Below are 40,689 nucleotides of genomic sequence, written 5' to 3'. Positions count from 1 at the left end.
TCACTCACACTTCGTTATTCGGTTGTCCGATCAGCGATCGATCAGCTGCGTCGCTCACGCCGCGGGCCGTCGAAGCCGTCGTACGAGCGACGATCCGTGCGGCTGCGGAACCCGCCACCGGTCGACGCGGGGCGCCGCTCCGACGCGGCCGCGGGCCGACGGTCGTCGCGACGGTCGTCGCGGCGGTCGTCGCGACGGAACCCGCCCGCCGCACCGCGGTTGTCGCCGAAGTCGCGGCGCGGTGCGCTGCGGTCGAAGCTGCGCTCGCCGGTACCGCGGTGGCTGTCGCCGCGGTCACCGAAGTCGCGGCGCGGGGCGCTGCTGCCGCCGCCGTACTCGCGGCGGGGTGCACTGTCACCGAAGTCGCGGCGCGGGGCCCGATCGGTGAACGTCCGGTTGTCCCGGTCGCCGCGATAACCGCCGCCACGGTTGTCACCGTCACGCTGCGGGCGGTCGCCCCGGTAGCCGCCGGACCGGTTGTCTGTTTGGTCGCGGCGCGGGCCACGACCCTCGAAGCTGCGACCACCCGACGGACGGTCGCCGAAGCTGCGCTCACCGCGGTCACTGCGATTGCCGCGGTAGCCGCCGCCGTCGCGGCCGGCGTAACCGCCCTCACGGCGGGGTCCGCGGTCGCCGAACTTGCGGTCGCCGCCACGCTCGCCGCGGGAGTAGGTGTCGCGCACCGGTTCTCCGCTGGGCGCCTTGGCGCCGGTGATGCTGGCCAGCTTCTCCGAGCCGGGGGTGACGGGCACGGCGGTGGCGTCGACGCCGGCCATCCCGGTCAGGCGGCGGAACGTGCGCTTCTGGTTGGGGAGCACGATCGCGACGACGGTGCCCTTCTCGCCGGCACGGGCGGTCCGGCCTGCGCGGTGCAGGTAGTCCTTGTGATCGGCGGGCGGATCGACGTGCACGACCAGGTCGATGCCGTCGACGTGGATGCCGCGGGCGGCGACGTCCGTCGCGACGAGCACCGGGGTGCGGCCGTTCTTGAACCGTTCGAGGACACGGGTGCGCTGATTCTGCGCCTTGCCGCCGTGCAGCGCCTCGGCGGCGATGCCCACCGCACGGAGGCGGTCGGTGATGCCCTCGCAGCCGAGCTTGGTGCGGGCGAACATGATCGTGCGGCCGTCGCGGGCACCGATCTCCGCGAGGACGTTGTCCTTCTGGCCGCGGTCGACGAGCAGCACGTAGTGCTCCATCGTGTCGACGCTGGCGCGACCGTCCTCGGTGGAGTGCTGCACGTGGTCGGGCAGGAACTGGCGGACCAGCGACTGCACCTCACGGTCCAGGGTGGCCGAGAACAGGAGACGCTGGCCGTCGGCCCGGGTCTCACCGAGGATCGCCCGGACCTCGGGCAGGAAGCCCATGTCGGCCATCTGATCGGCCTCGTCGAGCGCGGTGATCTCGATCGAGTCGAGGATGCAGGTGCCCTGACGCAGGTGGTCGTTCAGCCGGCCGGGGGTGGCGACGAGGATGTCGACGCCCCGCCGCAGCTGGTCGACCTGCTTGGAGAACGGGGTGCCGCCGACGGCGGGGCGGACGGTCAGGCCCATGGCCCCGGCGTACGAGTTGAGGGAGTCGACCACCTGGAATGCGAGTTCCCGGGTGGGCACGAGCACCAGTGCGCGGGGACGCTTGGGTGCGGGCCGGTCCTCGTGGCGGGACAGGCGGGTGAGCATCGGCAGGCCGAATGCGAGGGTCTTGCCCGATCCGGTCTGTGCGCGGCCGAGGACGTTGGTGCCGGCCAGCGCATCGGGCACGGCCAGCGCCTGGATCGGCGATGGGACGGTGATGGAGTTGCGGGCGAGGGCCTGGACCAGGGGGGCGGGCAGGCCGATCTCGGCGAACGTCACGGTGGCGTTCTGATCAGGGGTTTCGGTCTCGGTCTGCTCTAGTGGGGCAGACGTCGTCTGGACAGCGTTGGTCACGCAAATACCTCTCCGGGCATAGGGCGCGTCGCGGAGCGGGGGCTGTCATGCAGCACGCACAAAGGGACGAGCCAGGGCACATGTCACCTGGTCAATCCATTCGCGGAAGTGCGGGGAATTGGGCTGTGTGCCGTTTCAGTGTTGATGGGCCGCAGTGGCGACCGTCGACCAGTGTACGCGACGGGGCACCCGGTTATCGAATGCGGCGGGTTGTGAGCTGGGTGACTATACGGCGCTGAACAACCGGCTCAGTTCGGTGAGCCAGGGGACGGCGACGGCGATGGTCGGCACCACGAGGATGGCCACCGACGCGGCGTAGGCGGCGAGTGCCACCGGGGTGCCCGCCTCCGAGGAGGACAGGCGCTGCACCCGCAGCAGGGTGCTGGGACCACCCGCGGCCATGGCACCCTTCGGGGCGATCGACCCCGAGCAGGCGACGAGTGCGCGGGCCAGTGCGGTCGGCCCGGTGGCGCGGACGGCGGAGTCGTCGGCCAGCATCTCGACCAGCAACTGCACCGACCCCAGCGCGGACTTGCTGCGCACGACGGTGGGGAAGGCGGCGTTGACGGCGGTGAACGCCTCGAGGACGAGGTCGTGCCGGGCCCGCAGATGGGACCGCTCGTGGGTGAGGATCGCGGTGATCTCGGCGTCGTCGAGGTTGGTGAACGTGCCCTGGCTCAGCACGACTCGCTGCCGCAGACCGGGCAGGCAGTAGGCGATGGGCTCGGTGACGTCGAGGACCCGCAGGTCCGGGGTGCGGGCGAGGGGCGAGGACGAGTCGCAGCGGTCGAGGAGGTCGACGAGCATCCGGTGCCGGGCGCGTCTGCGCCGGGTGCGGACCCCGACCTGCACGATCGAGAAGATCAGTTTGGCGCCGACGAGGAGGGTGAGCGCGAAGACCACCACGTACAGCAGCCACAGGGGCAGGCCCAGGGCGTCGATCTCGGCGACCGGTGCCGTGGTGGGGCGCCCGTCCGGTCCGGGGACCAGCAGTTGGCTGGCGATCGCGAGACCTGAACTGAACGCGGACAGAACTGCGGCGAGGGCGATTGCCTGCCACAGCACGAGGGCTGCTCGGGGGGCGCGATGCGGCCATCGGGCACGACTCAGCAGCGCAGGGACAGGCCCTGCGAGAAGAAGTGCGAGTACTCCGAATACCAGCGCGGTGGTGGCGTCCATGTCCTACTCATCATGCATGACGAACGTCAGCCGGCGCGAACGGTTCCCGACTGATTGTCTCCGGTGGACCGCTCCTTGGCCTCGAGCGCGGCGAGGGCCTCGCGGAGCGCGTCGGCCTCGTCGGCGCCGACCTGCCCCACGAAGTGGACGAGTGCGGCGGCGCGACTTCCGGACTTGTCGGCCTGCTGCAGGGCGTCCACCATGAGGCTCGCGACGAGTTCCTCGCGCTGGTGCACCGGCAGGTACCGGTGGGCACGGTCGTCGCGCTGCTGAATGACGAGGTGCTTCTTCGCCAGTCGCTGGAGCACTGTCATGACAGTCGTGTACGCGAGTTCACGGCGTGCCGCCAGTGCCTCGTGTACCTGCCGTACCGTCTGCGGTTCCGAAGTGGACCACAGGTGATCCATCACTGCGCGTTCGAGTTCGCCGAGTCCAGCCATAAATTGATTCTACGGATACGACGACGCAGATACGTACTACTGGTAGTAGTAAAACTGCGTCACGGCGTGTGGTATTGGCCATACTCCGAACGGGTGGATTACGGTCGGGTTGGCAGCGGCCGACCCGCCGGGCATGCGTTCGTTCTCGACATCGCGGAGAGTGGGGACCTGGCGGATGAAGACCGACGACAGCGCGGCGACCGGACACGATGCGGCCGCCAGGGTCAAGGGTCAGACCGGGCGGGCAGCGGAACGGGTCTGGGGCGGGGTGCGGGGTGCACCGGTCAGCATCGCGCTGCTGGTCGTGATCTGGATCCTCGCGATCGCCACGTCCAGTGTGATCAGCGGTCCCTCCCATGACCTGTCCCAGCACGTTGCGATCGGGATCCGGGCGTTCCAGAACGGCTGGGTGTGGACCCTGTTCACCGCCGGGCTGTGGGGCGACGACGTCCTGGCGTACCTGTCGACGACCGTCCTCGTCCTCGTGGCGGCCGCTCCGCTGGAACGTCGCATGGGGTCGGCGCGGTTCGTGCTGGCCGCGGTCGCCACCCAGGTGCTCGGCGGGCTGCTCGCACTGTCGGTGGCCGCCGTCGCGAAGGTCGTCGACGCGAACTGGGGTTTCCGGCTGCACGTGGGCATGGCCGTCGGTCCGAGCACGTGGATCGTCGGTGCCGCGATGGTGGCCAGTTCGAACATGGGCACGCTGTGGCGTCGGCGGATCCGCGTCGGCGTCCTCGTGTTCACCATCACCCTGGCACTGTTCAGTGGTTCGCTGCAGGACGTGGTCCGGCTCGCCGCGGCCGTCGTCGGCCTGGTGATCGGCCGCTGGATCGTCGGCCGCTCCGCCCGCGGCGAACGGATCGCGGGCACCCAGCGTGAGGGCCGGGTACTCGTCGCGATCATCGTGGCGGCCAGCGCGATCGGCCCCATGATCGCGGCACTGTCCGCGGAGGCGGTCGGTCCCCTCGCCGTGCTCCGCGACCTGTTCCGCGGCATCCCCTACACGGCCGGCGAAGTGCGCGACCTGTGCGAGGTGTCGGCGTCGGACCCCGAATGCCGGCGCGGGCTGCTCGAACTGCGCCTGTCCGGGGTCGGACCGACCCTGCTGAGTCTGATGCCGTCCCTGTTCCTCCTCACCCTCTGCGACGGCCTCCGACGGGGCCGTCGCTTCGCGTGGGTCGCGTCCGTGATCGCCCAGGTGATCCTGCTGGTGCTGTCGCTGCTGAACTTCGCGATCCGGTTCGTCGACTCCCTCGACGAGGACTCCCTGTTCTACGGTCTCGCCGACCCGAACCTGTACCGGACGCTGGTGCCGTTCCTGACACCGCTGGCGATCCTGATCGTGCTGCTCGCCACCCGCCGGTTCTTCGACGTCGCCGCCCCGGCCGGAACCTACCGCCGGCTGGCGATCGTCCTGGTGTCGCTGCTGGCCGGTCTCGCCGTTCTCTACGTGTTGGGCGGATTGTGGGCGCGGCACGGTTTCGATCCCCGGCCGGGGTTCACGACGCTGCTCGCCGACTTCCCGGAGCGGCTGATCCCGCCCGTGTACCTGCAATGGCTCGACCCCCGGCTGCTGCCGGAGAGCATTCCCGCGACCCTGCTGTACGAGTGGACCGGGGTGGTGTTCTGGGTGGCGGCGTGCGCGCTGGTCGCCGCGACGTTCCTCAGTCCCGCCATCGGATCGGACTCGGCGGCCGCCGAACGCGCACGCGCCCTGTTGAAGTCGGGGAGCGGAAGCCCGCTGTCCTGGATGACGACGTGGCGCGGCAACCACTACTGGTTCTCCGCCGACGGCACGAGCTACGTCGCGTACCGGGTCCTCGCCGGGGTCGCCCTCACCACCGGTGACCCGGTCGGCCCGCCCGACCGGCTGCGGGACAACGTCGAACACTTCGCCGAATTCGCCGCCGCCAACGGGTGGATCCCGTGCTTCTACTCGGTGACCGGCGAGGTCCGCGCCGTCACGGACGCCCTCGGCTGGAGCGGTATCCAGGTCGCGGAGGAGACGGTGCTGGATCTGGGGCAGATCGCGTTCACCGGCAAGCGGTTCCAGGACGTCCGGACCGCCCTGAACAAGGCCAAGAAGTCGGGGATCACCGCGGAATGGGTCAGCTTCCCCAGCGCCCCGCGGTCGATCACCGACCAGATCACGGCGATCTCCGAGGAGTGGGTGGCCGACAAGGGGATGCCCGAAATGGGGTTCACGCTCGGCGGACTCGACGAGGTCGACGACCCGGAGGTGCGCTGCCTGATCGCCGTCGACGAGGATCGCACCGTCCACGGCGTCACGTCCTGGTTGCCCGTGTACCAGGATGGGCGGGTGGTCGGCTGGACCCTCGACTTCATGCGCCGGCGCTCGGAAGGGTTCCGGCCGGCGATGGAGTTCCTCATCGCGTCCGCGGCGCTGAAACTGGAGGAGGAGGGTGCGCAGTTCCTGAGCCTGTCCGGCGCCCCGCTCGCCAAGGTCGAGCAACCGGACAGCGACGCCGACGATCGGGAACGGTCGGAGTCGTCGAGCCTGTCGGCGGTGATGGACAGCGTGCTGGATCTGCTCGGCCGGACCCTGGAACCGGTGTACGGGTTCCGTTCGCTGCTGGCGTTCAAGTCGAAGTTCCAGCCCCGGTACGTGGCCATGCACATGACGTTCGCCGATCCGGCCGCCCTGCCGAGCATCGGCAACGCCGTCGGCAGGGCGTATTTGCCGACGGTGTCGCTGGGGCAGAGCTACCGGCTGGTGCGGACGATGATCGGCGGCCGGCGCTGACGGCCGCTACTTCGGCTCCGGTCCGCCCACCGCCCCGTACACGTGGCGGGTGCCGATCGGCACCACCAGCGGGCGATCGGACACCGGGTCGGCGATGACCGCGGCCTCGAGACCGAACACCTCGAGCAGGAGTTCGGCGGAGATGATGTCCTTCGGCGCGCCGGCCGCGACGATGGTGCCGTCCCGCATCACGATCAGCTGATCGCTGTAGCGGATCGCGAGGTTCAGGTCGTGGAGCACCATCACCACGGTGCGGCCCAACTCCTCGTGCATCCGGTCCACCAGGTCGAGCACCTCGATCGAGTGCGCCAGGTCCAGGTAGGTGGTGGGTTCGTCGAGCAGGAGGATGTCGGTTCCCTGCGCGAGGGCCATCGAGATCCAGGCCCGCTGACGCTGACCGCCCGACAGTTGGTCGACGGGGCGGTCCGCGAGGTCGGACACCCCGGTCAGCGCGAGCGCCTCCGCGACCTCGCCCTCGTCGTCGGACGACCACTGCCGCAGCCACGACTGGTGGGGGTGCCTGCCGCGGGCCACCAGGTCGGCCACCGTCAGCCCCTCGGGGGCCAGCGGCGCCTGGGGGAGCATGCCCAGCGTGCGGGCGACGTCCTTGGTGCGCATCGATCCGATGGCCTTGCCGTCGAGCAGAACCGAACCGTTGCGCGGCTTCAGCAGCCTCCCCAGCGCACGCAGCAAGGTGGACTTGCCGCAACCGTTCGGCCCGATCACGGTGGTGATCACCCCGGTCCTCACCTCGAGGTCGAGGTTGTCGACGATGACCCGGTCGCCGTACCCGAGGCTCAGGTTTTCGGCGATCAGTCGAGGATCAGTCTGCACGGTCATGCCGAGACCTTCCGATTGTTGCGAACCAGCAGATACAGCAGGAATGGGCCACCGAGCGCCGAGGTGACGATACCCACCGGCAGCTCGACCGGCAGGATCGTGCGGGCGACGACATCGCTGCCCACCACGAGCACGGCGCCGGTCAGCGCCGACGCGATGAGCGGCGGGCCCGCGGACCGCACCAGCCGCAGCGCCACCTGCGGCGCGGCGAGCGCGACGAAGCCGACCGGACCCGCGGCCGCGGTCGCGATGCCGGCGAGGGCGACGGCCATGAGCAGGAGCCGGGCCTGCGACCACTGCAGGCGCACACCCAGCGACACCGCGTTGTCGTCGCCGAGGCGGAGGGCGCCCATCGTGAACGACGAGATCACGGCGTAGCCACCGACGAGGACGACGGCGATCGTGACGGGCCACACCTGACTCCAGGCGGCGCCGTTCAGGGAGCCGTTGAGCCACACCTGGGCCCGCGACGCGTCGTTGATGTCCGCGGAGATCAGCAGCCAGCCGGTGACCGCGATCAGCATGGCGTTGATGCCGATGCCGATCAGGATCAGCCGGTAGCCCTCCACTCCGCCGCGCCACGCGAGCACGTAGATGACCAGCGCGGTGAGAAGCCCGCCGAACAGGGCGGCCAGCGGTATGCCCAGGGTGGCAAGGAGGCCGACGAAGCTGCCGCCGCCGCCGAGGACGATCAGCGCGACCGCGGCGGCGCTGGCACCGGACGTGATGCCGAGGATGTCCGGGCTGGCGAGGGCGTTGCGGGCGATCGACTGGGTGATGGCGCCGGCCAGGCCGAGGGCCATGCCGATGAACACACCGGTCAGCGACCGCGGCAGGCGCAGATCCATGACGATGAAGTTCTGGGCCTTCGTGCCGCCGCCGAACAGCACCCTGGTGACCTCGGGGATCGACAGCGGGTAGTCGCCGCGGCCGATGTTGAGGCACAGCACCAGGAACAGCGCCACCAGCAGGGCCACGTTGACGGCGATACCGAGGGGCCGCAGGACCAGGGAGATCGGTCCGAGCCGGAACGCGGGGCGCGCCGGGACGCGGGACGCCGGGGCGGCCCCGAGGTCGGGGCGCACTTCGTCGCGAGTGCTCACAGGCTTGCCAACTTTCTGCGCCGAACCAACGCGATGAAGAACGGTGCGCCGAACACGGCGAGCACGATTCCCACCTGCAACTCACCCGGCCGGACCACGACGCGTCCGATGACGTCGGCGGTCACGAGCATGACGCCGCCGAGGAGGCCGGCGTAGGGGACCAGCCACCGGTAGTCGGGGCCGGTGATCGCCCGCGCGACGTGGGGGACCACGAGACCGATGAATGCAATCGGGCCGCACGCCGCGGTGGCCGCACCGGTGAGGAGGGTGATGGCGACGATGCCGAGTGCGCGGCTGGCCGCGATGTTGGTGCCCAGCGACCGTGCCACGTCCTCGCCGAGGCTGAGCACGTTCAGCCCGGGTGTGCTGACGAGGGCGAGGATCAAACCGATGATGAGGAACGGCAGCACCTGCCAGAGCACGTCGAAGCCGCGGCCGGCCACCGACCCGACCACCCAGAATCGGTAGGAGTCGAGGCTGGACTGGTCGACGATGATGATCGCGTTGGTCATCGCCTGCAGGAAGAACGCGACGGCGGCGCCGGCCAGGGCCAGGCTCAGCGGGCTCGCCGCCCCGTTGCCGATCGACGACAGCCCGAACACGACCACGCTGGCGGCGAACGACCCGGCGAACGCGAACCACAGGTATTCGCTGGGCGCGCTGAACCCGAACAGGTACATCGACAGCACGACGAGGAACGCGGCGCCCGCGTTGAGGCCGAGGAGTCCCGCGTCGGCGAGCGGGTTGCGGGTGTGTCCCTGGATGAGGGCGCCCGCGACGCCGAGCGCCATCCCGACGACGAGTCCCAGCGCGGTCCGCGGGCCGCGGAGTGTGCGGACGATGATGTCGGTCTGCGAACCGTCCGCATCGAACAGTGCGTGGAAGATCTCCGCGAACGACAGTGGCCGCGCCCCGACCGCGACGCTGGCGAGCAGGACCAGCCCGATCAGGATCACGAGGACACCCAGCCCGACGAGCCGACGACGCCGGATCGCCGCGACGGACACGTCCTTCTCGCGGACGGTGAAGCCTTCGTCGGACGCGGTGCTTTCCCGGACGACCTCGGTTCCGGAGCGCCGGAACACCCGCTGCAGAGACCGTTTCGGACCGATCGCGTCGTGGGTGTGGGTGTCGCGGGTGACGAGGCCGACCCAGCCCTTGCCCGAACTCTGCCCGGTGTTGCCTTCGCGGAATCCGCGGTTCCACAGCGCGAGCCCGAGGGCGATCGCGACGGCGGCGCCGCCGAAGACGACCCGGTCCGCCTGCCCGCCGCCGTTGTCGTCGCGGAGGGAGTCGACGATGTACCACCCGAGGACGAGGGGGATGGCCACTGTCCCGATGTCGAGCAGTCCCGCGAGTGCCCGGAGGTACAGCGGGGCGGGACCGCGCGGGACGTCGCGCTTCCCGTAGGGCTCGTCGGTCGGCAGGTGCGGGATGTCGCTGCCGAACTGTCTCGTCGTCGTCACTGGCGGGGGAAGCTCCTGACGTGTGTGCCTGTGCACCGGATCTGCACCGAATTCAACTACTTAGGTTACGGAACCCTATCCCTGATGCCACATCCGGCGGCACGTCCCGGGCGTTGCGGTCGGCGGGGGTGCCTCACATCACATGATGTCAACCCTTGATATTTGGTTAGGCTCACCTATGTTTGGTGGTGTTCCATCCCGACCGATTGGAGTGCACGGTGACTTCGACCCTGTCCGCCCCCGCGACCGCACTGGACGTGTCCTGTTCACGACTTCGCGCGCTGAACGCCGAATATCCGCGCATGTACGCGGTCGCGACGATGGCAGACGAGGGTAAACGCCGGTGGTGGTCGCTGGCGGCCGACCTCGACGGCGACCGGGTGTCCCGGATGTGGGCCCGGTCGCTCGAGGAGGTTCCCGACCCGGACGTCGCCGCGATGCAGGTGGCCACCGCGCTCATTCACGCAGTGGTCGGGCGTGTCACCGCGCTCGTCGTCCTGGAGGGGCGCGCGTGGGACCCGGGGCTCGAGAACCTGTGGATCCACATGGACAGCGACGAGGGAATCGACTGGGCGGGTGTCGCCGACGACACCCTGCGCGTGCTGCCGGACGACCCGTATGCCGGCGCACCGCGGACGGTCACCGTGCCCTGCGAGCGGGCGCTGCTGCTGTGGACGGTGCACCGCAGTCTCACGTCGCTGCATGCGGTGTTCGACGCGATCGCCCGGTTGACGCCGATCGACGCGTCCCGATTCTGGGGGCTCGTGGGGGAGGCCGTGCTCGGGGCCGCGACGTACGTGCCAATTCTCGCCGGTGGCGGCGAGGCTGCCGCGCAGCGCCGCGGGCAGGGGATCCTGGACGCGTTCGTGGCGGCCGGGGTGCCGGTCCGCTCGAAGAGCCGGATCACGCGCCCGCACTGTGGCCGACTCGGGCAGGCGAGGAAGCGCTTGCTTAATTAGGGAAGCCTTGCCTATACTCGTTCCAGACGTCGAGCAGAAACACCGACGCCGAGAACCGAACTACCGGACCGCGCCGGAGTCCTGAGGGCTGCAGAGACTCCCAGGTCCATCCCACGGCGGGCCTCATGCTGACACAGTGTGAGGCCCGCCGATCCGTTTGCCCCACCTGCTTTTCCCACCGCCCGCCCCGTCGTGTAGGCAAGAGATCGGGTGCGCCGCGAGAGCGCACAGCGATCCGATGGAGAGTGTGATGGTGGATTCCGGGGAACAGCAGGCATCGAACGGTGACGGGCGGATCGACACCGCCGCACTGGCCGATCAATTGGGCAAGGGCTTCGACGCCCTCATCGGACTCGAATACACCGAACTCTCACCCGACCGCGTGCGCGCGCAGTGGACCGTCACCCCCGACCTGCAGCAGCCGGCCGGAATCCAGCACGGCGGCGTCTACTGCTCCGTCATCGAATCGGTGGCCAGCGCTGCGGGCACGGTGTGGCTCGGCGGCCGCGGACACGTCGTCGGCGTCAACAACAACACCGACTTCCTCCGCGCGACGCGGGAGGGCACGCTGACCGCCGAAGCCAGTCCCGTTCACCGCGGACGCACTCAGCAGCTGTGGGAGGTTCGGATCACCGACGAACAGGATCGACTCGTCTCCAAGGGGCAGGTCCGGCTCGCGAACATCACCGACACCGGACGTCTCGGCAACTGAGACACCCCGCACACGGCGGAGGGGACGGACCCGACAGGTCCGTCCCCTCCGCTCTGTTCACGTCAGGTGTGAAGCGGTGTCACCCCGCGGCTTTGCGCTGCGCGCCGCCGGACGACTTCTCGGCGGCCTCCTTCTCCCGCTCGTGCCGCTCCAGCTGCTCCATCGCATTGCGGGCGAACACCCACTGCTCGGTGGATGCCATCTGCGCGCGCCCGCGGCCGAGGAACGTCACCGTCCACGACAGCAGAGTGGACAGCCGGCTGCGGAACCCGACCAGGTACATCAGGTGGATCGCCAGCCAGGCCACCCAGCCGATGAAACCGCTGATCTCGAGCTTCCCGACCTTCGCCACCGCACTGAATCGCGAGATGGTGGCCATGCTGCCCTTGTCGAAGTACTTGAACGGCGGCCGGTCCTCCGGCTTCTGACCGCTCAGGCCGGCCTTGATCTGCTTGGCCGCGTACTTGCCGCCCTGCATCGCGACCTGCGCCAGACCCGGCAACTTGTCGAGCGCCATCATGTCGCCGATCACGAACACCTCGGGGTGGCCGGGCACCGACAGGTCCGGGTTGACCAGGACGCGACCGGCCCGGTCGATCTCGGCGTCCGACTGCTCCGCGATCTGCTTGCCCAGCGGGCTCGCCTGCACACCGGCCGACCACACCTTGCACTGCGACTCGATCCGGCGCTGCGTGCCGTCCTTGTCCTTGACGACGAGGCCGTCCACGTCGACGTCGACGACCATCGCCCCCAGCTGGATCTCGATGCCGAGCTTCTCCAGCTGCTGGCGGGCCTTACGGCTCAGCTTGCCGCCGTAGACGGGCAGCACGTCGTCCGCGCCGTCCAGCAGGATCACCCGGGCCTCACGGGGATCGATGTTGCGGAACGCCCCCGACAGGGTCCGCCGCGACAGTTCCGCGATCTGGCCGGCGAGCTCGACACCGGTCGGACCGGCGCCGACGACGACGAACGTCAGGAGCCGGGCGCGTTCGGCGGGATCGCTCGACAATTCGGCCTGCTCGAACGCGCCCAGGATGCGGCCGCGCAGTTCGAGGGCGTCGTCGATCGTCTTCATGCCCGGCGCGAACTCGGAGAAATGATCGTTGCCGAAGTAGGACTGGCCTGCGCCCGCCGCGACGATCAGGCTGTCGTACGGGGTGACCGTGGTCCGGTCCAGGAACCGAGAGGTGATCGTCTTCGCCTCGAGATCGATCTTGTCGACATCGCCGAGCAGAACCTTGGTGTTCTTCTGCTTCCGCAGCACCAACCGGGTGGCGGGAGCGATGTCGCCGACGGAGAGAATGCCGGTCGCCACCTGATACAGCAACGGCTGGAACAGATGGTGAGTGGTGCGCGCGATCATGGTGATGTCGACATCGGCATTCTTCAGCGCCTGTGTGCCGAACAACCCACCGAAGCCGGATCCAATGACCACGACGCGATGGCGGCGTGACTCTACCGACTTGATACTCATTCCGTGCTCCTCGAAAAATAGACGACTCCTGTCACGGTAGTCGCCTTGTCCCCGAGCGTCTCAGTAAGCGTTGCTTCGCCCCGCCGGCACAGCGGAATCGATCCAGAAACCGGCGGCCCGTCCATACGTGAAGGCGGGCCGCCCCTCCGTGAGGAACTGCCCGCCTTCCGGTGCGTACGCGGCTATTCCGCCCTGCCGATCCGCTTCCGCCCCGTGGGAGTCCCCGGGGATTCCGGCGGAATGAAATCCGATTTGATCGAGAACACGAACAGTGCCGACACCCCGACCACGACGACAAGAATGGTGAGGACTACGACCACGTAGCCGAAACCGACACCAATTGCTGTCAAGTCCATCAGACCTACCTCCTCAGTCGCTGCTCACGCTACTGCGGAGGGTAGCCGCTGTCACCGCGTCGGCGGGGAAGAACGATTCGATGGCCAGCTCCGCGACCGTCACGTCGAGGGGAGTGCCGAACATCGTGGTCGTGCTGAGGAACGCCAGCACCGTGTCGTGGTGCCGGATACGCAGCGGCACGACGAGCGACCCCGGCAGTTCGGCGCTGCCGACGGTGCCACCGGGGTAGCCCTCCAATTCCCGCAGCAGGTCACGCAGTCCGTCGTCGCCGGTGACCGCGATCTGATGCCGCAGCCGGTGCAGGAGATGCCCCCGCCACTGCGCCAGGTCCACGATGCGCGGTGCCATGCCGTCCGGGTGCAGGCTCAACCGCAGGACGTTCGCGGGCGGCTCGAGCAATTCAGCGGCGCACCCCTCGGTCAGCACCGCGACCGCGTCGTTGGCGTCCACCATGTTCCAGTGCCGGTCGACGACCACCGCCGGGTACGGGGAATGCGCGGTGAGGATCTTCCCGATGGCATCGGCGATCGACGCCATCGGCACATCCGACAGTCGATGCTCCGGGAAGGCGGGCGCGAAACCGCCCGCGAGGAGCAACGCGTTGCGTTCGCGCAGGGGAATGTCGAGATGCTCGCTGAGGCGCAGCAGCATCGCCCGGGTGGGATTCGACCGCCCCGTCTCCAGGAAGCTGACGTGCCGCGCCGAGATGTCCGCCCGGTTCGCCAGTTCCAGCTGACTGAGCCGGCGGCGTTCCCGCCACGCCCGCAGATGGGTACCGACATGCGACGCTCGCCGGTCGTCGAGGGTGGTCATTCGGCCAGCGTAGGTCGGGCGGATCGTCGTGATCATTACCTCGGACGTCATGATCAGCGGTCAGGTGAGGTGATCGAACTCCCCGGTCACCCACGCGCAGTGACGGGTGGCCGAGTATTCGAGTGCCTCCCGGCCGGCGTTGTCGATCACGTTGTCGAAGTTGCCGATGATGCGGTCGAATTCGAGGTGCGACAACTGGTCCGCGATGCGCCGCACCACCGCCGCGGACAGCGGCAGCCGGTTGGGGTACGACCGGAGGAACGACACCGTGCGGCGGTCCGGGTTGGGGAACACGCCGTCCCCGGTGAGGAGGACCCCGCGGCCGTCGGCGCCGTCCCGCCAGTGCGCGACGGCGCTGCCCGGGAAGTGCCCACCGATCTGGTGCAGGGTCAGACCCGGCGTCACTTCGTGGGTGCCGGACCAGAACACGATCGGGCCGTCGGACCGTGCCAGCCATCCGCGGTCCGCGTCGGCCACCAGGATGGGCACGTCGCCGAGCGCCTTGGACCACTGCGTCTGGACGCCGAACATGTGCGGGTGGCTGCCCGCGACGGCGAGGACCGGGCCGTGCGCGGCGACGGCGGCGACGGCGGCGTCGTCGACGAACCCGATCGGATCCCACAGCAGTGACCCGGCGGGGGTGCGGATCACGAGGGACTGCTGGCCGATCGCGGTCTTCGGGTCGACGTATAGGCCGTGCAGCCCCGGCTCGACCTCGTGCTCGACCGCGCGGTACCCCGCACCGGCCAGCTTCTCCACGGTGGTCCACTCCTGACCGCCCAGCGGAATGTACTGGCGTTCGTCCGCGCAGATCGCGCACTCGTCGGGGAGCGGGGTGTTCGGGTCCTGTTCGACGCCGCACGTGGCGCAGAGATGAAATAACACCCCTCGATCATGCATCCTCACGGCACCCCGAGGAGCCGCAATCCGGCAGCGGTGGCGGCCGCGGACAGGACGACGACGACGAAAGGTGCCTTCCGCCAGGCGAGTAGGCCCGCGACGACGACGCCGGTGGGACGCGCCACCCCGGCGAGGTCGTGAGCTTCGGTGAGCGCCGTCGTGCCGACCAGTGCGGTGAGCAGAACCAGGGCGGCCGTCGCCATGGTCCGCTCCACCCAGGGCCGGGTGGCGATCCGTGGCCGCAGCGCCGGGCCCGTGAATCGGAATGCGAAGGTGCCTGCCGCGAGAACCCCGACCGACCCGATCAGCACGAGGTTCCCGGTCACCGCAGCATCTTCCGCCGCACACCCGCGAGCAACCCGACCAGCGCCGCCAGCACCGGAAGCCCGGCGGGCAGGAAGGGAGTGGTGGCCAGGGCGATCACCCCGCCGGCCAGTACCGGCACCCGCACAGTCCGATCGCGCAACGCCGGCAGCACCAGCGCCAGCAGCACCGCCGGGAACATGGCGTCCAGTCCCAGCACGGCGGGGTCGCCGATCGCCGTGCCCGCCACCGCGCCGAGCACGGCCCCGAGCGGCCAGCACACCGCGATCCCCACACCGCACGCCCAGTACGCGGCGCGCCTGCGGCCGGGGTCCGTCTCACCGAGGGCGAACACCACCGACTCGTCGTTCATCAGATGAGCGCCGAGGACGCGGCGCAGCCCGCGCCCCAGCACGTCCCCGACCGCCAGACCGAACGGCACATGCCGCGCGTTCACCAGCAGCCCGGCGATCGTCGCCGCGACCGGGCTGCCGCCTGCCGCGACGATGCCGACGAACAGGAACTCCGCAGAACCGGCGAGGACCAGCACCGACAGCGCGACGGGCAACCAGGCGTCCAGGCCCGAACCCACCGCGATGGCGCCATACGACATGCCGACCAGTCCATCGGCCAGGCACACCAGCGCGATGTTCCGGAGGACCCGCACATCGAGTGTTCGCTTCATCGAACGCATGACTTCTATACTGAACACACGGTGCGGTGTTCGTCAAGACGAACGCAGCGCCCAAAATAATGAACACAATGTCGGAAGTCGGGAAGGGGAACCATGGCAGGGCAGTCCCCGCTGGGCTACATCGGACCCTCGCTGCGTCGTGAACGGGAACGGTCGGGCATGTCCCTGACCGAGGTCGCCCGCCGCGCCGGGGTCGCGAAATCCACTCTGTCCCAACTCGAATCGGGGGGCGGCAACCCGAGCGTCGAAACCCTGTGGGCCCTCTGCGTCGCCCTGGACGTGCAGATGTCGCAACTCCTCGACCCGCCGCGGCCCCGCGTCCAGGTCATCCGGGCCGACGAGGGGCCGGAACTGACGTCCGACCGGTCCGACTACCGCGCGACTCTCGTCGCGTCCTGCCCGCCGTCCGCGCGCCGGGATCTGTACCGCCTCGCCGTCGAACCCGGCCCGGCCCGGGAATCCGAACCGCACATGCCCGGTGTGGTCGAACACGTCATCCTCAGCGCCGGGCGCGCACTGGTCGGCGTGGCGGGCGATCCGGTCGAACTCGGACCCGGCGACTACATCGCCTACCCCGGCGACGTCGCACATGTGTTCGAAGCGCTGGAGGCGGGCACCCGCGCCGTCCTGGTGTCCGAGCACAACTGAGGTCATTCGGCGAAATTCCTCCGTGCAGAGTGTCGAATCGGAAGGGTGACGTTCGTATAGGAGGTGAGGGCCGGCCACATCCGAAGGCGCCGGCCGGCCGATCCGAGGAGGAACCCGAGATGACCCAGTACCTGTTGAGCGTGTACCAACCCGACGGCCCCGCCCCCGAACCCGACGTCCTCGCGAAGATCGGCGACGATCTCGACGCCCTGAACCAGGAGATGGTGTCCGCGGGCGCGTGGGTGTTCAGCGGGGGACTGTGCGCCCCCACCACCGCGACCGTGCTGCGGGCCAGGGGCGGTGACGTGCTCGTCACCGACGGCCCGTACACCGAGGGCAAGGAGCATCTCGGCGGATTCACCATCGTCGAGGCGCCCGACCTGGACGCCGCCCTCGAATGGGGTCGCAAGCTCACCCGGGCGACGACCCTCCCGATCGAGGTCCGGCCGTTCGCTCACCACGACGGAGCCGGCGACTGACGTGATCGGGTCCGCCGACATCGAACACGTGTTCCGTGAAGAACACGGTCGCGCGGTGTCCGTCCTGGTCGGGGTGTTCGGCGACATCGACATCGCCGAGGACGCCGTCCAGGATGCGTTCACCGAGGCGGTGCGGCGCTGGCCGTCGTCCGGGCTGCCGCCGAGCCCGGCCGGATGGATCATCACCACCGCCCGGCGCCGCGCGATCGATCGGCTCCGGCGCGAGGCCTCCCGGCACGACCGCCACGCGCAGGCCGCCCTGCTGCTCGCCCGCGACGAACCGGTGGAGGAGGGCGTCGTGCACGACGACCGGCTACGCCTGATCTTCACGTGCTGCCACCCGGCGCTGGCCCCCGCCGCCCAGGTCGCGCTGACCCTCCGCCTCCTCGGCGGGCTCGGCACCGCGGAGATCGCGCGCGCATTCCTGGTCGCCGAGCCGACCATCGCGCAGCGCCTGGTCAGGGCCAAGGGGAAGATCCGGGACGCCCGGATCCCGTACCGGGTGCCGAACGAGGCCGATCTGCCGGACCGCCTCCGCGCCGTCCTGGCCGTCGTCTATCTGATCTTCAACGAGGGATACACGGCCAGTTCGGGGGACCGGCTGACGCGAGCGGACCTGTGCGCCGAGGCCATCCGCCTCGGCCGGGTCCTGGCCGCGCTGATGCCCGACGAACCGGAGGTCACCGGGCTGCTCGCGTTGATGGTGCTGATCGAGTCGAGGCGAGACGCCCGCACCGACGGCGACGGCCGGCTCGTGCTCCTGCCCGATCAGGACCGCAGTCGGTGGGATCGTGACCTCGTCGCCGAGGGGCAGTCGCTGGTGCGGAAATGCCTGCGACGGAACACGCCCGGGCAGTATCAGATTCAGGCCGCGATCAACGCCGTCCACAGCGACGCGGCGACGGCCGCCGACACCGACTGGTGGCAGATCCTGCAGCTGTACGACCAGTTGATGCCGCTGGCGCCGAGTCCGGTGGTGGCGTTGAACCGGGCGGTCGCCGTGGCCGAGGTCAGGGGACCGGAGCAGGGGCTGGCCCTCGTCGACCAACTCGACCTCGGCAACTACCACCTGTACCACGCTGTGCGGGCCGATCTGCTCCGCCGCCTCGGACGTCCCGACGAGGCGGCACGCGCCTACGATGCGGCGCGCGACCGCACCGAGAACGTGGCCGAGCGGGAATTCCTTCGGGAACAGCGCGATTCGCTCCGGTGATACGGGCTGCCGGTCAGAGACCCACCCCCGGTGGCAGGCACACCGACCCGAAACACGTCTCCGTGCGCACAGTGACGGGGAGAGGGTCCGCCGTCGCCGGCTTCGCGTACGCGGTCTCCGGGAGCGGCGCCGAACCCCACACCTCGTCACCGGGGCCCGCGTTCTCACTGCAGATCCAGTGGATCAGGTAGTCGCCGTCGGGCACCGCGTCGAACACGAAGTCCCGCGGTCCCGGCCCGATCACCACATTCGATTCGTGGAACACCGCCACGGATTCGGGGTTCACGATGTCGTCCGCCGCATGCAGTCCGCCGAGTCCGCACACGATGTCCGCACCGGTGTCGTTCGTGATCGTCGTCGCGACGGTGCTCCCGGCCACGGCGGCGGTGAGGGTCACATCGGGCGGGTCCGCGGCGACGGGAGCGGCCAGGAACAGGGCGAGGGGGCCTGCGGCGATCAGCGTGACCGCGGCCCGGGGCACGAGTGTCATCAGCGGAACCTTCGTTCTCGGCGGTCTCACTCCGGACGTCACGGTATTGATACCCGCCGTGTGGGCGGATAAACGGCGGCGGGCGACACGTCATGTTCCCCCGGTGGATCATTCGACGGCACCCGCCGGGGATCGGAGCATTCAGTGTCGGCGGCGTTTGGCGCGGGCGGCGAACTCGTCCAGCACCCGGACCACGTCCTCGGCCTGCCAGATCCGGTTCCGTCGCCCGCCGGTGATCTGGGCGAGGATCCCGGCGTCGACCAGGCGGTCGATCGCGATCTGCGCGTTGGCGCCGGTCACCCCGAGCGTCGATGTGACGAGCTTGTTGTCGACGACCGGCTGGCGAAGGAGCAAGTCCACCAGCCGGTGTACCGCCGCGCCGCGCCGCGCCGTCACACGGGTGCGCCAGTCGGCTCGAACCGCTTCCAGATCCTGAACGAGGGTGCGACCGTTGGCGACCGCACCGAACGATGCCTCCGCGATCGACCGGACGATCGGCTCGACGTTCCCGGACCGGTACTCGCCGAGTGCCTCGAAATACTCTGCGGTGTCGTGTAGTAGGCCCGCGGACACCGGAACGGCAACACTGCGGGTGAGCTGTCCGCCGCGCAGCATCGCCTGGATCAGGGCGCGTCCGACACGCCCGTTGCCGTCCGGGAACGGGTGGATGGTTTCGAACTGCGCGTGCGCGATCGCTATCTGCGCGATCACGGGCACATCGACGCGGTTGGCGAAGACGATCAAGTCGTCGATCAGTGCGGGAACCCGGTCATGGTGCGGGGGGACGAACTGCGCGGTGTGGGGTCCGAGGCTTCCGCCGCCGATCCAGACCTGCTGCTGCCGCCATCGACCGGCGATGTTCGGATCCCCGTGTTCGAGCAGCGCGCGATGCATCTGCCGGATCGCCGCGGCGTCGATGGAGTCGGACAACTCCAACGCGGCGTGCATGGCCCGGACGTTTCCGACGATCAGGCGGGCGTTGCGGGAGGCGTGCTCGCCGAGTTCGGCCAGCGCGATCTGCCGCGCCCCGCTGCTGAGGTTCTCGATCTCCGAGCTCGACGCACTCTCGGTGCGGAGCAGAATGGAGGCGAACGGGGCGGTGATGTGGCCGACCTCGACGTCGAAACGGGCGAGCTCGGTCGCCGCTTCCTCCGTCAACGCCTGCAGCTCGCCGCTCAGTGAGATGGATCGGTCCGCAATGAAAGCCGGTACTGCCGCACGGTAGGGGCCGGCAGTGAGGCGCCGCTCGCGCCGAGAGCCGTAGTCGCCGGCCATGCTGACCCACGGGTGCTGCTCGTAGGCGACAGGGGGCCACAACAGTCCGCCGTTAACCGATGCCACCCAGTGAACATACCATTGGTTAATAAGTTATCCAATGGTATGGACCCTGGGTAGTGACGGTGTGCAACGCGATAGCGCCGGTTCTACGACTTCGGTTCCGGCGCCCAATCGCGTTCCGCGTGAATCTCGGTGTTCCTGTGTTCGTCGCCTGGTGTCCGGCGTCGCCGGGACGCGGTGATTCGGCGACCGATGATTCCGTGCTGGGGTGCGAACAGGTAGACCAGCGCGAATGCCGCGCCCTGGGACAGCACCACCATGCCGCCGCTGGCCGTGTCGAGGTGATAGCTCAGGTACAGGCCGATGACGGCGCAGGCCGCCGAGATCGCCGGGGCGATGACCAGCATCCGGTGGAAGCTGTCGGTCAGCAGGTACGCGGTGGCCCCGGGAATGATCAGCATCGCGACGACCAGGATGACGCCGACGGCCTGCAGGGCCACCACCGCCGTCAGGGCCAGCAGCCCCAGGAGCGCCGCCCCCAGCAGGCGCGGGTTCAGGCCGATCGCGTGGGCATGGGTGGGGTCGAAGGCGTACAGGGTGAAGTCGCGGCGCTTGACGATCAGTGCGATGAAGACGAAGGCCCCGAGTACGGCGATCTGGACGAGGTCGGAGCGGCTCACACCCAGCAGGTTGCCGAAGATGATGTGGTTGAGATCGGTTTGGCTCGGGGTGACCGAGACCAGCACCAGCCCGAGCGCGAACAGGGTGGAGAAGACGATGCCGATCGCGGCGTCCTCCTTGACGCGGCTGGTGTCGCGGACCACCCCGATCAGTGCCACGGCCAGGAACCCGAAGATCACCGCGCCGATCGCGAACGGGGCACCGACGATGTAGGCCAGGACGACGCCGGGCAGGACGGCGTGCGAGACCGCATCACCCATCAGTGACCAGCCGATCAGAACCAGCCAGCACGACAGCACCGCACACACCACGGCGGCGATCAGGGTGGTGATCAGCGCGCGGACCATGAAGTCGTAGCGCAGCGGGTCGACGAAGAAGTCGATGACGTCCATTGATTCTCAGGTCCTTGTCATCACGTCGAGGCCGAAGGCGGCCGCCAGGTTCTCCGGTTGCAGCACGACCGTCGGGTCGCCGTGCATGAGGACGGTGCGCATCAGCAGGATCGCCTCGTCGGCCAGGGTGGGCAGTGCGTGCAGGTCGTGGGTGGAGACCAGGATCGCCGCGCCCGCGGCGGCGAGTTCACGCAGCAGTGCGGTGATGGTGGCTTCGGAGCGTTTGTCGACCCCGGCGAACGGTTCGTCGAGGAGAAGGATGGTGGCGCCCTGTGCGATTCCGCGGGCGACGAAGGTGCGTTTCTTCTGGCCGCCGGAGAGTTGCCCGATCTGCCGGTCCGCCAGTTCGGTCAGTTCGACGCGTTCGAGGGCGTGGTCGACGGCCTCGCGGTCAGCTCTGCCGGGCCGCCGGGTCAACCCCATGTGCCCGTAGCGGCCGGTCATCACCACGTCACGCACCGAGAGCGGGAACGTCCAGTCCACGTCCTCGCTCTGCGGGACGTAGCCCAGCACACCGGTCTTGCGTGCCGCGGCGGGCGCGGTGCCGTTGATGCGGACCGTGCCGGAGTCGGGTTTGACGGTGCCCATGATCGTCTTGAACAGGGTGGACTTTCCGGAACCGTTCATGCCGACGAGGCCGCAGACGCGTCCGGGGTGCAGGGCAAGTGAGACCTGGTCGAGCGCAAGGACATCGCCGTAGTGGACGGTGACGTCCTGTACCTCAACGGCCGGCTGGGTGGTCATGATTGCTGCCCGTTCAGTGCGGCGGTGAGGGTGTCGGCGTCGTGCCGGATCAGATCCAGGTACGTCGGCACGGGCCCGTCCGCCTCGGACAGCGAGTCGACGTAGAGGGTGCCACCGAACGCGGCGCCCGTGGCTTCGACGACGCGTTGCATCGGCGCATCCGACACCGTGGATTCGCAGAACACCGCCGGAACCCGATTGTCCTTGACGAACTCGATCGTCGACGCGATCTGCTGGGGCGTGGCCTGCTGTTCGGCGTTGACCGGCCAGATGTACTTCTCGGTCAGCCCCGCGTCCCGGGCCAGGTACGAGAAGGCTCCCTCGCACGTGACCAGCGCCCGTTCGTTGACCGGCAATGCTCCCAGCTCGGCGACCAATTCGTCCTGCACCTTCTGCAACTGCGCCTTGTAGGCGTCGCCGTTGATGCGATAGTCGGCCGCATGCGCGGAATCGAGTTCGCTGAACGCGGCGACCATGTTGTCGACGTAGATCTGCACGTTCAACGGTGACATCCAGGCGTGCGGATTCGGTTTGCCCGCGTAGGCGTCCTCGCCGATGGCGATCGGCTCGACGCCGTCGCTGACGACCACGTGCTCGACGTCCACACCGTCGACGAACTGGGCGAACCACGCCTCCAGGTTCATCCCGTTGTCGAGAATCAGGTCGGCCTGGGCTGCCTTCTTGATATCGCCCGGGGTGGGCTCGTATCCATGGATTTCGGCGCCCGCCTTGGTGATCGACTCGACGGTCACGTGTTCACCGCCGACGTTCGCGGCGATATCGGCGAGAACGGTGAACGTCGTCAACACCACCGGTTTGTCGTCCGCCGGCCCGTCGCTCGTCCCGCACCCGGACAGCATCAGCGCTGTGGCAAGAGCTGTCAGTGCTGCGGCAGCCGTCGCCGACCGTCGTCGCACACCCACCTTGAAGCCCGTTGTTTTCACTGTCGAATCATAATGTTCGGCTCGCCGAAACCGCAAGGGTGACGCCCACGCAACGCCGTGAGATGCCGCAGTCCGGTGGTGAGGGCCCTGCCAGCGGCGGGGGAGATGACCACTGGCAGGGCCTCCGCAAACCAGTCCGCAGGTGCTCGTGATCCGGGTAGTTCTACGGCGAAATCGGGGTTCGCCGGCCGAGCTGAATCCGCCGCCGCCACGGGCGGCACCTGAGCACAGGGGGCAAGTGCCCCAAGCGATCAACCCGGGCACACCACGACGGGGAAGAAGTCCATGAAGCTACCGCAGAGGTTCTCACCGAGACTCCCCGCCGCGCAGGGCATTCGGCGCACAGCTCGAATCCCCGGACTAATTCCGAGTCCCCGCAGCCAGCCGCGTTCACCGATCAGCGGCCAGCACTGCCGCGAGGCCTTCTTGTAGATCCTTGACGAAATACTCGGGAACCTCCAGCGACGGGAAATGTCCCCCGGATTCGGGCGACCTCCATCGGACGATGTGCCGGTACCGCTCCTGCGCCCAGGGGCGCGGACACTTCTCGATGTCGCGGGGATACATGGTGATTGCCGAGGGGACGTCGACCCGAAGTTCGGGGTCGAGCGAGTTGTGGCTTTCGTAGTAGATGCGGGCCGACGATGCGCCGGTCCGCGTCAACCAATACAGGGTGACGTTGTCAAGAACGCGGTCTCTCGAAATCGCCTCGAACGGGCTGTCTTCGGTATCTGTCCACTCGGCGAATTTGTCGAGGATCCAGGCAAGAAGCCCGACCGGTGAGTCGACGAGCGAGTAGCCGATGGTCTGCGGGCGGGTCGCCTGCTGCTTCGCGTACGCCGCGCGGTGGCGCCAGAAATCACGGGTTTCCTCGGTCCATGTGCGCTCGACCGCCGTCAGCCCGTCCGTTGTCAACCCGGGCGGTGCCTCCGCGAACGTGGTGTGGATGCCGAGAACGTGCGCCGGGAACCTGCCGCCGAGGACGGTGGTGATATTGCCTCCCCAGTCGCCGCCTTGGGCTGCGAACCTGCTGTAGCCGAGCCTTCCCATCAGTTCCACCCATGCGGCCGCGATCTTTTCGGTTCCCCATCCGGTGGTGGCCGGCTTGTCGCTGTAACCAAAGCCTGGTAACGACGGCACCACGACGTGGAACGCCGGCGCGTCTGCATCTTTCGGATCTGCCAGCTCGTCTACTACATCGATGAACTCGGCAATGCTGCCTGGCCAGCCGTGCGTCACGATCAGAGGAGTGGCATCTGCGCGCGCGGATCGGCGGTGCAGGAAGTGGATTCCCAGATCATCAATTGTCGTGCGGAACTGGCCGATACGGTTGAGGCGCTCTTCGAACGACCGCCAGTCGTACCCGGTGCGCCAGTAGTTCACGACATCGACGAGGTCGGCGAGAGGAACACCCTGTTCCCATCGGCGAGGGTCGGGCGCGGCGCGATAGACCGTCTCGGCCTCCGGTAGCCGCGCCGCGGCTAATCGCGCGCGCAGATCATCGAGGTCGGCGTCAGTTGCGTGGGCTTCAAATGCTTGCACGCCGCTGGTTGGACGGGGCATGAGACCTCCTGGCCATCGCGGAACCGGCAACGACCAATCGTGAACCGGCTAAGACGGTTCTAGCATGCCCGAGAGCCGACGTGCAACCTGCTAAGGTGGTTCCATGCGCGCTCGATTCCCTGACTTTCGTCTCGGAAACGTGCTGGCAACCAGCTTCACGGCGACTCTGACGGAGCGTCGTGGCGACGCCGTGGAGCGCATTCCGACGCCGCAGCGACTCGTCGACTGGCTGGCAGTGAACGGCCTGGCCGTGGAGTCCTGCACCACCGCCCAGCTCGAACTCGCTCGGGAACTGAGGGAATCGATTCACGCCGCCGCCACAGCGACCGCGACCCAGGACGCCCTCCCTGCGTCTGCCATCCACACCATCAATGACTGCAGCATTCGGGGTCGGGCCGCGGCGATCCTGACGCCCGAGGGCAATCGTCAATGGCGACTGAGCTCGACTACCTGCGTAGAAGACGCCCTGAGCGTGATCGCCGCCGACGCGATCAGCATCATCGCAGGCGAACGAGACGGGAAAATGGCCTTGTGCGCATCGCCAACCTGCCAGGCCGCCTTCTTCGATACCAGTCAAAGTCGCACCCGCAAGTGGTGTGACATGAACACGTGCGGGAATCGTCAGAAGAAGGCGCGGTTCAATGCCAACCAGCGCAAGAACGGGACTGCCGCACGAACGGGTGTCATCTGATCCGACTGGGCCGTCGCACTGAACTGATCACTTCGGCGTCCAACCTCGGGCCCGCCCGATCGTGGGCGCGAGCCGCCACAATCCTGCGGCGGCGAGAACATGCCACAGCGCGTGCCCCTGCAGGACACTGCTCGGCCGGCAGATCGACGTCCGGTCGCCGATGGTACCGAGTAGCGCGCCGGACGCGAGAAGCAGCACCGCGACGATGGTCGCGCGCCGCAGTTGCGGACGAATGCGGGCGCGTTCCAGACCGAATCCCACGGCGACCGCGGCGAGCATTGCCTGCACGATCGTGGATACCGTCGGGCCGGCCGCAACGGCGGGAATCATCACGACCGGGACGACGAACCACCACACCGGCGACAGTCGACGGCCGAGCCGGTCGGAAGCGGCGTCGACGGCGATGTAGGCGAGCAGTGTCGCGATCGGGATGTCGTGTGCGTAAGCCTGCCACGGCGGGTTGGGTCCGTGCGCAACGAGCGACCCGGCGCCCACTGCGACGACGAGCAGACCGTAGGTCACGGTCGGTGCGCCGTGCGGACGACGTGCGACGACCGCGAGGCCGGCAACTACGAAGGCCAGGCTGGTGACAGCGGCGGCCGGCTGGCCGATGAAGCCTGCGTCTCGATACAGCTCGCAGGCGTTCGCCAACATCATGGATGCTGGTCCGTCAACGCCCATTCTTCGAGGTTTCCAAAGTGGTCCTCCGGTCGCAATCGCGCTCGGCGTGATCGCGCCACGATGCACACATCTGTCGGACAACACGGCCGCGCCCGGCCGGGGGTTGGGCGGACAGCGCCTGGATCCGCGTGGTTGAGGGGATTCGGGAAGGCAAGGCCTCAGTCAGTGGTGCGTCAGCTCGCTCGCGCGACGTCGGCTTCCGTGTCCTCGATGCGGCGTTCGAGGTAGTGCAGCTGCGCGATCGCGTTGCGGGCGGTGATCTGCTGGTGGGTGTTGGTCAGTTGACCGCGCCAGGTGCCGAGGAAGGTCCAGGCCCACGAGAGCAAGGTGGCGAGGCGGCTGCGGAAGCCGACGACATAGACGACGTGCACGGCCAGCCACATGATCCACGCGAGGAAACCGGTCACCTCGAGGCCGCCGATCTCGGCGACCGCGTTGAATCGGCAAATCGTTGCCATCGAGCCTTTGTCGCGGTACCGGAAAGGGGTCCGTTCCGGTACCGGGCGCCCCTTCGCTGCCGCGGTGACCTCGGCGGCGATCTGCTTCGCGGCGTAGCGGCCCCCTTGGATCGCGACCTGGGCGACGCCGGGGAGACGATCGCGCGACATCATGTCGCCGACAACGAACACGTTCGGATTGCCCGGCAGGGTGAGGTCTTCGTCGACGGCGACGCGACCGGCACGGTCGATGTCGGCACCGGACTGTTCGGCGAGCCGGCGACCGAGGGGACTCGCTGCCACTCCCGCGGACCAGACCTTGCAGACGGACTCGATGCGGTGCTCGGTGCCGTCGGCATCGCGAACGGTCAGTCCGCCGGCGTCGACGTCGGTCACCGACGCACCCAGCCGTACCTCCACACCCAGCTTTTCGAGGGTTTCCGCCGCCTCGGAACCGAGGTTGTCTCCGAACGGCGGCAGTACCGCCGAGGCTGCGTCGAGCAGGACGATCCGTGCATCCCGCGGATCGAAGTTGGAGTACGCCCCGACGAGCGTGCGGTGTGCGAGCTCGGCGATCTGGCCGGCCATCTCGACGCCGGTGGGACCGGCGCCGACCACGACGAAGGTGAGCAGGCGTGCCCGCTCCTGCGGGTCGGTGGTGACCTCTGCCTGCTCGAACGCGCCGAGGATCCGGCCGCGGAGTTCGAGGGCGTCGTCGATCGTTTTCATGCCGGGTGCGTGTTCGGCGAAGTGGTCGTTGCCGAAATAGGACTGCTGAGCGCCGGCGGAGACGATGAGGCTGTCGTACCCGGTCACCATGGTCTGTCCGAGATGTTCGGACGTCACCGTACGTTCGGTCAGGTCGATGGTGGTGACGTCTCCGAGTCGGACGGCGGCGTTGGCCTGGTCCTTGAGGATCATCCGCGTCGACGGGGCGATCTCGCCTTCGGAGAGGATGCCGGTGGCAACCTGATACAGGAGCGGTTGGAACAGGTGGTGGGTGGTGCGGTCGATCACCGTGATGTCCACGTCCGCCCGGCGGAGGGCTTTGGTCGCGAACAACCCGCCGAAGCCAGATCCGATGACGACGACGCGGTGACGCGCGGGCGGTGACTGGTGGTTGCTCATGGTGAGCCTTTCCGATCACGCCCAGGGGCGACGATCTCGGTGTCGGGGAGACGGGGGGTGTGTTCGCTTGCGACCAGAAATTCGACCAATAGGCGTCAATAGTGAACAAACGGCGCAGCGAATCCAAGGCAAGGGAACAAAATTCTTTAGACTGAGCCGATGAAGAAGAATGTTCCGAGCAAGCCGTATTCGGAAGGCTCTGTATCGAACGATATTCGAGCGGGGGCGCCGATCGATGACATCGACCGGATACTCCTCGATCAACTCTCGCGGGACGCACGTACCCCGAACAACGCCCTCGCCGCCCTCGCGGGCATCGCCCCCTCGACCTGCCTGGGCCGCGTGCGGTCCCTGATCGACCGCGGAGTGATCCGCGGCTTCCATGCCGACATCGATCCCGCCACCCTCGGCAGGGACCTGCAGGCAATGATCGCAGTTCGAGTGCAAGCCAACGCAAGACAGCATCTCGGGCAGCTCGCCGAGCAACTCGCCACCGTCGACGAGGTGCTGAACGTGTACTTCATCGCCGGTGCCGACGACTACCTCATCCACGTCGCCACCGCGAGCAGTGAGGAGTTGAGGCGCTTCGTCCTCGACCACCTCAGCGCGCATCCCGCGGTCGCCTCGACCGAGACCATCCTGATCTTCGAGCACGTGCGCCCGCGACATCGAGCGCCGGGGACCGAGCACTCCTCGGGCCGCTGAGGACCTCCACGTGGGCGCTGCCGTCGTTTCAGGGCGCCGAGGCCCGCACCTGTCAGGCTGCGGCGAGCGCTTTGATGCGGTCGGGCCGGAAACCTGCCCAGTGGTCGTCACCGGCTACGACGACGGGGGCCTGCCGGTAGCCGAGACCCCTCACGTAGTCGTGGGCGTCGGCGTCTCGCGTGATGTCGACGATTGTGTAATCGAGCCCCTCGTTGTCCAAGGCACGGTAGGTGGCGGTGCATTGCATGCAGGCTGGTCTGCTGTAGATCGTGATGGTCACGGTGCGCTCCGCTCCGTGTGTGGTGTGACGGCGGGGGACCGGAAGCATATGCGCTCCGGCCCGGGTTCGCGCGGTGCGACGGAGCTAGCGACAGTCCTTCACACTGACACACTGATCGAACATAAGTTCGACTATCTGTTATGGTGACCGTTCGGTGCCAGTGGCGGTGTAGGGAAGGCTCCGTCGCTGGCACCGTCAACGAGGCCTGAAACTGCGAGTAGCGTTGCTGCTCAAGGGTTATCGGCTCGTAGTGACGGGCTGGTTCAGTCACCAGTTCGCGTGCGGATCGGTTTGCAGACTTCTCGGGTTTTCGGAGTGTCTCGGATCGCCGGGGCACGGTCTGGTCGTTGAGCCGTGCTGCCCGGGCATTCTCGTGGGCGGCTATTGCTTCCTGCCAGTCATGATCGGTCACGGCGGCGTGCTCGCGGGCGGCTGGGGGAGTGGTACGCCGGGGTGTGCTGGTGTGTTGCGGGGCTTCCTTGACCCCGCCGGGGGGTTCGGTTCCGGCGGGGTACCGGGCCACCGCGTGATGGGCGCGGCAACACCATCAACGGTAGCGGTGTGGTCGGCGGCGTGCTTGTTGCGCAGCGAGATCCGCACCATCTCCACGTCGGCCAGCGACAGCGTGATCTCGTCGGTGATGACGACCCCGCCACCGAGCACCCGGTCGAGCAGGTCGACCAAGGCGATGCGGCGAGTGTCGTCCGCGGGGACCGCGGGAACCATGTCGCTCACGGGTTCGCCTGATCGATCCCCGCGAAGGCGTACGGGGGCCACGGTCCGGTCATCTCCAGCGTCCCACTCTGATGGTCGGTGTCGAGTGCCGCGACGCCCGAAGCGAATTCGTCGGCATGTTCCTCGGCCACGAGGTAGGTGCCGTTGAAGGTCATCCACTCGCGTTTACCGGTGATGGCCGGATCGGTCACCTGCTGCCGTTCGTCGAGCAGAGCCCGAATCCGGTCGTCGTCGAGGTACTAGGGTGGCCAGGCGAGCGGGCCTTCCCCGAACTCGCTCGAGCTCACCGATCCCACCACCGCCGCCAGGCCCGCCGAGCTCACGGTTCGGACCCGGTTCGCCAGCCACTCCGGTCACCCCGGCCAGTTGTGCATCGTCGATGCTCTCGGAGGTGATGCCATACAGCCACACCCCGTCACTCGCGGTCATCGTTGTCGCCTCGCCGCCTGCCCTCCACCTCGATCGGCGTACCCGCCTCCACCTGGGGACGCACCGACCGGTCGGACTCGAGTGCGGCAATGCGCTCCTCGAGCTTTCGATTCTCGAGCTCGAGGTCGCTGCTCTTGCCGGTCAGCCAGGGATCGTTCTCCCACCAGTTGATCCCCACCTCCCTCGCCGTCTCCAGCGAGGCGATGACCAGCCGCACCTTGATCGTCAGCAGTTCGATGTCGAGGAGGTTGACCTGGATGTCCCCAGCGATCACCAGACCCTTGTCGAGTACCCGCTCGAGGATTTCCCCGAGATTCGTCGACTGGTGTCCGCCGCCGCCCAGCCCCCCAGCGGGACTCTGCGGGAGGCGTCCGGAGTTGCCGCCGGAGAGGGTCATGACTGACCGCCCACGCTGTAGCCGGCGCCGCGGCTGTAGCGGCGAGTTCTGCGGTAGGACAACAACTGTCCGTCCAGATCCAACACCACCTCATACAGAGCGAGCATGTCCGTCGTGGACGGGATGCGCCGATCCTCGACAACTTCCACTTCCACGGTCCACCCGTCGTCGGTCGGCATCACCGACGTCGCACCCAACGGTTTCTTGCCCGTCAGCTCGGTGATGACCCGCAGCGCGAGCGCGGCGATGTCCTGCGCCGGCAGGGGCGGTGGCAGCTCCCGCGCCATGACCTTTTCACTCCCTCTCCGGAGTGGTGGGCTGAGCCGTTCCGGTCATTCGGTCCAGGATCGCCTGCTGCGCCTGCTCTTCCTCCTCGGCGGAAATCTCACCCCGCTCGCGGGCGTCGTCCAACTCCTCGCGAGCGCGCGGCGGGCGCTGGCGGGATTGTGGAGTTCCTCCTCGACCTGTCGCTGAATCAACTCGGCCAGCGAGATCACCCCGCGCACCGGTGCGAGCGGCAGCGTGACGATGAACGACAACAGTCCCATCGCCTCAGCCCTCCGGTGTCGGGGACACCACGAAGTCGTAGGCGGCGAGCGGGCCGAGCAGCCGCATCTCGACCCGGCCATCCCACCGCTGCGCCAACGCGCCCACCACTTGCTCGAGCTCGTCCTGCCGGGCGACCTCGACCAGGACCGCCACCTGCGCAGCATCCTCCTCGTGGGTGGGTTCGCGGACGTTGACCGCGTCGGCCAGCGAGTCGAGTGCCTCGACCACCGTGGCCGTATCTTCCTCTCTCTTCGCGACGATGGCGTTGGCCACGATCTCGCCGAGGGCCATCCGGGCGTCGCGGGTGGTGGCCTCCGGCTGGTCGCGGATCGTGTCGCGCAGTGCGCTGGCCCGCTCGTTCTCGCCGATCACTTCCCACAGGATGGCGTGTTCGACGTAGCGGCCCTTCACCACGTATTGGGCCTTACCCTCGAGTTGCTCCATCGCGGCGGCGAACTCGTCGGCGTGCGCGGTGAGCAGTTCGTCCTTCACCGCGTCGGTGTCGGTCAGCACGGCCCCGAACCGCAGGGGGAGTACCGGTGCCACCCGCGCGGCGCCGTCCAGCAGGTGTGCGTGGGCCTGGAGGTCCGCGGGTTTACCGAGCGGCCGGTCCACCGATATTTCACTCACCAGCGCCGCGATGTCACCGTGTCTGACGGTGCTCACCTGGGAGTCGTCGACGCCGACGGCGTCGTCTTCGGTCCGCACGTCCGCGGGCACGATGCCGTAGACGTAGATGCCGGTGGTGCGCGGCTGTTCGGGCGCATCGGTGGCCTGGTTGGACGTGGACATCATCTGTCCCCTCTGCTGGATTTACGCGACACCCGCTCGGGCTCCTCTTGTCCGCCGCCGAGGAGGTCACCGAGTTTTTCGCCGGCGGCCTCGAGCGCGCCCTTGGTCTTCGACTTGGCACCACCTTCCGTCACGGACCCCACCAGATCGGTCAGGCCCTTGGGTTCGCTGCCGATCTCGAGCCGGTTCACCGCCTCCGCGAACCGCAGGTAGGTGTCGACGCTGGCGACGACGATGCGGGCGTCGATGGTCAGCAGTTCGATGCCGACCAGCGAGACGCGCACGTAGGCGTCGATGACCAGGCCCTTGTCGAGGATGGTGTCGATGACGTCGGCGAGGCTGCTCGAGCTGGGCCCGCCGGTGGTCACCGGCGGGCTCCGCGCTTCGCGCCGGCCGACTTTGTGGCCGCGGTCTTGCGCGGGCGGCCACGGCGTGCCGGTGCCGGCGGTTCACTCGCGGCCGCGGTCTTGCGTGGGCGGCCGCGGCGTGCCGGTGCCGGCGGTTCACTTGTGGCCGCGGTCTTGCGCGGGCGGCCGCGGCGTTTCGGCGCGGGTGCCTCGGGCTCCTCGTCCTCCTCGTCCTCCTCGTCGACCGCTTCCTCGCCCTCGTCCTCTTCAGCCTCGTCTTCCTCTGCCTCGGGCTCCTCATCCTCGGCCCCGTCTTCCTCGGGTTCCTCGTATTCGTCCTCGTCTGTTTCGGCGGGCTCCTCGGGCTCCTCGGTCTCGTCCTCTTCGCCCTCGTCCGGTTGCGTTTCGTCCTGCTCGTCTTCCGGTTCCGTTTCGTCCTGTTCGGGCTCGACTACCTGGCCGTCCCGGATTTCTCCGCGCCAGCCCTCGAGGTCGTCGGGATGGAGGATTGTCTGTGTCATGACGTGGCGTGCAAAGTGCTTCAATTCCAGCCGTGCTCGTCGTCCCTGTGCACGCCAGAGGTTTCCCGTCTTCTCGAACAGTCCCTTCGGGTGATACTCGAGGATGAGGACGATGCGGGTGAGATCGGGAGTCACCTCGTGGAACGTCACCGCCCCGTCGATGAAACCTTTGGCGCCCTTCGAGCGCCACACGATCCGCTCGTCGGGAACCTGCTCGAGGATCGTCGCTTCCCAGGTTCGGTGCGACAGGAAGATCTGCGCTTTCCATTCGAGCTTTTCGTCCGATTCCTGTTCGACCCGTTCGACCTTCTTCATGAACGACGGGAAGTCGGCGAATTGGGTCCATTGGTTGTAGGCCAGCTGAACCGGGACTCCGACGTCGATCGTTTCGACGATATTGGTCAATTTCAGCTTCTTGCCTTTTCCGCTACCACCACCGCCCCCGCCGGTGACCGCGTCCTTGACGTCGGAGGCTTTGTCCTTGACCATCTGCTTGGCGCCCTGCCACCAGCCGCCGCCGGTGTCGGACTTGTCCGGCGACTCATCGTCATCCGTTTTCTCGGAACCGGTGAGTGCGGCGAGCAGCCCTCCTTCACCGCCGCTCTCGGCGTAGTCGGTGAGCCGACCGGAGGTGTTCGACACCTTCTCCGAGACCGACGACAGTGCCTTCTCGGCGACCGTGCCGAGCAGCGTCTGTATCGAGTCCTGCAGCACGCTCGACGCGCCGTGCCCGTCGCCCGGTACGGCCCCTTGTAGTTTCTTTGCGGCGTTCGTCATCGCCGTCACCTCCGTGCCCGTCGGACGGGCGCGGAGTCCGTCGTTGCCTTGGCCTGTGTCCTGCGTTTGCGGGCCGGAGCCTCTTCGTTATCGTCGTCTTCGTCTGACTTCGTGGTCCGCGACCTGCTCGCGGGCCGGGTGCTGCTGGTGCTCGACGCGCGGCGGCGCGGCGTGGGCCGCTTACGTGGGGCCGGCTGTTCGTCGGCCGCTGCCTCGTCTTCGTCCTGCTCCTCGTAGTCGTCGGCCGCGTCTTCCGCGCCGGGGGAGTCGTCCTCCGGCTGTTCGTCGGTACTGGGCTGCTCGTCGTCGTCCCGCGAACGAGTCCGCTTCTTGCGGCCGAATCTGCCCACCTTGGTGACATCACTGACGTTGTCCGGGAGATCGCTGACGGTGCCCGTGATCTCCTGGCCGCCCGATTGGAGCCGGTTGCTCAGCGAGTCGATGCGTTGGCTGGCAGCGGTGACCGCTGCGGCCTTCGCCGCGCTGACTAATTCTCCCCGGACCGTGTCGCCGAGTTTGGCGACTTCCGGGGAATTCGCGAGCATCTTGGTGCCGAGGGTGAGCAGCTCCCGCGGCCCGCCGCGAAAGCGCCCGGTCGTCCCGGCCCCGGCGAGCATCAGTGCCAGCTTCATCCGGCGGGTGCGGCCTAGCAGATAGCCCGCACCGATCGCGGCCGCCATCTGAGTCTTGTTGTTCATTATTGAACCCCTTTTTGCCGAGTAGTCACCTATGCACCTCTCGCCAACCTCGGAGATGTGTCGCAGGACCGTTTTCGGTGATGTGCCGCAAGACCGTGTGCATGGTAGGGGTGCGCATTGTCGACTACCCCAACCCGGCAACGCTCAATCACCAGCACAACCACTGTTCGGGCCGACTTCACGGACACCCGTTTCTCGGTTGTGCAGAAATTCGATGTTTCCGGCCTCTCCCGCAGCGACCGTGATGAAGCGAGACGCCTCACGCGGGTGGACCTCTCGAAGATATTGCTGTGCAAGGCATTAAGCACTGTGCGGTGGTTCCGTGAGGGTTCGTCGAGCAACGGAAGATCGCTGGTGTTCACTGGTTGCGCAATGCCGCGACGAATTTTTTCTGTGGAGCGTCGTGTGCCGCCCGCTCACGAAATCGGTCCTGCCCACCCGCCGATCAGGTCAGTCTGCGGCGGCGGCTCGCACCGCCGCGACGATTGCCATGACAAGCAGGGCCAGTAGCAGGATCACGAGCAGCACCGGCCCGAGGAGGAGTCCGAGGCCCAGGAGGAGAATCAGGGCGATCTTGGCCTTGGTGCTCAATCCGGTGACCAGACCTTTGATCGCGGCCCACACCGGATTCTTACCCGTCAGGGCGGCGCGAACGCCTTCGAGTCCGGCTTGCATGCCCACCCCGCCGTGCGCGACCTCGTCGACGAGGGTTTCGATCCACTCCTGGATCTTCTGCTTGATCTTTTCCGTCAGCATGGCGCCGCGGTCTCGCGCCGTCTCCAGGAGCTGGTGAATGTGGGTTTTCAGCCATTCGATGGCGGCCTCGACCGACCGCGACACCAGGCCCGGGGTGGTGTCGGCGGGCCCGCCGCGGTTGGTGTCCTTCGCTGACGAGTCCGGTCGGCGTGTGCGATGCGGGGCGGTGGACCGCGGGTGCGCGGCCGTGCGGGACCCCGCACCTCGGGGATGCTTGCGGGCCGCCGGTTTCGCGGTGGTGGCCCGCACCGGCGCACGCCCGGAGGGTGCGGCGCTGTCGGGGCGTCGCCGACGGGGTGTGCCCGAGGATGATTCGCCGGTGGCGTCCGTTCGCGTTCGTCGTGGCGTCGGTTCCGCCCGCCGTGGGCCACTACGCCGGGAGGTGGCCGCAGTCGATGTCGTCGCCGCCGGCCGCCTGCGCGGCAGCCGCCCGTTCTCGGTTGTGATGGGCGTCGTGGACCTTTTCGTCGTCGTGGATGTCCGGACCGCCGGCTTGGTTGCGGTGGTCGCGGTGGGGTTGTCGCCGCCGGCAATCGTGCCGTGGCCGACTGTGCCGCCTCGGTGCGAGGGTGTCCGGCCGCCCGTTCTTGCTCGTGCAGCCATACACTCAAACTACCCCCGGGAGGCGATCCCCGGGAACCGGATTGGGCACCGGAACACTGCACCCCCGGGGAGCACGGGCGTTGGGATGACCGAGAGGCCGAATATCGACGATCGGCGGTCGCGCTCGGTTGAGCGGATCGTTGCCCGAACACTGATCTGTTCGAGGGAAATGTTGGAACGTCAACCAAAATCCGTTGCGGGAACACCATTCCACAGCAATTCGGTGACGTCGTGGAAGCATACGAGTGTCACCGGGTCGTCCCGGCGCCCGAGCACCGACTGGGGTGACGAAGGCGCGAACGGTGGAACCGTGGTCCTGCTGCCGTGGATCACCAACCGGGCCGCGGCATCCGGGACGGCCGCGTACTCCGCCGCACCATCGGCTTCCAGGGGGTAGCTGGTCAGTTGGTCGCTGAGCGCCTCGACGTCCGCGTCGGTGAGGTGCACGTATTCCTTGATGTCGGATATCGCTATGGCGTCCTCCAGGTTCCGGACGAGCCCCGTCCCGGAACGCTGGGGTGCGCACGTCCGGTGCGGCTTCGGACCGGGTCAGTAGTAGTGGCGTCGGCCCGCAACTGCGTGGCCGGTCATGCCCATGATCTCGAGGACCACGCCGATGACGATGAGCGCGATACCGACGTACAAGAGGACGGGGATGCCGGCCACCGCGCCGATGATGGCGAGGATGATGCCGAGAATGATCATGGCGGCGACCTGATTTCGGGATGGAGACTGGGGGATTGGGGGATCGGACGGTGTGTGAGCGGGTCAGTGTTTGAAGGGGTGCCTGATCTTCTGCTTGAACTTGTCACCGGTTTGCTTGGCGTTGCCCTTGGCCTGCTCTGCACTCCCCTCGGCTTCCATGCGTTCATTTCCGAGGGCCTTGCCGACCGTCTTCTTGGTTGCGCCCTCGGCGGTTTCGGCCTTGTGCCGAAGCTTCTTCACGATGCTCATGGCGGTGCTTCTTCTCTCTTGGGTGATCGGACGGCGCGGCTGCGGCGGCCGATGTCAGTGGGGCCCGGTGCCGGGGCGTCGTCAGCGTGCGACGTCATGGGTGGTGGGGGCCCTAGTTGTTCGGTGGCCGAACGGGTGCCGCCAGTCGCGTCCCCCGGCGGGCCGGCGACCGCGATCGACACCGTGCGGTGACGCGTGGGCGGTGTCCGGGTCCGCGGCGACCATGTTGCGCTGTTCGGCGAGGCGGTCCCGATCCTGGTACGCATCGGCTGTTTCGCGGCGGGATTCGGTCAGGTCGTGGCGGGCGATTCGGCCGCGCCGGGAGGTGCGCCGGGCGCCGGCCAGTAACAGGCCGAGCCCGATGAGCCCGACCGCGCCGACAACGATGCCGTAGAGGAAGAGCGTGCCGGTGGAACCGGTGACGTGATAGCCGAACACGGCGAACCCGTCGGTGAGGGCGTGGCCGTCGCCGCTGTTGCTCAGCACGCCGGTGAGTCCGACGATCACGGCGGCGAGAAGGACGATGAGTCCGAAGATGATGATCATGACGGCCTCCAGTGGCCCACGGTGTATTACCTAGTCAACGCCGCATTCACCCTCGCGTCAACAGCGTAGAGCTACGGCTTAGCGCTACAGTGAAATGGCGTAGGGAAGGGGGTAGTGATGGCCGATGTGCCCGCTCCTCGCGCGACCCGGCCCGGCCGTGGGCGCGACCCCGGCGGTGATCCGATCACCCGGCAGCGGGTACTCGCGTGTGCGCTCGAGATCGTCGATCGCAGTGGCATCGACGGGCTGTCGATGAGGCGCCTCGGCAAAGCGTTGGGCCGCGACCCGATGGCCCTGTACCGTCACGTTCCGAGCAAGGCGGCGCTCCTCGACGCGCTCGCCGAGCTCGTCCTCGAGCAACTCGAGGTCGACATCGGCGACGGCGACTGGGCCACCCAGCTACGGGAGGTCGCGCGGGGCTTCCGCCGGTTGGCCCTCGCCCATCCTCAGATGGTGCCGCTCCTGGTCACTCGGCCGTTGTCGACACCACTCGGGCTTCGGCCGCTGGGCACCTTGCGTCCCCTGGAGGACATTCTCACGTTGCTCGCCCGGGCCGGCTTCACTGGCGCCGATGCCCTGCACGTCTATCGGGCGTTGTTCGGCTTCCTCTACGGTCACGTCCTCAACGAACTGCACGAGCTCGTCGAACGACCCGACGAATCCGACGACCTCCTCCGTCTCGGACTGCACCGCCTACCGATCGGCGACTTCCCCCTCCTGCGGGGCCTCGCGCCCGTACTGGCGTCGTACGACGGGGCCGCCGAACTCGAACGCGGCGTCGACATCCTCCTCGCCGGTCTGACGGCCACACTGCCCCAGCCCGACAGCCCGACCGCGCGGCCCCGGAACCGGTGAACTGAACCTCTCCGTCAACCGGCGGACCGGTTCCGTTCTGAACCCCGATGCGATCCGGGTCACCCCGGGTGACTCGATGCACGAGGGCATTGCCCTCATTGACGGGCCGCCCTATGAGGTTGATTTCCGCAGCTACGCCAAACCCGTTTCCGCTACCGATCACCTTTCGGCGTGGTTGCGGTCGGCGGCGACTGCTTACGAATCGTCGAGCGGGTGGGCGTGATCCGCCGCAGAGGTGCCCAGCCCCTGGACGGCTGTGGATGGTCTTCGTCCTCGCCCGTGGTCGAGTTGTGCGGTTTCTCCTCGTCTCGTACGTCCGTCGGACGCTTGTGCGCCTTGACCGTTCGGGACTGCCCCCACCCTGGTTGACACTCGGGGTGTGCAGTTTCAGGCCGCGTGTGCGGTCTGATGGAGCGTCTCATATTCGACGGGTGTCAGTCGACCGAGACCGCGTTGCCGGCGCCGCCGGTGGTAGGTCGTCTCGATCCACCCGACGATCGCCAACCGTAGTTCCTCACGGCTGCTCCAGCGGCGACGGTCGAGGACATTGCGTTGCAGCAACGCGAAGAACGATTCCATCGCGGCATTGTCACCACATGCCCCAACCTTCCCCATGGAACCTTGTAAACCATTGCAGGCCAACAATTCTACGAACATTCCGGAACGGAATTGGCTGCCGCGATCGGAATGTACGACGGTGCCGTGCGGGTTGCGGGTTGCGGAGCGCGATAGCGTTTCGCAGCGCCGAACACGCCAGGTCCGCGGTCATCCGGTCGGCGATCGAATAGCCGACGATCTTCGGTGGAGAAGCAGTCCTTGATCGCGCAGAGGTAGAGCTTGCCCTCATCGGTCCAGTGCTCGGTGGGGGCACCTCCCTGCACGGAGTGCTCGGGGGAATGTCGGTCAACCACACCCGGTCGGGCTGCTGGGCGCTGAACTGCCGCCTGACGAGGTCGTCATGGACCGGTGGCCCGGATCGGCGATGAAGTCCGCGCTTCTTGGCGAACACCGAGAAGATCCGCTGCTGCGAACGCAGCCGGTGGACGCGGTTTTCGCCGGCGACGATGCCGTGGGCGGGTAGCTCGTCGGCGATGAACCGGTATCCGAATTCCGGATCGCCGGCGTGGATATCGAGCGCGGCGTTGATCAGATGGGCATCGTCCCAATCCCGTCGGGACACGGGATCGGTGTTCCACTTGTAGAACGCTTGCCGGGAGAATCCCAGCACCCGGCAGGTCACCGCGACGGCGATACCGTCGGCGGCAAGTTCACGGACCAGCGGGAACATTCCCCCAAGCACTCCGTGCAGGAAGGTGCCCCCATTTTAGGTTGACATCGCGCGATAGGTACGCCACCGCCCGGCGCATCACCTCCGCTTCCTGTTCGAGCAGCCGGATACGTTTGCGGGCCTCGCGGAGTTCGTCGGATTCGTTCCGTGTGAGGCCGGGTCGGGTGCCGTCCTGGATGTCGGCCTTGCGCAGCCAGTTCTTCAGGCAGGTCTCGGAGATCCCGAAATCTTTCGCGATTTGCCCCAGCGGGGCTTCGCGTTTGCGGGCCACGGCGACGACGTCGCGGCGGAACTCTTCCGGATATGGCTTCGGCATGTCGATCATCCTTTCACCGTGAGGGCGGATCCCTCACGGGTCAGGTGTCAACCAGAGCCGGGGCAGTCCCTTCCCTTCCTACGTGCGGCTGTGTCCTGTCGTGCTTCCGGTGCGGATTCGTCCCGGGACTCATCCGCCGAGTCGCTGGGCGTCGTGATCCGTGGTTTGCGCCGTCTGCGCGGCTTCGGCTGTTGTTCCTCTCGGACCGACTGAGACGGAGTTGTTCCCGTGCTCGAGCGTCCCCGGGTCGTCCGACGCCCCGGTGGGGCGGGTTCGACGCTCGTCGGGGCCTCGGATTGCCCGTCCTCGTCTTTTCCGTGGTCCAGTTCCTCGTCGACGGTGGAGTCCTCGGCCTCCCGCGGGTGGGCGTGCCCGCGACGGCCGATCCTCTTCGCCCCGGCGACCAGGTGCCCGCCGCCGGACACGACGTGCGCGCCGCGCGACCGGAGGCGGCCGCGGAACGAATCGACGTGGTCGCTGGTGGCCTCGGCCGTGGCGGCCGCCGTGTCGAGTAGCTCGCCGCGAACCGAGTCGCTGAGTTCCGCGATCTCCGGAGACGCGGCGAGGAACTCGGATCCCTGTGCGAGCAGATCCTGAGGCCCCTGGGGGGACCGCCCGCCCGCTCCGGCGATCTTCATTGCCATCTTCAACTGGTGTGTGCGCCCCAGTAGGTATCCGGCGCCGACCGCTGCGGCGACCTCAACTTTTGTTTTGGTTTTGATGATTTTCATGATCGAACCCACTTGCTGTGTGTCGTCGCCACGCACTGCGCCGGGCGTCGGGAGCATGTGGAACTATGGCGCGTCGGTGCGCGCGAGGCGTATATCGTGACTACCCCGTGTCCCAGGTCCCCAATCGCAAAACTCCGTCGGAAGCCCGCTGTGGGGAGGTGTCGTTGCCGCCCAGAGACTCGGTGGCACGCTATCGGTATGTGCGATCGCTCAGCATCGACGGTAAGCCGGAAAACGCTGCTCGAGCCCTTCGAGATCGACCCCGAACGGGCTGACCCCGAGATGGCGACGGACTGCAACGTGGCGTCCCACGAAGACCTCCCAGATCCTGATCGCGACGACGAGCAGCCCAAAGGCAGCTACGCAACTTCACATGGGGACTTCTACCGAACTAGCAAGTCGGCCCGGGGGCAGGTCGACAAGCGACTGCTAAGGGAACAGTGCCTGCTCGAGGGCTATCGGCTCGATTCCGACAATCGGCGCGGGGGAGAAGACGGGATACGGCCTGCACGAAACCGCGGTGTGTTGAGCGCGATGTCGTCCCGGCCGCCGGTAAAGGTCGCTGGCAGCACGCGCCCGTGACTTCGTGTCAGGTTCCTCGCGAGCGAAACCAGTGAATTCTCGACGAGGATGTCGCGGCCGGCTCGGCCGGATGTTGTCCCGTCCAAGCGGTTCGGGTCGTCGCGTCGTTCGACACAGAGATCGCCGGTGGCGCGGCGCGGCGGAGGATGGCGGAGTCGGGAATCATGATGTGGACCGCGGGCTCGTCGGGGTGGTCCTGGGCGAGGTCGCTCGTCCGGGCCGCGGTACGCCTGGTGTCGGTGGGGTGTCATCCGTCGATGGTGGTGATCTCGGGAAGGCCGCCGCGATTGTGCGTATGACGCGGATGGAGTCGACCTGCATGTGTGCTTCGCTGTCTGTGTCGGCGGGCAGCGGCGGTAGATCTGCACCGGTGGAACGAACTGGGCTTCGGAGGTGTTGCCGCGTGTGCGGCGTCGCTGCGGGTCGGCGGGTTCGTCCACGGCAGGCGGTTCGGTGGGCGTGGGTTTGCCGCAGGTGCCCTGAGCGGTTCGGCCGGCGGCATGCTGGCCCCGGGGACCGGGGACCGG

Annotated in this window: 43 protein-coding genes and 4 pseudogenes; 10 read left to right on the top strand and 37 right to left on the bottom strand. The window is 67.9% G+C overall.

Annotated features, from left to right (window positions below; genetic code table 11):
* Positions 1 to 41: 41 nt before the first annotated feature.
* The 3 genes from G9373_RS32630 to G9373_RS32620 all read right to left on the bottom strand — a co-directional run bounded on the left by G9373_RS32630 (position 42) and on the right by G9373_RS32620 (position 3,547).
* On the bottom strand, positions 42 to 1,928 hold the full coding sequence (locus G9373_RS32630) for a DEAD/DEAH box helicase (RefSeq protein ID WP_133986682.1): 1,887 nt from the start codon (positions 1,926 to 1,928) through the stop codon (positions 42 to 44).
* Between the two features lie 225 nt (positions 1,929 to 2,153).
* Positions 2,154 to 3,107 (bottom strand): M56 family metallopeptidase, encoded by a 954-nt coding sequence (locus tag G9373_RS32625; protein ID WP_054248857.1) that lies wholly within the window; start codon positions 3,105 to 3,107, stop codon positions 2,154 to 2,156.
* Between the two features lie 26 nt (positions 3,108 to 3,133).
* Positions 3,134 to 3,547: a BlaI/MecI/CopY family transcriptional regulator gene (locus tag G9373_RS32620; protein WP_005246077.1), complete on the bottom strand. Its 414-nt coding sequence runs from the start codon at positions 3,545 to 3,547 to the stop codon at positions 3,134 to 3,136.
* Between the two features lie 175 nt (positions 3,548 to 3,722).
* Here G9373_RS32620 and G9373_RS32615 point away from each other — a divergent pair, with 175 nt between their 5' ends.
* Positions 3,723 to 6,311, top strand: coding sequence for a rhomboid family intramembrane serine protease (locus G9373_RS32615; protein WP_054248856.1), 2,589 nt, complete (start codon positions 3,723 to 3,725; stop codon positions 6,309 to 6,311).
* Positions 6,312 to 6,317: 6 nt separating this feature from the next.
* Here the strand turns inward: G9373_RS32615 and G9373_RS32610 are convergent, their stop codons facing one another.
* From G9373_RS32610 to G9373_RS32600, 3 genes are read right to left on the bottom strand one after another with little or no spacing between them, the layout of a single operon-like run.
* Complete coding sequence (locus tag G9373_RS32610) at positions 6,318 to 7,151, bottom strand: ABC transporter ATP-binding protein (protein WP_005573383.1); 834 nt, start codon at positions 7,149 to 7,151, stop codon at positions 6,318 to 6,320.
* Positions 7,148 to 8,254: an iron chelate uptake ABC transporter family permease subunit gene (locus G9373_RS32605; RefSeq protein WP_064080638.1), complete on the bottom strand. Its 1,107-nt coding sequence runs from the start codon at positions 8,252 to 8,254 to the stop codon at positions 7,148 to 7,150. The genes G9373_RS32610 and G9373_RS32605 overlap by 4 nt, the downstream gene beginning before the upstream one ends.
* Positions 8,251 to 9,720: an iron ABC transporter permease gene (locus G9373_RS32600; RefSeq protein ID WP_133986683.1), complete on the bottom strand. Its 1,470-nt coding sequence runs from the start codon at positions 9,718 to 9,720 to the stop codon at positions 8,251 to 8,253. Before G9373_RS32600 ends, G9373_RS32605 begins: the two co-directional genes overlap by 4 nt.
* A gap of 185 nt (positions 9,721 to 9,905) precedes the next feature.
* Between G9373_RS32600 and G9373_RS32595 the strand changes: the two genes are divergently transcribed.
* Positions 9,906 to 10,679: a hypothetical protein gene (locus G9373_RS32595; protein ID WP_133986864.1), complete on the top strand. Its 774-nt coding sequence runs from the start codon at positions 9,906 to 9,908 to the stop codon at positions 10,677 to 10,679.
* A 250-nt stretch (positions 10,680 to 10,929) separates the two neighbouring features.
* Positions 10,930 to 11,391 carry a PaaI family thioesterase gene (locus G9373_RS32590; protein WP_005255099.1) on the top strand — a complete coding sequence of 154 codons (462 nt, stop codon included), beginning with the start codon at positions 10,930 to 10,932 and terminating at the stop codon, positions 11,389 to 11,391.
* A 79-nt stretch (positions 11,392 to 11,470) separates the two neighbouring features.
* On the opposite strand, the gene G9373_RS32585 is transcribed toward G9373_RS32590, so the two are convergent.
* The 6 genes from G9373_RS32585 to G9373_RS32560 all read right to left on the bottom strand — a co-directional run bounded on the left by G9373_RS32585 (position 11,471) and on the right by G9373_RS32560 (position 15,932).
* Positions 11,471 to 12,865, bottom strand: coding sequence for an NAD(P)/FAD-dependent oxidoreductase (locus tag G9373_RS32585; RefSeq protein ID WP_005255101.1), 1,395 nt, complete (start codon positions 12,863 to 12,865; stop codon positions 11,471 to 11,473).
* Positions 12,866 to 13,047: 182 nt separating this feature from the next.
* Entirely contained in the window at positions 13,048 to 13,221 is a 174-nt protein-coding gene (locus G9373_RS32580) for a hypothetical protein (RefSeq protein ID WP_009480519.1), read from the bottom strand.
* Between the two features lie 13 nt (positions 13,222 to 13,234).
* Complete coding sequence (locus tag G9373_RS32575) at positions 13,235 to 14,035, bottom strand: helix-turn-helix transcriptional regulator (RefSeq protein ID WP_120661225.1); 801 nt, start codon at positions 14,033 to 14,035, stop codon at positions 13,235 to 13,237.
* Positions 14,036 to 14,095: 60 nt separating this feature from the next.
* A complete protein-coding gene (locus G9373_RS32570; RefSeq protein WP_016880360.1) occupies positions 14,096 to 14,920 on the bottom strand; it encodes an MBL fold metallo-hydrolase in 825 nt (274 codons plus the stop codon).
* Positions 14,921 to 14,937: 17 nt separating this feature from the next.
* A complete protein-coding gene (locus tag G9373_RS32565) occupies positions 14,938 to 15,261 on the bottom strand; it encodes an AzlD domain-containing protein (protein ID WP_167118895.1) in 324 nt (107 codons plus the stop codon).
* Entirely contained in the window at positions 15,258 to 15,932 is a 675-nt protein-coding gene (locus G9373_RS32560) for an AzlC family ABC transporter permease (RefSeq protein ID WP_133986686.1), read from the bottom strand. The genes G9373_RS32565 and G9373_RS32560 overlap by 4 nt, the downstream gene beginning before the upstream one ends.
* A 93-nt stretch (positions 15,933 to 16,025) precedes the next feature.
* Between G9373_RS32560 and G9373_RS32555 the strand changes: the two genes are divergently transcribed.
* The 3 genes from G9373_RS32555 to G9373_RS32545 all read left to right on the top strand — a co-directional run bounded on the left by G9373_RS32555 (position 16,026) and on the right by G9373_RS32545 (position 18,272).
* Positions 16,026 to 16,580 carry an XRE family transcriptional regulator gene (locus G9373_RS32555; protein ID WP_005255107.1) on the top strand — a complete coding sequence of 185 codons (555 nt, stop codon included), beginning with the start codon at positions 16,026 to 16,028 and terminating at the stop codon, positions 16,578 to 16,580.
* A gap of 119 nt (positions 16,581 to 16,699) precedes the next feature.
* Positions 16,700 to 17,059 carry a YciI family protein gene (locus G9373_RS32550; protein ID WP_005255108.1) on the top strand — a complete coding sequence of 120 codons (360 nt, stop codon included), beginning with the start codon at positions 16,700 to 16,702 and terminating at the stop codon, positions 17,057 to 17,059.
* Between the two features lies 1 nt (position 17,060).
* Positions 17,061 to 18,272, top strand: a complete 1,212-nt coding sequence (locus G9373_RS32545; RefSeq protein ID WP_167118892.1) for an RNA polymerase sigma factor — start codon at positions 17,061 to 17,063, stop codon at positions 18,270 to 18,272.
* 13 nt (positions 18,273 to 18,285) lie between these two features.
* Here the strand turns inward: G9373_RS32545 and G9373_RS32540 are convergent, their stop codons facing one another.
* From G9373_RS32540 to G9373_RS32515, 6 genes are all read right to left on the bottom strand, one after another.
* Positions 18,286 to 18,762 carry a hypothetical protein gene (locus G9373_RS32540; RefSeq protein ID WP_133986688.1) on the bottom strand — a complete coding sequence of 159 codons (477 nt, stop codon included), beginning with the start codon at positions 18,760 to 18,762 and terminating at the stop codon, positions 18,286 to 18,288.
* 141 nt (positions 18,763 to 18,903) lie between these two features.
* Complete coding sequence (locus tag G9373_RS32535) at positions 18,904 to 20,103, bottom strand: Fic family protein (protein ID WP_167118889.1); 1,200 nt, start codon at positions 20,101 to 20,103, stop codon at positions 18,904 to 18,906.
* Between the two features lie 83 nt (positions 20,104 to 20,186).
* Positions 20,187 to 21,113, bottom strand: coding sequence for a metal ABC transporter permease (locus tag G9373_RS32530; protein WP_167118886.1), 927 nt, complete (start codon positions 21,111 to 21,113; stop codon positions 20,187 to 20,189).
* Between the two features lie 6 nt (positions 21,114 to 21,119).
* Positions 21,120 to 21,857 (bottom strand): metal ABC transporter ATP-binding protein, encoded by a 738-nt coding sequence (locus G9373_RS32525; RefSeq protein ID WP_005562344.1) that lies wholly within the window; start codon positions 21,855 to 21,857, stop codon positions 21,120 to 21,122.
* Positions 21,854 to 22,780, bottom strand: coding sequence for a metal ABC transporter substrate-binding protein (locus G9373_RS32520; protein WP_208328734.1), 927 nt, complete (start codon positions 22,778 to 22,780; stop codon positions 21,854 to 21,856). Before G9373_RS32520 ends, G9373_RS32525 begins: the two co-directional genes overlap by 4 nt.
* A gap of 411 nt (positions 22,781 to 23,191) precedes the next feature.
* Positions 23,192 to 24,364, bottom strand: coding sequence for an epoxide hydrolase family protein (locus G9373_RS32515; protein ID WP_120661218.1), 1,173 nt, complete (start codon positions 24,362 to 24,364; stop codon positions 23,192 to 23,194).
* 103 nt (positions 24,365 to 24,467) lie between these two features.
* Here G9373_RS32515 and G9373_RS32510 point away from each other — a divergent pair, with 103 nt between their 5' ends.
* Positions 24,468 to 25,055 (top strand): CGNR zinc finger domain-containing protein, encoded by a 588-nt coding sequence (locus tag G9373_RS32510; RefSeq protein ID WP_043787672.1) that lies wholly within the window; start codon positions 24,468 to 24,470, stop codon positions 25,053 to 25,055.
* A gap of 27 nt (positions 25,056 to 25,082) precedes the next feature.
* Here G9373_RS32510 and G9373_RS32505 read toward each other — a convergent pair whose 3' ends face one another.
* Together G9373_RS32505 and G9373_RS32500 are read right to left on the bottom strand one after the other, a co-directional pair.
* A complete protein-coding gene (locus G9373_RS32505) occupies positions 25,083 to 25,712 on the bottom strand; it encodes a hypothetical protein (protein ID WP_120659080.1) in 630 nt (209 codons plus the stop codon).
* Between the two features lie 197 nt (positions 25,713 to 25,909).
* Complete coding sequence (locus tag G9373_RS32500) at positions 25,910 to 27,301, bottom strand: NAD(P)/FAD-dependent oxidoreductase (RefSeq protein ID WP_120661220.1); 1,392 nt, start codon at positions 27,299 to 27,301, stop codon at positions 25,910 to 25,912.
* A gap of 159 nt (positions 27,302 to 27,460) precedes the next feature.
* Here G9373_RS32500 and G9373_RS32495 point away from each other — a divergent pair, with 159 nt between their 5' ends.
* Positions 27,461 to 28,006, top strand: coding sequence for an Lrp/AsnC family transcriptional regulator (locus G9373_RS32495; protein ID WP_005255122.1), 546 nt, complete (start codon positions 27,461 to 27,463; stop codon positions 28,004 to 28,006).
* Positions 28,007 to 28,058: 52 nt separating this feature from the next.
* Here G9373_RS32495 and nrdH read toward each other — a convergent pair whose 3' ends face one another.
* From nrdH to G9373_RS32420, 15 genes and pseudogenes are all read right to left on the bottom strand, one after another.
* A complete protein-coding gene (gene nrdH / locus G9373_RS32490; RefSeq protein ID WP_120661486.1) occupies positions 28,059 to 28,286 on the bottom strand; it encodes a glutaredoxin-like protein NrdH in 228 nt (75 codons plus the stop codon).
* A gap of 582 nt (positions 28,287 to 28,868) precedes the next feature.
* Positions 28,869 to 29,012 (bottom strand): annotated as a pseudogene (gene gvpJ / locus G9373_RS32485) (gas vesicle protein GvpJ); the annotation flags it as partial.
* Between the two features lie 5 nt (positions 29,013 to 29,017).
* A complete protein-coding gene (locus G9373_RS46925; protein ID WP_259465538.1) occupies positions 29,018 to 29,212 on the bottom strand; it encodes a GvpL/GvpF family gas vesicle protein in 195 nt (64 codons plus the stop codon).
* A 224-nt stretch (positions 29,213 to 29,436) separates the two neighbouring features.
* Positions 29,437 to 29,847 carry a gas vesicle protein gene (locus G9373_RS32475; protein WP_005255126.1) on the bottom strand — a complete coding sequence of 137 codons (411 nt, stop codon included), beginning with the start codon at positions 29,845 to 29,847 and terminating at the stop codon, positions 29,437 to 29,439.
* Positions 29,844 to 30,134 carry a gas vesicle protein GvpO gene (gene gvpO, locus G9373_RS32470; protein ID WP_120659077.1) on the bottom strand — a complete coding sequence of 97 codons (291 nt, stop codon included), beginning with the start codon at positions 30,132 to 30,134 and terminating at the stop codon, positions 29,844 to 29,846. The genes G9373_RS32475 and gvpO overlap by 4 nt, the downstream gene beginning before the upstream one ends.
* Positions 30,135 to 30,141: 7 nt before the next feature.
* Positions 30,142 to 30,395, bottom strand: a pseudogene (locus tag G9373_RS32465) (gas vesicle protein GvpG).
* Between the two features lie 4 nt (positions 30,396 to 30,399).
* On the bottom strand, positions 30,400 to 31,188 hold the full coding sequence (locus tag G9373_RS32460; RefSeq protein WP_005255132.1) for a GvpL/GvpF family gas vesicle protein: 789 nt from the start codon (positions 31,186 to 31,188) through the stop codon (positions 30,400 to 30,402).
* The gene (gvpJ, locus tag G9373_RS32455) at positions 31,188 to 31,556 is read right to left on the bottom strand and encodes a gas vesicle protein GvpJ (protein WP_005255135.1); all 369 of its coding nucleotides are present in this window, start codon (positions 31,554 to 31,556) and stop codon (positions 31,188 to 31,190) included. The genes G9373_RS32460 and gvpJ (G9373_RS32455) overlap by 1 nt, the downstream gene beginning before the upstream one ends.
* On the bottom strand, positions 31,553 to 32,833 hold the full coding sequence (locus G9373_RS32450) for an SRPBCC family protein (RefSeq protein ID WP_167118883.1): 1,281 nt from the start codon (positions 32,831 to 32,833) through the stop codon (positions 31,553 to 31,555). Before G9373_RS32450 ends, gvpJ (G9373_RS32455) begins: the two co-directional genes overlap by 4 nt.
* 5 nt (positions 32,834 to 32,838) lie before the next feature.
* A complete protein-coding gene (locus tag G9373_RS32445) occupies positions 32,839 to 33,531 on the bottom strand; it encodes a hypothetical protein (protein WP_120659076.1) in 693 nt (230 codons plus the stop codon).
* A gap of 450 nt (positions 33,532 to 33,981) precedes the next feature.
* A complete protein-coding gene (locus G9373_RS32440; RefSeq protein ID WP_346842878.1) occupies positions 33,982 to 34,536 on the bottom strand; it encodes a hypothetical protein in 555 nt (184 codons plus the stop codon).
* Between the two features lie 534 nt (positions 34,537 to 35,070).
* A pseudogene (locus tag G9373_RS32435) lies at positions 35,071 to 35,166 on the bottom strand (diguanylate cyclase); the annotation flags it as partial.
* A gap of 273 nt (positions 35,167 to 35,439) precedes the next feature.
* On the bottom strand, positions 35,440 to 35,595 hold the full coding sequence (locus G9373_RS32430) for a DUF6131 family protein (protein ID WP_005257862.1): 156 nt from the start codon (positions 35,593 to 35,595) through the stop codon (positions 35,440 to 35,442).
* Positions 35,596 to 35,658: 63 nt separating this feature from the next.
* A complete protein-coding gene (locus G9373_RS32425) occupies positions 35,659 to 35,844 on the bottom strand; it encodes a CsbD family protein (RefSeq protein ID WP_005257863.1) in 186 nt (61 codons plus the stop codon).
* An 81-nt stretch (positions 35,845 to 35,925) separates the two neighbouring features.
* Positions 35,926 to 36,390: a hypothetical protein gene (locus tag G9373_RS32420; protein ID WP_133986694.1), complete on the bottom strand. Its 465-nt coding sequence runs from the start codon at positions 36,388 to 36,390 to the stop codon at positions 35,926 to 35,928.
* A 117-nt stretch (positions 36,391 to 36,507) separates the two neighbouring features.
* Here G9373_RS32420 and G9373_RS32415 point away from each other — a divergent pair, with 117 nt between their 5' ends.
* The gene (locus tag G9373_RS32415; protein ID WP_206032856.1) at positions 36,508 to 37,245 is read left to right on the top strand and encodes a TetR/AcrR family transcriptional regulator C-terminal domain-containing protein; all 738 of its coding nucleotides are present in this window, start codon (positions 36,508 to 36,510) and stop codon (positions 37,243 to 37,245) included.
* Positions 37,246 to 37,632: 387 nt separating this feature from the next.
* Here the strand turns inward: G9373_RS32415 and G9373_RS32410 are convergent.
* Positions 37,633 to 38,849, bottom strand: a pseudogene (locus tag G9373_RS32410) (IS3 family transposase).
* A 47-nt stretch (positions 38,850 to 38,896) separates the two neighbouring features.
* Positions 38,897 to 39,580 carry a hypothetical protein gene (locus G9373_RS32405; RefSeq protein WP_240960873.1) on the bottom strand — a complete coding sequence of 228 codons (684 nt, stop codon included), beginning with the start codon at positions 39,578 to 39,580 and terminating at the stop codon, positions 38,897 to 38,899.
* A 905-nt stretch (positions 39,581 to 40,485) separates the two neighbouring features.
* Between G9373_RS32405 and G9373_RS45960 the strand changes: the two genes are divergently transcribed.
* Positions 40,486 to 40,689 (top strand): hypothetical protein (locus G9373_RS45960; RefSeq protein ID WP_206032855.1); only part of this gene is annotated, 204 nt, incomplete at its 3' end.

Origin of the sequence: Rhodococcus sp. A14 (assembly GCF_011603105.1) — a bacterium.
Classification (GTDB): domain Bacteria; phylum Actinomycetota; class Actinomycetes; order Mycobacteriales; family Mycobacteriaceae; genus Rhodococcus_F; species Rhodococcus_F opacus.
The sequence above is the reverse complement of the archived record's forward strand: the minus strand, read 5'-3'. Positions and strand labels throughout refer to the sequence as shown.

What these genes read in the sequence shown, in the direction of transcription:
- G9373_RS32625 (WP_054248857.1), bottom strand. Translation starts at nt 3,107, where the DNA reads ATGGACGCCACCACCGCGCTGGTATTCGGAGTACTCGCACTTCTTCTC.
- G9373_RS32620 (WP_005246077.1), bottom strand. Translation starts at nt 3,547, where the DNA reads ATGGCTGGACTCGGCGAACTCGAACGCGCAGTGATGGATCACCTGTGG.
- G9373_RS32615 (WP_054248856.1), top strand. Translation starts at nt 3,723, where the DNA reads ATGAAGACCGACGACAGCGCGGCGACCGGACACGATGCGGCCGCCAGG.
- G9373_RS32610 (WP_005573383.1), bottom strand. Translation starts at nt 7,151, where the DNA reads ATGACCGTGCAGACTGATCCTCGACTGATCGCCGAAAACCTGAGCCTC.
- G9373_RS32590 (WP_005255099.1), top strand. Translation starts at nt 10,930, where the DNA reads ATGGTGGATTCCGGGGAACAGCAGGCATCGAACGGTGACGGGCGGATC.
- G9373_RS32585 (WP_005255101.1), bottom strand. Translation starts at nt 12,865, where the DNA reads ATGAGTATCAAGTCGGTAGAGTCACGCCGCCATCGCGTCGTGGTCATT.
- G9373_RS32580 (WP_009480519.1), bottom strand. Translation starts at nt 13,221, where the DNA reads ATGGACTTGACAGCAATTGGTGTCGGTTTCGGCTACGTGGTCGTAGTC.
- G9373_RS32575 (WP_120661225.1), bottom strand. Translation starts at nt 14,035, where the DNA reads ATGACCACCCTCGACGACCGGCGAGCGTCGCATGTCGGTACCCATCTG.
- G9373_RS32560 (WP_133986686.1), bottom strand. Translation starts at nt 15,932, where the DNA reads ATGCGTTCGATGAAGCGAACACTCGATGTGCGGGTCCTCCGGAACATC.
- G9373_RS32555 (WP_005255107.1), top strand. Translation starts at nt 16,026, where the DNA reads ATGGCAGGGCAGTCCCCGCTGGGCTACATCGGACCCTCGCTGCGTCGT.
- G9373_RS32550 (WP_005255108.1), top strand. Translation starts at nt 16,700, where the DNA reads ATGACCCAGTACCTGTTGAGCGTGTACCAACCCGACGGCCCCGCCCCC.
- G9373_RS32540 (WP_133986688.1), bottom strand. Translation starts at nt 18,762, where the DNA reads ATGACACTCGTGCCCCGGGCCGCGGTCACGCTGATCGCCGCAGGCCCC.
- G9373_RS32530 (WP_167118886.1), bottom strand. Translation starts at nt 21,113, where the DNA reads ATGGACGTCATCGACTTCTTCGTCGACCCGCTGCGCTACGACTTCATG.
- G9373_RS32525 (WP_005562344.1), bottom strand. Translation starts at nt 21,857, where the DNA reads ATGACCACCCAGCCGGCCGTTGAGGTACAGGACGTCACCGTCCACTAC.
- G9373_RS32515 (WP_120661218.1), bottom strand. Translation starts at nt 24,364, where the DNA reads ATGCCCCGTCCAACCAGCGGCGTGCAAGCATTTGAAGCCCACGCAACT.
- G9373_RS32510 (WP_043787672.1), top strand. Translation starts at nt 24,468, where the DNA reads ATGCGCGCTCGATTCCCTGACTTTCGTCTCGGAAACGTGCTGGCAACC.
- G9373_RS32505 (WP_120659080.1), bottom strand. Translation starts at nt 25,712, where the DNA reads ATGATGTTGGCGAACGCCTGCGAGCTGTATCGAGACGCAGGCTTCATC.
- G9373_RS32500 (WP_120661220.1), bottom strand. Translation starts at nt 27,301, where the DNA reads ATGAGCAACCACCAGTCACCGCCCGCGCGTCACCGCGTCGTCGTCATC.
- G9373_RS32495 (WP_005255122.1), top strand. Translation starts at nt 27,461, where the DNA reads ATGAAGAAGAATGTTCCGAGCAAGCCGTATTCGGAAGGCTCTGTATCG.
- G9373_RS32475 (WP_005255126.1), bottom strand. Translation starts at nt 29,847, where the DNA reads ATGACCCTCTCCGGCGGCAACTCCGGACGCCTCCCGCAGAGTCCCGCT.
- gvpO (WP_120659077.1), bottom strand. Translation starts at nt 30,134, where the DNA reads ATGGCGCGGGAGCTGCCACCGCCCCTGCCGGCGCAGGACATCGCCGCG.
- G9373_RS32460 (WP_005255132.1), bottom strand. Translation starts at nt 31,188, where the DNA reads ATGTCCACGTCCAACCAGGCCACCGATGCGCCCGAACAGCCGCGCACC.
- G9373_RS32450 (WP_167118883.1), bottom strand. Translation starts at nt 32,833, where the DNA reads ATGACGAACGCCGCAAAGAAACTACAAGGGGCCGTACCGGGCGACGGG.
- G9373_RS32445 (WP_120659076.1), bottom strand. Translation starts at nt 33,531, where the DNA reads ATGAACAACAAGACTCAGATGGCGGCCGCGATCGGTGCGGGCTATCTG.
- G9373_RS32430 (WP_005257862.1), bottom strand. Translation starts at nt 35,595, where the DNA reads ATGATCATTCTCGGCATCATCCTCGCCATCATCGGCGCGGTGGCCGGC.
- G9373_RS32425 (WP_005257863.1), bottom strand. Translation starts at nt 35,844, where the DNA reads ATGAGCATCGTGAAGAAGCTTCGGCACAAGGCCGAAACCGCCGAGGGC.
- G9373_RS32420 (WP_133986694.1), bottom strand. Translation starts at nt 36,390, where the DNA reads ATGATCATCATCTTCGGACTCATCGTCCTTCTCGCCGCCGTGATCGTC.
- G9373_RS32415 (WP_206032856.1), top strand. Translation starts at nt 36,508, where the DNA reads ATGGCCGATGTGCCCGCTCCTCGCGCGACCCGGCCCGGCCGTGGGCGC.
- G9373_RS32405 (WP_240960873.1), bottom strand. Translation starts at nt 39,580, where the DNA reads ATGAAAATCATCAAAACCAAAACAAAAGTTGAGGTCGCCGCAGCGGTC.